We start from the raw sequence: 56,548 nt of genomic DNA, 5'->3' as shown, positions 1-56,548 counted from the left end.
ATTCTGGCTTAGCGCGGGCCTGCTGTTGCTCGCGGCCCTGGCTTTTCTGCTGATCCCGATCCTGCGTGGCCGTCGTCGGCAGCAGGAGGAAGACCGTACGGCCCTCAACGTCGCCTTGTACCAGGAGCGTGTGGCAGAATTGGCTGCCCAGCAGCAAGCCGGTGTACTCGACAACGAGCAGTTGGCCAAGGGCCGCGATGAGGCGGCCCGTGAGCTGTTGGCCGACACCGAGGGTGCCGAGGCGCCACGCCAGGGCCATCTGGGCAAGGCCTTGCCGCTGCTTGCGGCGGTGCTGGTGCCGGCTCTGGGGCTGGGCCTCTATTTGCATTTCGGCGCGGCGGACAAGGTCGAGCTGACCCAGGAGTTCGCCCAGGCGCCGCAATCGATGGAAGAAATGACCGCGCGCCTGGAGCGCGCCGTGCAAGCCCAGCCGGACTCGGCCGAAGGTCTGTACTACCTCGCTCGCGCCTACATGGCCGAGCAGCGTCCCGCCGATGCGGCCCGTACCTTCGAGCGTGCCGTGACGCTCGCAGGGCGACAGCCCGAGCTGCTCGGGCAGTGGGCGCAGGCCCTGTACTTTGCCGCCAACAAGCAATGGAGCCCGCAGGTACAGGCCCTGACCGACGAAGCACTCAAGGCAGACCCCAAGGAAGTCACCAGCCTTGGACTGCGTGGCATCGCGGCGTTCGAGGGCGAGCGCTATCAGGAGGCGATCGATTACTGGCAGCGTCTGTTGGCCCAGCTGCCCGAAGGCGACGCGTCGCGCGCAGCCTTGCAGGGCGGTATCGACCGCGCCGCCGAACGCCTCAAGGCGGCAGGGGGAACCCCGGCTGCAGCGCCTGAGGCTGCACGCCTGAAGGTGCGGGTGGCACTGGCGGACGCGCTCAAGGACAAGGTCAAGCCAGACGACACGGTGTTCATCTTCGCCCGGGCCAGCAATGGCCCGCCCATGCCGTTGGCCGCCAAGCGCGTGACGGTTGCCCAGTTGCCAGTGGAAGTGGAGCTTTCCGACGCGGATGCGATGATGCCGCAGATGAAACTGTCGGACTTCCCACAAGTCCAACTCGTTGCCCGTGTCTCGCGTGCAGGTCAGCCGACCCGGGGCGAGTGGATCGGGCAGAGCTCACCGCTGCCTACCCGTACCCAGGGCACGCAACAACTGACCATCGACAGTCCAGATCCTTAAGAGAGCGATTCAAATGAACAGCACTGTGCGCTTGACCCTGATCACCCTGGCCCTGGGTCTTTCGGCGTGTACGGTGCAGCCGCCGAGCCAGGAGCGCTTGCCGCCGATAGAGGCCCCTCATCCCCGCCAGGGGCCAGCGGTCAAACCGTTGCCAGGGGGGCAACCGGGCACCCAGCCGAGCAAGCCCGCCGCCACGCCCAAAGCAATGCCGCGCACCTCTGCCAGCTTCGCCCCGCCACCGGGCGGGGCCAGCCATTGGGATCCGCGCATGGGCGTCTATGTGTTGGAGAACAAGACCAACACCTTCTACCGCCAGCGCACCTACTACCGCTGGAACAACGGCTGGAGCTGGTCGCTCAGCCCCGATGGACCCTGGCAGGAAACCGACAGCAGCGGTGTGCCAGGCGGCCTGGGACGTGCTTTCGCCCAGTAGTTTCATCTAACCGTTACAGTACAGTTTTGGCCCTATCTTTCCATTGACTGTACTGGTGGGTTGCCACGCATAATCCCAGCTCACCGTTGAGCTGGGGGATGTATGAGCCCGACTGTCCTGTCGTACGCGTGGCGCGGCTATCGCCACTTTCCTGCCCCCTGCTTGCAAACATTCTGTGCCGTTCGGCACTCACTGGCGCCCTTGCGTTCCTGAACGTTTTCCAGAACCCGCCCAGCCAGGTGCTGGGCTTTAGGAGTCTTTGCATGCAACTCGAAATCTTCCAGGTCGATGCGTTCTCCGCCACGCCGTTCGGTGGCAACCCAGCGGCGGTCGTCCCGCTGGAAACCTGGCTGCCTGACGAAACGCTCAAGCGTATCGCTGCGGAGAACAACCTTTCCGAAACCGCTTACTTCGTGCGTAACGGCGAGGCATTCGACCTGCGTTGGTTCACCCCGACTGTGGAAGTGAACCTATGTGGGCATGCGACCTTGGCAGCTGCCTGGGTGCTCTTCGAGCAGTTGGGGGAGCAGGCCGAGGTGCTGCGGTTCAATACCCGCAGCGGCGAACTGCGCGTCAGTCGTGGTGCCGATGGGCTGCTGGCGATGGACTTCCCGGCCAAGCAGCCGGTGGCGGTTGATATTCCTCAAGCGTTGCTCAAGGCGCTAGGGTTGACCAGTGCCCGAGAGTTGTATCGCACTGATGACTATGTGCTGGTGATCGACGATACCGCGCTGCTCGAGACGCTGACGCCGGATTTCGTTGCGCTTTCGGCGTTTGACGTACGAGGTATTGCGGTGACAGCGCCCGGTCGTGGGTTTGATTTCGTTACCCGGTGGTTCGGCCCGCGGGTTGGCGTCAATGAAGACCCGGTGACCGGTTCGGCGCATACGTCGCTGGCGCCTTACTGGTCCGAGCGGCTGGGCAAGCGCCGGTTGGTATGCGAGCAGGGCGGGGCGCGTAAGGGGCAACTGGAATGTGAAGTGCCGGGGAATGGGCGGGTGATCATCAGTGGGCGGGGGGCTTTGTACCTGCGTGGGGTGATCTTTGTCTGAGTGGGTTGAAGGGGGAGCTTTTAGGCCTATTCGCGGGTAAATCGGGGCGCCGAATAGTCCGGAACAAACACCAAAACAATTAACTTGTTTGCCGTTGCCGTTGCCGTTGCCGTTGCCGTTGCTACGCGATAGTCCAGACGCCACCCATCGCGACCTCAGAAGGCCGAGTGGAGGTGTCTGTAGGGGCAGGCGCGCAGCGCCCTTCGGCGGTAGCCGAAGTTGCGAGATGGAGGTTGGCGTAGCCAGCCGGAGGCCGCGAGGCCCCGTAAGACACCGCAACGAGGGGACCCGGTGCGAAGCGCCGGGCCGGATGTGGGAGCCAGCGGTTTTTGCCTACTTTTGCCCAAGAGCAAAAGTAGGTCGCCGTAAAGGCGAAAAGCGCCGGTGGCGCCCCCACCAAACCCGGATATTCCCCCAACCTGAAAGCCCAAGCCCAAATAGAATCACCACCTATACTTCCCAGTCCCAAACGCAAGGAGCCTCACCATGTCCCTGGAAAAACAAGGCACCTGCCTCTGCGGCGAAACCCACCTGAAAGTGACCGTCGACAACACCCACATCAGCGCCTGCCACTGCAGCATGTGCCGCAAGTGGACCGGCGGCCCCCTACTGGTCGTACATTGCAGCCACCCTCCAACGATCGAAGGGCGCGCGCCAAGCGTCTACGACTCCTCCGACTGGGCCCAGCGCGGCTTTTGCGGCCAGTGCGGCACACATCTGTATTACCGCCTCAAAGCCAACGATTTCTATGCCATCCCGGTAGGCCTGCTGGACGGCGACGAAGCCTGGGCCTTCGATCTGCAGATTTTCGTCGAGCAAAAGCCCGCCTGGTACTGCTTCGCCAACTAGACCAAGGAATTGACCGGCCAGGAGGCGTTCGAGCAACTGGGTTAGCGCAGTAGACGCATCAAGCCTTGCCAAAGCAGCACATTCCTGAGAAAAGGGCGGCCCCGAAATCCGCTTCAAGGAAACCGCCATGAGCAGCGAACTGCAAATCATCGATATCCAGGAAGGCGACGGCAAGGCCGTGGTCAAGGGCGCGTTGATCACTACCCAGTACACCGGCTGGCTGGCCGATGGCAGCGAGTTCGACTCCTCTTGGTCGCGGGGCAAGCCGTTCCAGTGCGTGATTGGTACCGGCCGCGTCATCAAAGGCTGGGACCAGGGCCTGATGGGCATGCGTGTTGGCGGCAAGCGCAAGCTGATGGTGCCGGCGCACCTGGGGTATGGCGAGCGCAACGTGGGTTCGATCCCGCCGCACTCCGACCTGACGTTCGAAATCGAGTTGCTGGAAGTACTGACGCGCGATGATTGAGTCATCCGCGTCTTACCCAGGTTGCAGGTTAGGAGAAATCACTCGGTAAACAGCGACGGGTATTGCTCGCACCTCTGGCAGGGCGCCTTCTGCGTTCCAGCGATGACGTGATGCCTGTCCCGTTGCAATCCGACACGGGTGATCGGGTACGGCTACAAGGTCGCTTCCACACCTGCAACGGTGCACGTGTGGAAGCGACGAAGGCGCCACAGCGCAGCCTTAACGTCCGAACATCATCGGCCAACCCACGACTTTCTTCGCTCGGGGTGTCGCATAAGTGCGCACTTTCGAGGTGCTCAAGCCCAGCCTCACCAGCGATTCGGCGATGCTCACCGCTGCACTGACCCCATCCACCACCGGTACCCCCGTACGTTGACGGATCTGTTCATCGAGCCCGGCCATGCCGCCGCAGCCCAGGCAGATCACCTCGGCTTTGTCTTCACGCACGGCGCGTTCGGCCTGTTCGACGATCGCTTGCACGGCACGCTGCGGGTCGGCTTCCAGGTCCAGCACGGCAAGACCACTGGCGCGGACCGAGGCGCAGCGGTCGTAAAGCCCGGAGAGCTTGAGGCGGTCCTCGATCAGCGGCACGGTGCGGTCTAGCGTGGTGACCACCGAGTATTTGTGGCCCAGGTACATGGCGGTGCTGGCGGCGGCGTCGGTGATGTCCACTACCGGCACGTCGAGCAGTTCCTGCAGGCCTTCGCGACCATGCTCGCCATAGCCGGCCTGGATCACCGCATCGTAGGGTTGATCGAAGTTCAGCACCCGGTCCATCACGGCGATAGCGGCGAGATAGCTCTCGAAGTTGCCTTCCACGGACTCCGCGCCGAACCAAGGCGTGAGGCCGACGATTTCGGTGCCTGGAGAGGCCACGCTGCGAGCTTGCTGGGCGATGGCGTCGGTGATGGCGGTGGTGGTGTTGACGTTGGCAATCAGAATGCGCATGGGGATTTCCCTATCAATGGCTGCTGTGGTCGACGGCGATGGCTTCACCGCTGACGTCGAGGTACTGGCGGTTGCGCGGGGCGACCAGCAGGTAGAGGGTGGCTGCGGTGCCGGCACCGATCAGCCAGGAGAACGGCGCCACGCTGTGGAAGTTGGGCACCAAGGCCAGCACGATGGCCAGCAAGGCTGCCGGCAGGAAGGCCGCGACGGCGCGCAGGTTGATGCCCCGGGTGTAGAAGTAGGCCCCCGCGGGATTCTCGCTGTAGAGCTCGGGCACATTGACCTGGCCCTTTCGCAGCAGCCAGTAGTCCGCCATGATCACGCCATACAGGGGGCCGAGCAGGGCGCCCAGCCCTGACAGGAAATACACGATCACCAGCGGGCTGTTGTAGAGGTTCCAAGGCAGGATCAGCACCGCCAGGGTGGCGCTGATCAAACCGGCGCGGCGGAAGTTCAGATGGCGTGGCGCCAGGTTGCTGAGCACGAAGGCCGGGGCGACGAAGTTGGCCATGATGTTCACCGCCACGGTGACGATCAGGAAGGCCAGGCAGCCCAGTACCAGGAAGGCTGTGCTGGGGATGGAGGCGACAATCTGGGTGGGGCTGTCGATGACCTGACCGTTGATCTGGAACTGTGCGCCGCACAGCACCGCGGTGATGGTGGCGAACACCAGTATGTTGACCGGCAGGCCCCAGAAGTTGCCCACACGGATGGTCTTGCGGCATGGCGAGGAGCGAGCGAAGTCGCAGAAGTTCAGCACCAGCGTGCCGTAGATGGCCAGCCACAGCGCACCGCCGGCAAAGATGTTTCGCCACATCTCATAACCGGTCAGCGGTTCGGCCACCGACCAGGCGATGCGGGCATCGGCCTGGAAGTACATCCAGCCGGCCAGGCTCGCCACGGTCAACAGGATCACCGGGCCTGCGAAGGCCTCGTAGCGGCGCACCATCTCCATGCCGTAGGCAAGGATCACCAGTTGCACCAGCCAGATCGCCACGAAGCACACCCAGCCCAGGCTCGACAGGCCGAGAAGGCTGTTGTGGTCGTAGGCGGCCAGCTGCGGCCACACGGCGGTGAGCAATACCCGCAGCACCACGGACGCCAGGTAGGTCTGGATACCGAACCAGGCGATGGCGATCACCGCACGGATCAGCGCCGGTATCTGCGCGCCGTGGATGCCGAAGGCGATGCGACTGATCACCGGGAACGGTACGCCGGTTTTCTGTCCCATGTACCCGGATAAGTTCATGAAGAAGTACACCAGCGCTGCGCCGATCGCAAGGGACAGAAGAATCTGCCAGCCGCCCAGGCCCAGGGCGAACAGCCCCATGGCGAAGGAATAGTTGGCGATGTTGTGCACGTCATTGGTCCACAGCGCGAAGATGCTGTAGCGGCCCCAACGGCGGCCCTCGATACGGGTGGGGGCGAGGTCTCGGTTATGCAGGCGTGGGCTGAGTTCAAGCTCCGGCGAATGGCCGTTCAGTGGAAGAGAAGGGGAGGCGGTGCTGGCAACGGATAGTTCAGGGGCTAGGTTGAGGCTGGTACTCATTCGTCAGGCTCCTGATGCGCGTGGACTGCGATGAGCGGGCAGCGCACGGGCTCGCCATCTCGTCGGTGCAGCGTTGGCATCACTGGGTTCTGGGCGCAACGGCCTGATGTGGAAAGCAGGCGCTGCGAGTTCTTGTATGTATGTTTTGTTTGGTTTGTATACAAAACATGAGCACACAACAGCGAGTTCCATGCCAGGCAAAAAGCAACTTTGAGGGTATGGCTTTTTGCAACTTAACCTGTTGAAAGTTAAGTGGATGAAATAAGCGAAATATATGTTGACCAATTGAACAGGTTTTATTTTTTGGTGTCGCTGTTAGTTGATCAATTGGTCAGTTTTTATGGTGGGAAGTGTGTAGGTGAGTGAGTCGATGATGGACAAAAGTGCACACAAAAATGACACCTTAAGTGACATTCTTGTGTACAAAGTATCGATCGCTAAATGTCAATAACGCTTTTCGTATAGAGCCCATTCAAGCCATCGGCGGCAGCCGACGTTTTACCGGGGTTTTCTTGATGATTGCGGTGTTGGTTTCCGCCAGCACATTGAGGCGATCGAGCAGTGTGTCGAGCTGCTCCATCGACCGCACGTGCAGGCGCGCGATGAAACAGTCTTCACCGGTGACCTTGTCGCACTCGGTGAACTCGGGAATGGCAATGATATGCCGCTCCACCTCCTGCAACTGACCCGGCAGCGGGCGGATCCGCACGATGGCTTGCAACTGGTAGCCGAAGCTGCGCGGATCCACCTCGACGGTGTAGCCGCGCAGCACACCACGCTCCTCCAAGCGCCGCAGGCGTTCGCTGACACTGGGTGCCGACAGGCCACTGACCTGGGCCAGGGCCTTGAGCGAGCGGCGGGAATCTTCCATCAGCGCATTGATCAGCAGTTGGTCGATGGCATCGGTCATGGGTACCTCGTTAGGTGTTTTTTGTTTTCTGCCTTGATAGTAAAGGCAAGGTGGTGAAATCGCCTTTTTTATCCGCTGGATGGCGCGCGAGGGCACTGGGCATACTGTGGCCATGTTCGACAGGAGGTGTGAGATGGACAATTCGTTGCGCCGCGGCTCGCTGGAAATGGTCGCCGCCATGCTGATTTCCGGGACCATCGGTTGGTTCGTGCTGGTGTCCGGGCAACCGGTGCTGGAAGTGGTGTTCTGGCGCTGCGTGTTCGGCGCCGTCACCCTGTTGCTGATCTGCGCTGCCATGGGCTTTCTCAAACCCGGTGTGTTGACGCGCGCTACCTTCCTGCTGGCGGTGGCCAGTGGCGTGGCCATCGTGGGCAACTGGGTGCTGCTGTTCGCCTCCTACTCCAGGGCTTCGATCGCCATTGGTACGGCGGTCTACAACGTGCAGCCGTTCATGCTGGTGGGGCTGGCAGCGGTGTTCCTGGGTGAAAAGATCACCCTGCCCAAGATGACCTGGCTGAGCCTGGCCTTCCTCGGCATGCTGGCCATCGTCAGCGCTCATGGCAACGGCCAGGGTGGGGCAGGCGACTATCTGCTGGGCATCGTCCTGGCCTTGGGCGCGGCCTTCCTCTATGCCGTGGCTGCGTTGATCATCAAGCGCCTGAACGGTACGCCGCCGCACCTGATCGCACTGGTTCAGGTGACCACGGGCATCCTGTTGCTGGCGCCGTGGGTCGGCGGTGAGGGGCTGCCAGGTGAGACGCCGGCGCTGGCCAGCCTGCTGACGCTGGGAGTCGTGCACACTGGAGTGATGTACGTGCTGCTGTACAGCGCTATCCAGCGCCTGCCTACCGCCCTGACCGGCGCGTTGTCGTTCATCTACCCGATCGCGGCGATCCTGGTCGACTGGGTGGCCTTCGATCATCGTCTGGCGCCGTTGCAGTGGCTGGGTGTGGCGGCGATCTTGCTGGCCGCAGCAGGGATGCAGCAGGGGTGGTGGTTCCGCTCGGGCAGGGTCGCGGTGAAGGGCTAATGATCGAGGGCTCTTGAACCTTTGGGCGCGCTTTGCGCCCTTCTGGCGAAACAAGGCGGCTCCCACCGACGCTTGCGATGGGCCCCGCAGCAGCGCCAAAAGCCCAAGCGAGCGCTATTAGGTAGAATGCCTTCTTTTTGCTTGCGACCTGATCATGACCTCGCCGATCCCTACCCTCGAGCAGCACCTGCTCGCCGCCCTCGACCCCGCCCCGCAAGAGACCCGCCGCCTGTTCCATGGTCGTGGTCGCTGCTGGCCGGGGCTCGAGCAGATCACGGTCGATTGGTTGGAAGGCGTGCTGCTGGTGGCGCTGTTCCGTGAGCCGCCCGAGGGCCAGCTGGCAGAACTGGAAGCGATGCTGCGCAGCCTCGCCGAGCGCCCGCAATGGACCGGCCAGGCCATCCTCATCCAGCACCGCTACCTGCCCGAGAGCCCTGGCCAATGGCTGCAGGGCGAGCCTTGCCAGCAACGCGAGGTGGTGGAAGACGGGCTCAAGTACCTGCTCGACCTGGGGGTGCGCCAGAACAACGGGCTGTTCCTGGACATGCGCTACGGCCGTCGCTGGGTGCGCGAGCAGGCCGCGGGCAAGCGGGTGCTCAACCTGTTCGCCTACACCTGTGGGTTCTCGGTGGCGGCGATCGCCGGCGGTGCGCAGCAGGTGGTCAACCTGGACATGGCCAAGGCCGCGTTATCCCGTGGGCGTGAGAACCACCGGCTCAATGATCATGATTCATCGCGCGTCGCGTACCTGGGCCATGAGTTGTTCAAGTCCTGGGGCAAGGTGCGCAAGTACGGGCCTTATGACCTGATCATCATCGACCCGCCCACCTTCCAGAAGGGCAGTTTCGTGCTGACCCAGGACTACGCCAAGATCCTGCGCCGTTTGCCCGAGTTGTTGACGCCAGGGGGGACGGTGCTGGCCTGTGTCAACGACCCGGGGATCGGACCGGGCTTTTTGATCGAGGGCATGGCCGAGCATGCGCCAGGGCTGGCATTCGTCGAGCGGCTGGACAACCCGCCGGAGTTTCCGGATGCGGATCCGGAAGGTGGGCTGAAGGCGCTGGTGTTCCGTCAGCAGGCCTGAATGCAGCAAGCCGCGTTGGCCGCTTCGCGGGTAAGCCTGCTTCCACAGAGCAGACAATCGCCCCGTGGAAGCGGGTCTGCCCGCAAAGAATTACGTACATTCACCACACCATGAAAAAGGGGGCTCGAAGCCCCCTTTCTCGTTTACTTGCTGGTGTAGATCTGGTCGAACACGCCGCCGTCGTTGAAGTGGGTCTTCTGCACGGTGCGCCAGTCACCGAAGATCTTCTCCACCGACAGGAAGTCGACTTTCGGGAAGCGGTCGGTGTATTTGGCCAGGACAGTGGCATCACGCGGACGCAGGTAGTTCTGCGCAGCGATCTCCTGGGCCGCCGGCGACCACAGGTACTTCAGGTACTCCTCGGCCACGGCGCGGGACTTCTTGCGCTCGACGACTTTGTCGACCACGCTCACCGGCGGTTCGGCTTCGGCCGACACGCTCGGGTAGATCACTTCGAACTGGTCGCGGCCGAACTCGCGGGCGATCATCTCGGCCTCGTTCTCGAACGTCACCAGCACATCGCCGATCTGGTTGGTCATGAAGGTGGTGGTAGCGGCGCGGCCACCGGTATCGAGCACCGGTGCCTGCTTGAACAGTTTGCCGACGAAGTCGCGGGCCTTGGCTTCGTCGCCGCCCTGCTTGAGCACATAGCCCCAGGCGGAGAGGTAGGTGTAGCGGCCGTTACCCGAGGTCTTGGGATTGGGCACGATCACCTGCACGCCGTCCTTGAGCAGGTCGGGCCAATCCTTCAGGGCCTTCGGGTTGCCCTTGCGTACGATGAACACGGTGGCGGAGGTGAAGGGTGCGCTGTTGTTCGGCAGGCGCGAGACCCAGTTCTCCGGCACCAGCTTGCCGTTGTCGGCCAAGGCGTTGATGTCGGTGGCCATGTTCATGGTGATGACATCGGCCGGCAGGCCATCGATCACTGCCCGGGCCTGCTTGCTCGAGCCGCCGAAGGACATCTGCACGTTGACCTTCTCGTTGTGCTCGGCTTCCCAATGCTTCTGGAACGCCTGGTTGTAGTCCTTGTAGAAGTCGCGCATCACGTCATAGGAAACGTTCAGCAGGGTCGGAGCGGCCTGGGCCAGGTTGCCCAAGGCGAGTCCTGCGGCGAGCAGCGAGGCGGTGAAGAGCTTTTTCACGAAGCTATCCTTGTTCTGGTTCAAATGTTTGGCAATTTGCCAGCGACTATAACCTTTGGTTCTTGAGGCCTTAAAGACCAAATGGCTCTTTGCTTATTCGTTTTTCGGGAACAGTGCATTGCCGCAGCGTGAGCAGAATGCGGCGCCATGCTCGTGGGTGTTCTTGCGGCAGGTGGGGCAGTCGTGTTGCAGCTGTTCGCCGCGCAAGGCGTTGGCCAGCTCGGCGGTGAAAATGCCGGTGGGCACCGCGATGATCGAGTAACCGGTGATCATCACCAGCGACGACAGTACCTGGCCCAGAGGAGTCTTGGGCACGATGTCGCCAAAGCCCACCGTGGTGAGGGTGACGATGGCCCAGTAGATGCCCTTGGGAATGCTGGTGAACCCGTGCTCAGGGCCCTCGACGACATACATCAGTGTGCCGAACACCGTCACCAGCGTGGAGACGCTCACCAGAAAGACGATGATCTTCTGCTTGCTGCCTTGCAGCGCCGCCAGCAGGTAATGAGCCTGCTTGAGGTAGGGGCTGAGCTTGAGCACGCGGAAGATCCGCAGCATCCGGATGACCCGCACGATCAGCAGGTACTGGGCGTCGCTGTAGTACAGGGCGATGATCCCCGGCACGATCGCCAGCAGATCGACCAGCCCGTAGAAGCTGAAGGCGTAGCGCAGAGGCTTGGGCGAGCAGTACAGCCGGGCCAGGTACTCCACCAGGAAGATCGCCGTGAAGCCCCATTCGATCATGGCCAGCACGCCGGCATAGCCCTGATGGACCTCGTCGATGCTGTCGAGGATCACCGTCACCAGGCTGGCGAGAATGATCAAGAGCAGGATCTTGTCGAAGCGCCGGCCGGCGACGGTGTCGGTCTGGAAGACGATGACGTAGAGCCGCTGGCGCAGGCTCGCAGGGTTTTCCATGGGCTCGTTCCCTTGTGCGATGGGCAGAGCCTAGGGGCTGCGTTTTAGCTGTGCAAGCGATCGACGTTGCGGCGTTGGCTCAGTTGCAGCAGATGACTGCCCACATGCATCAACCAGCAAGCGGTGACGAAGGGTGCGGTCAGGCCGGCGATCGGCATTCGGTTGAACAAGGGTTGCAACAGCAAAGCCAGGGCAATGGCCAGCAAGGTCACCCAGAAGCGCTCGCCCTGACGGCTGAAGGCCAGCGCGGCGAGCGCAGCGTTGAAGCCGTACAGCCCCATCCAGGCCGCCTGGGCTTCGCCTGCCAGCAACGCGACACCGCCGCCGATGGCTGAGCCCAGCAAGGCCCAAAGCGCGGCGTAGGGGTTGGCCACGAGCATGCCGATGACGATCAGCAGGCCGGCCAACGGGTTGTCCAGCAGGAAGATCTGGCCCACGCCACGCAGCAGGGCGTATAGCGGGTTGGCTTCGGTGAACAGTGCGGGCATCGGTTCTGTCATCAGCAATGTGCCCCAGCCCAGCAGCACGAAGGGCGCGGTATAGGCGACGAGCAGTTTGCCGCCGCGCTTGCGCCACTGGTGTGTGAGGATGCTGGAAAGACCACCGGCGGCGATGATCAGTGGCGGCACGATGGCCGACCAGGGCAGCAGGGCGGCGATCAGTATCCCGATCAGCACACCGTTGTAGCTGTACAACCCGGCCTGGCGGTCAGCGCGTTCATAACCGCGGCGCTGAGCGGTGAGCAGCCCGGCCAGGGCACCGAGCAGGGCACCGCCGACCAGGTTCGGGGCGGTCAGCAGAAGGGCCAGCAGGCAGCACAGGCCGCAAAAAGGATTGCGCAGCAGCAGGACCTGGCTGAAGCCGTTGAGCAAAGCCGTGGCCCAGTCGGGGCACGGGTTGACGAAATTCTTGGTGTACATGGGGCAGTCAGGAAGGTGGGAAGGGAAGCGGTGGGCCTCTTCTGGGCCTCGGGTTTTCCGCCGGTTGTTGTTCATGGGGAGGGCTGGGCCCTCTATCGCAGGCTTCGCCAGCCCCCACGGGAATGCACATCCGCAGGGCGCTGGCGAGGACCGCGATCAGGGGCGCAGGCGCCCCAGGGTGAATCAGGCCAAGGTCTCGATTCGCAGGGTATTAGTCGTCCCTGGCTTGCCGAAAGGCACACCGGCGGTGATCAGCAGCGTGTCGCCACGGCTGGCCATGCCTTGGGCCTGGGCGATCTCCAGGGCCGTGGAGCAGATCTCGTCGACCTGACGCAGTCGGTCATTGACCACCGAATGCACGCCCCAGGTCACGCTCAGACGACGGGCGGTGGCCAGGTTAGGCGTCAGGTTGAGGATCGGTGCACGCGGACGCTCGCGCGCCGCGCGCAGGGTCGACGAACCCGACTCGCTGTAATTGACCAGCACGGCCACCGGCAGGATGCCGCTGATGCGACGGATCGCGCAGCTGATGGCATCCGACACCGTGGCTTCGGCCTTGGGCCGGCCAACGTCGAGCTGGGCCTGGTAGTCCGGGCCGTTCTCTACCTGGCGGATGATCTTGCTCATCATCTGCACGGCTTCCAGCGGGTACTCACCCGAGGCCGTTTCGGCCGACAGCATGACCGCGTCGGTGCCTTCGGCCACGGCATTGGCCACGTCGGTGACCTCGGCGCGGGTCGGGGCAGGGGAGAAACGCATGGACTCGAGCATCTGCGTGGCCACCACCACCGGACGGCCGAGCTGGCGGCAGGTGTTGATGATGCGCTTCTGGATCTGCGGCACGCTCTCGGCGGGTACTTCCACGCCCAAGTCGCCACGGGCGACCATGATCGCGTCGGACAGCTCGGCGATCGCTTGCAGTTGCTCCACTGCCGACGGCTTCTCGATCTTGGCCATCAGGTAGGCGCGATCGCCGATCAATTGGCGGGCCTCGATGATGTCCTCGGGACGCTGGACGAACGACAGGGCGACCCAGTCCACGCCCAGGTCCAGGCCGAAGGCCAGGTCGCGGCGGTCTTTTTCGGTCAGCGGGCTGAGGTCGAGCACGGCCTGGGGTACGTTGACGCCCTTGCGGTCGGACAGCTCACCGCCGGCGACCACTTCGGTGTCGATGGCATCGCTGTGTTTGGCGGTCACCCGCAGGCGCAGCTTGCCGTCGTCGAGCAGCAGGTCCATGCCTGGCTCCAGCGCGGCGATGATTTCCGGATGGGGCAGGTTGACCCGGCGGTTGTCGCCTGGGGTTGTGTCCAGATCCAGGCGCAGGGCCTGGCCGCGTTGCAGCTGGATCTTGCCGTCGGCGAAACGGCCGACGCGCAGTTTCGGCCCCTGCAGGTCCATCAGGATGCCCAGCGGGTAGTTCAGCTGCTGCTCGACTTCGCGGATCCACTGATAGCGCAGCGCATGGTCGGCGTGCTCGCCGTGGCTGAAGTTCAGGCGGAAGATGTTCACCCCGGCCTCGACCAGCTGGCGGATGTCCTCGATGCCTTTGATCGCAGGGCCGAGGGTCGCGAGGATTTTGACTTTCTTATCAGGCGTCATGATGGCTGGGTCTCGAGGATCAGGATGGCACGGAAGTCGTTGACGTTGGTGCGGGTCGGCTCGGTGACGATCAGCGCATCCAGTGCGGCGAAGTAGCCATAGCCATTGTTGTTGTCCAGCTCATCGGACGCCGACAGGCCCAGGGCCTGGGCGTTGGCGTAGCTGTCCGGGGTCATAATGGCGCCGGCATTTTCTTCGGAGCCGTCGATGCCGTCGGTGTCACCGGCCAGGGCGTACACGCCTGCCAGGCCCTTGAGATTCTCGGTGAGGCTCAGCAGGAACTCGGCGTTGCGCCCGCCGCGGCCATTGCCGCGCACGGTGACGGTGGTCTCGCCGCCGGAGAGGATGATGCAGGGCGCCTTCAGTGGCTGGCCGTGCAGCACGATCTGACGGGCGATGCCGGCATGGACCTTGGCCACTTCGCGCGATTCGCCTTCAAGATCGCCCAGGATCAGCGGGCTGAAGCCTGCCTGGCGTGCTTTGACCGCTGCCGCCTCCAGGGACTGCTGAGGTTTGGCGATCAGCTTGAAGTGGCTGCGTGCCAACGCCGGGTCATCGGCCTTGACGGTTTCCGACGCAGGATTGTTGAGCCAGTCGATGACTGCCTGGGGCGCTTCGATGTTGTAGCGCTTGAGGATGGCCAGGGCGTCGGCCGAGGTGCTTGGATCGGCCACGGTGGGGCCGGAGGCGATGACCGTGGCCAGGTCGCCCGGTACGTCGGAGATCGCGTAGGTGTAGACGGTGGCAGGCCAGCACGCCTTGGCCAGGCGGCCGCCCTTGATGGCCGAGAGGTGCTTGCGCACGCAGTTCATCTCGCCGATGGTGGCGCCGGACTTGAGCAGGGCTTTGTTGATCTGCTGCTTGTCGGCCAAGGTCAGGCCTTCGGCAGGCAGGGCCAGCAGGGCCGAGCCACCGCCGGAGAGCAGGAAGATCACCCGGTCGTCTTCAGTGAGGTTGCTGACCAGTTCGAGCACGCGCTTGGCCACGGCCAGGCCAGCGGCATCGGGAACCGGGTGGGCGGCTTCGACCACCTCGATCTTCTGGCAGTTGGCGCCGTGCCCGTAGCGGGTCACGACCAGGCCGGACACCTCGCCCTTCCAGCTCTTCTCGACCACTTCGGCCATGGCCGCGGCCGCCTTGCCGGCACCGATGACGATGACGCGGCCGCTGCGGTCGGCGGGCAGGTGGGGTTCAAGAACCTGGCGGGGGTGAGCGGCGGCGATGGCTGTGTCGAACAGCTCGCGGAGAATTCTTTGTGGATCGACCGACATGGCAGGCTCCCAAAATCTTATTGTTCTGCAGAATCGAAAACGCCCCTGGAACTGCCTCCGTGCAGGCCGAACCAGGGGCGGTCCCCAGAGCTGCAAGCTTCAAGCTACAAGCCGCGAGCGAAATGCAGATTTGCGTTTGCTCGCCACTTGAGGCTTACAGCTTGAAGCTTATTTCTCGTCGCGGATCGAGAAGTTGGCCATGTGCTCCAGGCCTTTGATCAGCGCCGAGTGGTCCCAGTTGCCGCCGCCCAGGGCGACGCAGGTGCTGAACACTTGCTGGGCGTTGGAGGTGTTGGGCAGGTTGATGCCCAGCTCCTTGGCGCCTTGCAGGGCCAGGTTCAGGTCCTTCTGGTGCAGGTTGATGCGGAAGCCTGGATCGAAGGTGCCCTTGATCATGCGCTCGGCGTGCACTTCCAGGATCTTCGAGGAAGCGAAGCCACCCATCAGCGCCTCACGAACCTTGGCTGGGTCCGCGCCGTTCTTGGCGGCGAACAGCAGGGCTTCGCCAACGGCCTGGATGTTCAGGGCGACGATGATCTGGTTGGCGACCTTGGCGGTCTGGCCGTCGCCGTTGCCGCCGACGCGGGTGATGTTCTTGCCCATGGCTTCGAACAGCGGCAGAGCGCGTTCGAAGGCTTTCGGGCAGCCGCCGACCATGATGCTCAGGGTGCCGGCTTTGGCGCCGACTTCACCGCCGGAGACCGGGGCATCCAGGTAGGCAGCGCCGGTGGCCTTGATCTTCTCGGCGAAGACTTTGGTGGCAGTGGGGGAGATCGAGCTCATGTCGATCACGACTTTGTTCGGGCCTGCGCCTTCGGCAACGCCGTTCTCACCGAACAGGACGGATTCGACCTGCGGGGTGTCCGGGACCATGACGATGATGAATTCGGCTTCCTGGGCCACTTCCTTCGGGTTGGCCAGGGCGACGGCGCCTGCAGCGACCAGGTTGGCAGGGGCGGCGTCGTGGTGGATGGAAACGAACAGGCTGTGACCCGCCTTTTGCAGGTTCTGGGCCATTGGGTTGCCCATGATGCCGGTGCCGATGAAACCGATTTTAGCCATGAGAATGTGCCTCTTTGTATTTGTAGGAATCTCAAGTGAGCCGCGGTCACTGTGGGAGCGGGTTTACCCGCGAAGCAGACAGTTTTGTGGATGGCACCGGCTTTGCCGGTGTTCGCGGGTGAACCCGCTCCCACAATGTCTGGTGTCCCACAGGGGCTGTACTCAGCTTTTAGATTGCGTTGTGCGTCTTCAACCAGCCCAGGCCTGCCTCGGTGGTGGTCAGCGGCTTGTATTCCGCGCCCACCCAGCCCTGGTAACCGATGCGGTCCAGGTGCTCGAACAGGAAGCGATAGTTGATCTCGCCGGTGCCTGGTTCGTTGCGGCCGGGGTTGTCGGCCAGCTGGATGTGGTTGATCAGCTTCAGGTTGGTTTCCATGGTGCGAGCCAGGTCACCTTCCATGATCTGCATGTGGTAGATGTCGTACTGCAGGAACAGGTTGTCACTGCCGACTTCGGCCTGGATTTCCAGGGCCTGCTTGGTGGTGTTCAGGTAGAAGCCCGGAATGTCACGGGTGTTGATCATTTCCATGACCAGGCGGATACCTGCAGCCTTGAGCTTGTCGGCGGCGTACTTGAGGTTGTCGACGAAGGTCTTGCGGACGGTGGCGCAGTCCGGGCCTTGCGGGCGGATGCCGGCCAGGCAGTTGACCTGGGTGTTGCCCAGTACCTTGGCGTATTCGATGGCCTTGTCGACACCGGCGCGGAATTCTTCGACGCGCTCAGGGTTGCACGCGATGCCGCGCTCGCCTTTGCCCCAGTCGCCGGCCGGCAGGTTGAACAGCACCTGGGTCAGGCCGTGGGCGTCGAGTTGCTGCTTGATCTCGGCGGCGCTGAAATCGTACGGGAAGAGGTATTCGACACCGCTGAAGCCAGCGTCGGCGGCGGCCTTGAAGCGGGCCAGGAAGTCCTGCTCGGTGAACAGCATGGACAGGTTGGCAGCGAAGCGAGGCATGGTTGTCTCCTTGCAGAAGAAGGCCCCCGGCACAGCCGGCGCGGGGGCGTCAGGCGGTCAGTCCAGCAGCGAGATCGCGGTAGGCGCGTCGTTGCCGACCAGGGCGAGGTCTTCGAACTCGTTGACCGCGTTGATTTCGGTACCCATGGAAATGTTGGTCACGCGCTCGAGGATCACCTCGACCACCACCGGCACGCGGAACTCTTCGGCCATCTTCTGCGCCTTGAGCAGGGCAGGGGCGATTTCAGCCGGTTCGAACACGCGCAGTGCCTTGCAGCCCAGGCCTTCGACCACGGCCACGTGATCGACGCCGTAGCTGCCCGCTTCGGTGGCGTTGATGTTCTCGAACGCCAGTTGTACACAGTAATCCATGTCGAAGCCACGCTGCGCCTGGCGGATCAGGCCCAGGTAGGCGTTGTTCACCAGCACGTGGACGTACGGCAGGTTGAACTGGGCGCCTACCGCCAGCTCTTCGATCATGAACTGGAAGTCGTAGTCACCGGACAGCGCGACGACTTTGCGCGAAGGGTCTGCCTTGACCACACCCAGGGCAGCCGGGATGGTCCAGCCCAGCGGGCCGGCCTGGCCGCAGTTGATCCAGTGACGCGGCTTGTACACGTGCAGGAACTGGGCGCCAGCGATCTGCGACAGACCGATGGTGCTGACGTAGCAGGTGTCCTTGCCGAAGACCTGGTTCATTTCTTCGTAGACGCGCTGCGGCTTGACCGGCACGTTGTCGAAGTGGGTCTTGCGCTGCAGGCTCGACTTGCGCTGCTGGCAGTCTTCCAGCCACTCGCGACGGCACTTGAGCTTGCCGGCGGCTTTCCACTCGCGGGCCACTTCCAGGAAGGCATCCAGTGCGGCGCCTGCGTCAGAGACGATGCCCAGGTCCGGGGTGAAAACGCGACCGATCTGGGTCGGCTCGATGTCCACGTGAACGAACTTGCGGCCTTCGGTGTAGACGTCGACGGAACCGGTATGACGGTTGGCCCAACGGTTACCGATACCGAACACCAGGTCGGATTTCAGCAAGGTGGCGTTGCCGTAGCGGTGCGAAGTCTGCAGGCCGACCATGCCGACCATCTGCGGGTGGTCGTCAGGAATGGTGCCCCAGCCCATCAGGGTCGGGATGACCGGTACGCCGGTCAGCTCGGCGAACTCGACCAGTTTCTCGCTGGCATCGGCGTTGATCACGCCACCGCCGGAAACGATCAGCGGACGCTCGGCTTCGTTGAGCATGGCCAGGGCTTTTTCAGCCTGGACACGGCTGGCGGCTGGCTTGTGGACTGGCAGCGGCTGGTAGGCGTCGATGTCGAATTCGATCTCGGCCATCTGCACGTCGAACGGCAGGTCGATCAACACAGGGCCTGGGCGGCCGGTGCGCATTTCGTAGAAGGCCTTCTGGAAGGCGTAAGGCACCTGGCCTGGTTCCAGAACGGTGGTGGCCCACTTGGTGACCGGCTTGACGATGTTGGTGATATCAACGGCCTGGAAGTCTTCCTTGTGCAGGCGAGCACGAGGCGCTTGGCCGGTGATGCACAGAATTGGGATGGAGTCGGCCGAAGCGCTGTACAGACCGGTCACCATGTCGGTACCGGCAGGGCCGGAGGTGCCGATGCACACACCGATATTGCCCGGGTTGGCGCGGGTGTAACCCTCGGCCATGTGGGAAGCGCCTTCGACGTGGCGAGCGAGGACGTGATCGATGCCACCGACTTTCTTCAGGGCCGAGTACAGCGGGTTGATAGCAGCCCCCGGGATGCCGAACGCGGTATCTACACCTTCACGGCGCATGACCAGAACGGCTGCATCGATTGCTCTCATTTTGCTCATGGTTTGTGCCTCATCGATTTTGTAATTGTATACAACTTGCTTTGCGACAGAGTGTATTCACGCTCGGCGCCTTAGGTCAATCCATTTTCATCAGCGGAAGTGGCTTTCGTCGGGAAGCCTGTGAAAACGGCGTTTCGTCTGATCGTGCACGATCGTCTAAAATTATTGTATACAAAAAATCTCTCCGTTGTGTTCTATTGTCTCTATCCGGTTTTCAACTGCCCTTAGGGCTTCTCACAACAAGAAGAGGACCTTTCCATGAACGCATTGACCCTTAAAGTCGCCGTCAGCCTGGTGAACGCCGCGCTGTCAGCGGGTCGCAAGATCAACGCCGCTCCCTTGACGGTGGCGGTACTGGACGCTGGCGGGCACCTGCTGGCGCTGCAGCGGGAGGATGGCGCCAGCCTGCTGCGGCCGCAGGTGGCCATGGGCAAGGCCTGGGGGGCCGTCGCCCTGGGCAAGGGCTCGCGCCTGCTGGCGCTGGATGCGCAGCAACGCCCGGCATTCTTCGCCGCGCTCAATGGCTTGGGCGAGAGCCCGGTGGTACCGGCGCCTGGTGGTGTGCTGATTCGTGATCAGGCGGGCAAGGTGCTGGGTGCGGTAGGGATCAGCGGGGATACGTCGGATATCGACGAGCAATGCGCGATCAGTGCGATCGAGGAGGCGGGGCTGAAGGCCGACGCTGGCGTAGCTGCATAAGTTTTCGAATCCGCGGGCCGCTTCGCGCGGCCTGTCGCGAAAAAAGGCCGCTCCCCTAGGTTCATCGCTGCCCTCATAGGGGGCGTTGTACCTGGGGAGCGGCCTTTTTTCGCAGAGGGCATGACGTCAGCTGCGTGCGGCTTTTTGTCGCGAAAGGGCTGCATCGCAACCCCGCAATCGTGTCAGGCGGCTTCGGGCTCGCAGCCTTTGAGCACCAGCCGGATGATGGTCTCGGCCGCCGCGTCATAGTCACTGTCGGCCAGCTTGGGCTTGCCGGTGACCACGGAGATCTGCCAGTCGAAGTCGGCATAGGTCTGCGTCGCCGCCCAGATGCTGAACATCAGGTGATGCGGGTCGACCGGGGCGATCTGCTTGCGCTCGATCCAGTGCTGGATGCACTCGATGTTGTGCCGCGCCTGGTCGTTGAGCTGTTGCACCTGGTTGGGCGAGAGGTGCGGGGCACCGTGCATGATCTCGCTGGCGAACACCTTCGAGGCGTGGGGCAGGTCGCGGGAGATGCGGATCTTCGAGCGGATGTAGCCGCTGAGCACTTCCTTGGGATCGCCGTCGGCATTGAACGGCGTGGAGGCCTGCATGATCGGCGCGATGATGCTTTCAAGGACCTCGCGGTAGAGGTTTTCCTTGGATTTGAAATAGTAATAGACGTTCGGCTTGGGCAGGCCGGCCTTGGCGGCGATGTCGCTGGTCTTGGTGGCGGCGAAGCCCTTGTCGGCGAATTCTTCGCTGGCCGCGCGCAGGATCAGCTCCTTGTTGCGCTCGCGAATGGTGCTCATGTCGGGAATCTTCCTTTGTCTGGCCACCTCTAAGAGAGGGTTCGGCATGGTAGCACCCGCCTTGTCGGGCGCTCAAGGCGGCCTCTTTCGGCTAGAATCGACCCACTCAATCCACGGGATGCAGGCAAACATGGCAGGAAGCAGTCTACTGGTACTGATCGACGACATCGCCACGGTGCTCGACGACGTTTCGGTGATGACCAAGGTCGCGGCGAAGAAGACCGCGGGGGTGCTGGGCGACGACCTGGCACTCAACGCCCAGCAGGTCACCGGGGTGCGCGCAGATCGCGAGATTCCGGTGGTGTGGGCGGTGGCCAAGGGCTCGCTGGTGAACAAAGCGATCCTGGTGCCGGCGGCCCTGCTGATCAGTGCGTTCATCCCTTGGGCGGTGACACCCTTGCTGATGCTCGGCGGTGCCTACCTGTGTTTCGAGGGCTTCGAGAAGCTGGCGCACAAGTTCCTGCACAGCAAGGACGAAGACCAGGCGCAGCACAACGCGCGCAACGAGGCCCTGGCCGATCCGAACATCGACCTGGTGGCCTATGAGAAAGACAAGATCAAGGGTGCGGTGCGCACCGACTTCATCCTCTCGGCGGAAATCATCGCCATCACCCTGGGCATCGTCGCCGATTCGCCGCTGACTCAGCAGATCGTCGTGCTCTCGGGCATCGCCGTGGTGATGACCATCGGCGTTTACGGCTTGGTGGGCGGCATCGTCAAGCTCGACGACCTGGGCTTGTGGATGACGACCAAGACGTCCAGCCTGGCCCGCGCCGTGGGCAATGGCATCCTGCGGGCTGCGCCGTACATGATGAAAAGCCTCTCTGTGATCGGCACCGCGGCCATGTTCTTGGTCGGTGGAGGCATCCTGGTGCATGGCATCGAGCCGCTGCATCACGCCATCGAGGCATTCAGCGAAGGGCGGGGCGGGTCGTTGACCGGCGGCCTGCTCAATGGCGTGGCCGGCGTGATCGCCGGCGCCGTGGTGCTGGCCGCGGTCGGTGTCGTGTCCAGGATCTGGCGGGCGATCAGGGGCTGACCGTTATGTTTTCTTCCTGCTGTGGTTTCCAGGCCAGCAGGCCGTTGCTGAAATCATAGGCAGCACTTTGGTAATAGGTGATCGCCCGTCGGATGAGCGGGTTGTCGTCGCCAACCTTGAGTTCACGACTGTTGCCCAAGGCATCCTCATGGACTCGCAAACCGCCGCGCGGACTGAGAATGGCCAGGTCCTTGCCGTCGAACAGGCCCAGGTGCTGGTAGTTGCCAATCAGCACACGTGGCGGCAGTTCGTCGTTACGCAGCAGGTCACGACCGAAGAACGTCGAGGTATAACTCAAGTTGAGCAAGCCAAGCAGCGTCGGGGCCAGGTCGATCTGGCTGGCCAGCATTGACGTTTCGCGTGGCTCGATCAGCTTGGGGGCGTAGATCCATAGTGGGATCTGGTAGTTGTTCACCGGCAGGTCTTCCACGCCAGCGCTGCCGGCGGTGTGGTCGGCGACGAAGACGAACAGCGTATTGTCGAACCAGGGCTTGTCCTGGACCTGGCGCAGGAACTGCGCAATCGCATAGTCGGTGTACTTCACCGCACCTTCTCGGCCTTCGCCCGAGGGAATGTCGATCCGACCGTCCGGGTAGGTGTATGGGCGGTGGTTGGAGGTGGTCATCAATTGCAGAAAGAACGGTACCTGCTTGGCATGATCGGCATCTGCCAGCTTTATTGCCTGATGATACAAGTCTTCGTCGGCCATACCCCAGGCATTCTTGAAGGTGATTTCGCTTTCATCGACGCTACTCTGGTCGACGATGCGGTACCCGTTGCCACCGAAGAAGGCGTTCATGTTGTCGAAATAGCCACGCCCGCCATAGACGAACACTGCGTCGTAGCCCACCGCCGACAGTTGCTGGCCAAGACTGGCATAGCCACTCTCGCGGCCGATGCGCTTGACGATCGAACGTCCCGGGGTTGGTGGAATCGACAGAGTGATCGCTTCCAGGCCGCGATCAGTGCGGGTGCCGGTGGCATAGAAGTTATTGAAGTACAGGCTCTGGCTACGTAAGGCATCGAGGTTGGGGGTGAGATTGCGAGCATCACCGTTGCTGCCCATGTATTTGGCGCTGAAGCTCTCGATCGTCACCAGAATGATATTCGGGGTTCGCTGTGGGCCGCTGGCCGTGATGTGTCGGCGGATATCCTGAGGCTCGCCTGCGTGGAAGCGGGCGTTGGCTTCGGCCAGTTCCTTGTGCATCTGGGCACCGACCTCGTCCGCGCCGAGACTGGCATAGAACTGGGTGTAGTCGAGCTCGTTGTTTCGAAAGGCGGCAAAGAACTGATATGGCCCGTTGCTGGCGAGTTCACGCTGGTAGGCATTACCGTCTTGCCCACGGGGAAACTGCTGGTCGATTGCTAGCGCCGCCACTGCGCAGAGCCCCGCCACAGTGGCAACCCCCAGCAGGCGTTGGCGCCTATCGCTCGCCGGTCCCGACAGGGCCCAGGCAAAGGGCTTTTGCAGCAGCAAGGTGAGCACCACGGCAGTGACCGCCAGGGCACTGAGCAGCGTCGGGATCGGATAGGACTCGCGGATGTTGTCCAGCACTTCCTTGGAATACACCAGGTAATCGACCGCGATGAAGTTGAAGCGCACGCCGAACTCGTCCCAGAACAGCCATTCCGCCACAGCGACGAACAGCATCAGGAACAGGCTCGTCGCCAGCACGATGCGCAACAAGCCGCGATGTGCACGAGAGCGCCACAGCACTGCGGGGCAGAGCGCCAGGTACAGGCTCATCGGCAGGGCAGCGTAGGCGAGGAAACTCACGTCATACAGCGTGGCACTGAAGAACAACGAGACGTAGTTGCCTTGAAACTCATCCAGATGCGTGATGAGCAGTGTGAGTCGAGTCAGCACAAATATGCCGAACCAAAGTGAGCAAAGTAGCAGGAGAAAACGCCAGGGGGCAGCGAGCGATGCGCGCATGAAATTTTCCTATATTCTTACGGATGCATGACGGCAACTAAGCTAACAGTGCATTTGCAAAAGAATTGTCAAAAAAGCGCAGCTTGATGTAGGAAATTTCGCTTTTATAGCGTAGGCGTTTCTTTATTTCGCAAGGAAGGGGACTTATTCATGTTCGGTAATGTGTTGACGTACGATGTCTATCATCTCGCGCTTTATCTGTTCCTGGTGCTGGCGTGGGGTGCGCTGGGCTTGCATTTCCTCCAGCGAGGCATCGGTATCGAGGAGCTGGTGAAGTGTTGTGCGATGTTCGGTCTGGCGCTGGCGGTAAGCAGCGTAATGCTGGTGCTGGATATTCTAAGAGTGCTTGAACATCATCAGGTGGAAATAGCGCTGTGGGGGCTGGGCGGTGTATTGCCTGCCAGCGTATTCTTGATTTCCAAGACAAGTTCTTTCTATCGCTAGCGCGACGTGGGAAGTTACGAGGATAATGATGTTTCTGGATTAAACGTAACAGCGACCCCTTTTAGGGGCGCTGTTACGTTTCAGTGCATCAGAAGTGGTACTTGAGCAGGAAGCTCATGGTGTTCTGATCGGTGGTGAAGCCATCGCTGTCTTTGATGCCGTACTTGTTCTTCCAGTAGTCGTACTCGATACCTACGTACAACTGCTTCTCGCCCACCTTCAGCGCCTTGCCCAGGTCGTACTTGACCTGCGGATTGAAGTGCAGGTTCGCGTGGTAGTCGCCACGGCGGTTCTCGTCATTGTCCACGACCCAGTCCATGAAGCCGTCGATGAGGATGTCCGACGAACCTACGGGAATGGTGTAGGACCAGACCGGGGTGATCTGCCAGACGTTGTCACCCGGACGGCTGCCGTCGGTAGTGCGCTGGTAGAAGTTCAGCTGGAAGTAGTCGAAGCCTGGGATGGCCAGGTCGAAGCCGGGACCGATCAGGTAGGACTCGGTGTCGCCCTCGCCGAACTCATAGGTCATGGCCAGCAACACGTCTTTGATCGGGCCGAACTCGAGCTTCTGGTCGAAGATCTTGCCGAACGACAGGCGCGGGCTGATCTCGCCGTAGTAGGTGTTGGGGCCGTTGTTCGCGTCTTTCTTGCCTTGGTAGAAGATCTTGTCGACGAAGATGAAGTTGTCGCCGTATTTCCACCCGTCGGCGTGTTCGAAGGTGACGGTCTGTTGGGTTTCAGGATTCACCTTGAAGTTCTTGCCCCACAGGTAGGTGAGGCTGTTGTTCTGCCATTGCAGCAGATCGCCGGCGAAGCTGGCACCGGACGCCAGCAGGCCGCCGGCAAGAATCAGGCTGTTGATGGTACGCATTGCGCAGGTCGCTCCCTTGAGTGGATCTGTTGTCAGCGCTCTTGAGGCGCATTTTTTGTCTTTTGAGTCAGTTTTTTTCGATTGGCCACAGCTAATGGGCAAGAGCTGCGCCAACATTTCCGGTTGGTCACAACCATCCTGCTCGACTACGTTCTGAACGGATGAAATGGGTGTTTCAGGCTGGCAACACGTTGGCCAACCGCCCTAATTCATTGACTGAGCGGTCAGTAAACGCGGGCAGGATCCTTCCTGCCCTGATCGAGGGGGCGCGCAGATTACCCACTTGCGCGCCTGGCCTCAAGTACTCCGTCCGGGAGTAACTATGGCATAAAACCTGAACAGAGAGTCAACTTTTAGAAGTGTACTTTCACCAGGGCGCTGGTGACGCTCTGGTTGCTGTCGATGTTGCCGCTGTTGTCGATGCCGTACTTGTCTTTCCAGTAGCTGTATTCGATACCCACATACAGCTGCTTGGCGCCCCAGTTCAACGCCTTGCCCAGGTCGTACTTGACCTGTGGGTTGAACTGCAGGTTGGCGTGGTAGGTGCCACGACGGGTTTGGTCGTTGTCCACCACCCAGTCGATGTAGCCATCGATGAGAATGTCGGACTTGCCCACGGGAATGGTGTAGGACCAGTTAGGCGTGATCTGCCAGACGTTATCACCCGGGCGGCTGCCTTCGGTGTTACGTACATAGAAGTTCAGGTTGAAGTAGTTGAAGCCCGGCACGTTCAGGGCAAAGCCAGGACCGATCAGATAGGCTTCGTTGTCACCTTCACCGCGCTCGTAGGTCATGGCGATCAGTACGTCCTTGACCGGACCGAACGAGAGGTTGCGGTCGAAGATCCGTCCCAGCGACAGGCGTGGGCTGAATTCGCCGTAGTAGGTGGTAGTGCCTTTGTTGGCATCGGCCTGGCCGTTGTAGAAGGTCTTGTCGATGAACAGGAAGGTGTCGCCGTACTTCCACCGGTTGGCGTGTTCGAACGTCACCGTCTGCTGAATGCCTGGGTTGACCTTGAAGTCCTTGCCGTACAGGTAGGTCAGGCTTTCGCCGTGCCACTCCAACAAGTCGCCCGCGACAGCGGGGAGGGTGGCCAGCAGGCTGCTGCCCAGCAACAGGGACGAAGTGATGCGTTTCATGTTGAGATTCCCGGTTCTTGTTTTTGTTTGTGGTTTTTTGACGCGCAAGCGCCCCCTGCGACCCACATGCGTGGGTCACCGGTGTTGCGGTTACTGCATGAAAGAGCGGGGCGGCAGGATTGCCGCCCTTGGCTCAATGCTGGTGGGCTGCGTTATGCACGGCGCGCTCGGCGCCACCCAGGATGTTGAACAGCAGGTTCAGCACCAAAGCGCTGACCGTTGCCATGGCGATACCACTGTGGGTGATGGGTTCCATCCAGTGTGGCATCTGCGCGAAGAACTCCGGACGGACCACAGGGATCAGGCCAAAGCCTACGCTGACCGCGACCAGTAGCTGGTTGCGGCGGTCGGAGATGTCCGCTTCCTGAAGGATCTTGATCCCTGTGGCCGTGACCATGCCGAACATGGCGATGGACGCGCCGCCCAGTACAGCGGGCGGGATCGAGGCGATCAGGAAGGCCGCCTTCGGCAACAGGCTGAGCAGGATGAGCAGGGCGCCGGCGACGATGGTGACGTAGCGGCAGCGTACCCCGGTCATCTGCACCAGACCGATGTTCTGGGCGAAGGAGGAGTGGGTGAAGGTGTTGAAGAAACCTGCAACGAACGACGCACCGGCGTCGCACATCAGGCCACGACGCAGCATGCCAGGGGTGACTTCACGGTCGGTGACCTTGCCCAGCGCAAGGAACATGCCGGTGGACTCGACGAAGATGATCACCACCACCAGGCACATGGACAGGATCGGAGCCAGGCTGAAGGTCGGCATGCCGAAGTGCAGTGGGGTCACCACTTGCAGCCACGGTGCCTCGGACAGGCCGGAGAGATCCACCATGCCGATCGAACCGGCCAGGACGTAGCCCAGGCCCATGCCGACCAGCACCGAGACGTTGACCCAGAACCCCCGCATGAAGCGGTTGATCAGCAGGATCACGGCCAGCACCAGGCCTGCGACCAGCAGGTAGATCGGCGAGCCGAAGGTATCGGCTTCATGACCACCACCGGCCCAGTTGACCGCAACCGGGAACAGCGAGAGGCCGATCGAGGTGATGACGGTACCGGTGACCAGCGGCGGGAAGAACCGCACGACCTTGGACATGAACGGGGCGATCAGCATGCCGAAGAACCCGGCGGCGATGGTCGCGCCGAAGATCCCTTGCAGGCCTACGCCGGGCATGCCGGCCATGGCGACCATGCTGCCGACGGCAGCGAAGCTGGCACCCATCATCACCGGCATGCGAATGCCGACGGGACCGATACCGAACGATTGGACCATGGTGGCAACGCCAGCGACCAGCAGGTCGGCGTTGATCAGGAAAGCGACTTCTTCACGAGACAGTCCGGCGGCCTGGCCGATGATCAAAGGCACGGCAATCGCACCTCCGTACATCAGCAGTACATGTTGCAGACCCACCAGGATCAGTTGGAACAGGGGCAGAGGCTGTCGTGGGGGCGCAACGGGGATGTACGCCTTGCGGGACTCGGACATGCAGCACCTCGAGTTTTGTTTTTATTCTCGGATCCAAGCCGCGAGCTTCAAGCGGCAAGCTTCAAGAAAAAGCTTGGGGTTCCCGCTTGAGGCTCAGGGCTCGATGCTTGCTTGTTACCTACTACTTACAGCTTGAGGTTTGAAGCTTGCGGCTTCGATCAGTTGACCGGAGCGCCTTTGGCGATCCAGGCACCGACCATGTTGCGTTCTTCCTGGGTCATCTGGGTGATGTTGCCCAGCGGCATGATCTGGCTGGCGACAGCCTGCGCCTGAATGCGCGCGGCCTGGGCCTGGATCTGCTGCGGAGTGTCGAACATCACGCCGGCAGGTGCGGCACTGAACAGCGGGCTGGTCGGCTTGGCCGAGTGGCACACGGTGCAGCGTTCCTGGATGACAGTGTGGATCTTCTCGAACCCACCTGGGGCGGCCTGGGCGGTTGCCTGGGCAGGTGCTTCGGCCGGGGCAGCAGGTGCCTGGGCAGCCTTGGCGGCGTCTTCGGCACGTTGCTCGGCAGCGGTCTTGCCACCGATGGCAGTCGCTGGCAGCGGTTGGTACTCGACCTTCGCCGCGGCTTGCTCAGGTGCGGTCGGCATCGGCTTGGGACCTGTCACGTAGGCCAGGCAGATCATCGCCAGGGCGCCGACAGGCAGGGTCCAGGCGTACTTGTTGCTTTCGTGACGGGTGTTGAAGTAGTGACGGATCAGTACCGCGGCCACTGCGATCCCGGCCAGGATCAGCCAGTTGTACTGGCTGCCGTAGGTGCTCGGGAAGTGGTTGCTGATCATGATGAACAGCACCGGCAGGGTGAAGTAGTTGTTGTGGCGCGAACGCAGCAGACCCTTGGCCGGCAGGACCGGATCAGGGGTTTCGTTCTTCTCGATGGCTGCCACCAGCTGGCGCTGGGCCGGCATGATGATGCGGAACACGTTGCCGACCATGATGGTGCCGATGATCGCGCCGGTGTGCAGGTAGGCACCACGACCGCTGAACACCAGGCTGAAGCCGAAGCAGGCCGCGATGATCAGCACGAACAGGACGGCGCCGAGCAGGGCAGGGCGTTTGCCCAGGGGCGAATCGCACAGGAAGTCGTAGATGAACCAGGAGGCGATCAGCGAGCCGACACCGATGGCCACGCCTTCGGCACCGCTCAGGGTGCTGCCGGGCGCCAGCAGGTAGAGGCTCGGGTTCCAGTAGAACACCACGCAGAGCAGGGCGATACCGGACATCCAGGTGAAATAGGCTTCCCATTTGAACCAGTGCAGGTTCTCGGGCATCTTCGGCGGTGCGAGCTTGTACTTCTCAAGGTGGTAGATACCACCGCCGTGGATGGCCCAGAGGTCACCCGACAGACCTTCGCGCGGATTGCTCCGGTTCAGGTTGTTTTCCAGCCAGACGAAGTAGAACGATGCACCGATCCAGGCGATACCGGTGATCATGTGAACCCAGCGAATGCTCAGGTTCAGCCATTCGTGAAGGTGTGCTTCCACAGTATGTACCTCTTGCCGATCACCGAGACGATGACCGACCTTTTCTTATTGGTGGGGATTGAGGATCAGCATCTGATCCTCGGTGAAGTAATGCTCGTCGCAGTTGTTGCCAGAACCACTGCGATCAACCACCAGGAAATCATCCCGCTTTTCGATCGTCAGCACCGGGTGGTGCCAGACGCCGCGATGGTAATTAACGCCCTGCCTGCCATTACTGCGGAAGGCACGGACCAAGCCTGATACAGGTGCATCGCCAACTGGCGCGACCACGATCAGAAAGGGGTTGCCGAGCAGCGGGATGAAAGCCTGGCTGCCCAGCGGATGGCGTTCCAGCATGCGTACGGTCAGTGGCATCTCCAGGGCGTCGGCGCGGAAGATGCTGATGATCGCTTTGTCCTCGGGCTCGGCGGTTTCGACCGTGGCGAGCTTGTGGAAGCGCATGGTCGAACCGTTGTTGATCATGAAGTGGTCGCTGCCGTCGGTTTCGATCACGTCACCGAAAGGGGCGAAGGCTTCTTTGGTCAGGGGCTCGATCACTAAAGTGCGCATGCGGTTATCTCTTTGTTCTGTGTTCTGTTTAGGGTGTGGGCCGAGCCCCAGGGCGAGTGTGTCGCGCGCTCGGGGCGGCCATCGCACCATCTTTTAAAGTTGCAGCAGGCGGAACAGGGCGATCAGGTTGATCTGCGCCAGGGCTTCCTTGAATTCGGCATCGGCGTCGTTGTGGATGCGCTTTTCGAAGGAGGCCAGGATCTGGTGCCGGTTACTGCCCTTGACCGCCATGATGAACGGGAACTTGAACTTGGCCTTGTAGGCGTCGTTGAGTTCGGTGAAACGGGCGAACTCTTCGGCGGTGCACTGGTGGATACCGGCGCCGGCCTGTTCATTGGTGCTGGACTCGGTCAGCTCGCCCTGGATGGCGGCCTTGCCGGCCAGGTCCGGGTGAGCATTGATCAGCGCCAGTTGATCCTCATGGTTGGCGCTGAGCAGGATGTCGCTCATGCGCTGGTGCAGCGCCTCGATCTCGTTCAGTTCGCCCAGTTGACCCAGGTCGTAGGCTTTTTCTGCAACCCACGGCGAGTGCTCATAGATGTCGGCGAAGGCCTTGACGAAGGCGTCGCGGTCCAGGGTCGATGGCTTGAGGGTCTTGAAGGCGGTCATCAGGCGTTCTCGTTCTTGTACGGGTGGGTGGCGTGCCAGTGGCGGGCGATGTCCACGCGGCGGGCGAACCAGACCTGGTCATGGCTCTTGGCATATTCGACGAAGCGCTTGAGCGCGGCCAGGCGAGCCGGACGGCCGACCAGGCGGCAGTGCAGACCGATCGAAAGCATCTTCGGCGCTTCGGCGCCTTCTGCGTAGAGCACGTCGAAGGCGTCCTTGAGGTACTGGAAGAACTGCTCGCCGCAGTTGAAGCCCTGGACCTGGGTGAAGCGCATGTCGTTGGTGTCCAGGGTGTAGGGGATCACCAGGTGCGGCTTGCCGGTCGGGTTGTTCGGTTCCCAGTAGGGCAGGTCATCGTCGTAGGTGTCGCTGTCATAGAGGAAGCCACCTTCCTCCATCACCAGGCGGCGGGTGTTCGGGCCGGTGCGGCCGGTGTACCAGCCCAGCGGGCGCTCGCCGGTCAGTTCGGTGAGGATGCGGATGGCCTCGAGCATGTGCTCGCGCTCCTGCTGCTCATCCATGTACTGATAGTCGATCCAGCGGTAGCCGTGGCTGCATATCTCGTGGCCGGCTTCGACCATGGCGCGGATCACGTCGGGGTGGCGTTGGGCAGCCATGGCGACGGCGAAGATGGTCAGTGGGACGCCGGTTTCCTTGAACAGCTTGAGCAGGCGCCAGACGCCGGCACGGCTGCCGTATTCGTAGAGCGATTCCATGCTCATGTTGCGCACGCCTTGCAGAGGCTGAGCGGCAACCATCTCGGACAGGAAGGCTTCGGACTCCTTGTCACCGTGCAGGACGTTGCGTTCGCCACCTTCTTCATAGTTGAGCACGAAGGACAGAGCGATGCGTGCGTTCCCCGGCCAGTGCGGGTGAGGTGGGTTGTTGCCGTAACCGATCAGGTCGCGAGGGTAGTCAGCGCTCACTGCAGTCTTCCTTCTTGTACGTTAGTGCGGGTGGTGGGCGGACCGCGTCGGGATGTCGCACCACCGGATGAGGGTGATTGTATACAACTTCTTAAATCATTTGTAAGCCTGTTTTTCCGCATTTCTTCCCTTTTGTCGGCTGGGAATCGATTGCAAGAAACCTGCCCGAACGGTCAGATAACGACATCAAGGTCGGCATCCGGCCTGTCTTTGCGGTGAATGTCGTATTTATCGGGAGGGCGAGAAGGTTGTGTAAGAGGGGTTCAAAAAATTGTGTACAATTTATCGAGAAAATGTCTTAATGGCCCCATTCCCGCACACCGCAAGCCCTTGGCGCGGTGATTGCCGTGTATTTTTTGCCCACGCATACGACAAGAGGCGACAAGCAAATGGGACGTTTGACCACACACGTACTGGATGCCGCTCACGGCTGCCCGGGCAGCTCGATCAAGGTTGAGCTGTACCGTGTCGAAGGCCAGCAACTGGAGCTGGTGAACACTGCCCTGACCAACAGCGATGGCCGCGTCGACGCGCCGCTGCTGCAGGGTGAAGACTACCGCACGGGTGTCTACCAGCTGCAATTCAGCGCCGGTGACTACTACCGCGCCCGTGGCGTGAAATTGCCGGAGACCGCATTCCTGGATGTGGTCGTCCTGCGCTTCGGTATCGATGAGAAGCAAGAGCACTACCACGTTCCGCTGCTGATCTCGCCGTACAGTTACTCGACCTATCGTGGAAGCTAGTTGGTCGCTAGAAGAATCTTCGTAGGTCCTTATGCCCGCTCTCACACTGGCGGGCTTTTTTTTGCCTGCTGTTTGGCAACTGCCTGTTCAGCGTTCGCGCAGCGCCTCTGTCCGGGCCTTGAGCACCGGTTTCAACAGGTAATCGAGCACACTCTTGCGCCCGGTGATGATGTCCACGGTGGCCACCATTCCCGGAATGATCAGCAAGGGTTTGTTGTCCCCGCCCAAGTGGTTCTTCTCGGTTCGCACCTGGATCAGGTAGAAGGCGTTGCCCTTGTCGTCGGTCACGGTATCGGCACCGATCAGCTCGAGCTTGGCCTTGAGCCCGCCATAGATGGTGTAGTCATAGGCGCTGAACTTGACCATCGCCGTCTGCCCTGGGTGCAGGAAGGCGACATCCTGCGGGCGCACCTTGGCCTCGATCAGCAGGTTGTCTTCGATCGGCACGATCTCGACCAGATCGCTGCCGGGTTGTACCACGCCGCCAATGGTATTGACCTTGAGCAGCTTGATGATCCCGCGCACTGGCGATACCACCGTCGTCCGGTTGACCCGGTCGTCGATGGCGATGCTGGTGGCGGTGATCTTCGACAGCTCCGTGCGTTTGTCGTTGAGCTCCTTGGCGGCCTCGGAGCGGAAAGTGGCGTCGGACTCCTGGATCTTGCTCTTGATCTCCGCCACGGCCGCTTCGGCCCGGGGGATTGCCAGACTGGTGGCATTGAGCTGACCGCGGGCCTCCACGGCGCGTTGTTTCAGGCGCAGGATTTCCACCGGTGAAATCGCCCCGGTGCCCACCAGGGGGGTGGACATGTTCAGTTCCTGTTGCAGCAGGCCCAGGGCCGAGCGGTACTGGTCCACCTTGGAACGAAATTCGGCCAGCTCCTGAGTCTTCTGTCGCAGTTGTTCGTTGAGGGTCTGCTTCTCGCTTGCCAGTCGGCGCTGGCGCGACTCATACAGGGCCGTTTCGTCTTCGGCCACCTGGGGCGCCTTGGTCCGCACTTCGTCCGAAAGGTTGAACGGGCGGCCTTCGGATTCGGCCGATAAACGCTCGACCTGGGCTGTCAGGGCATAGCGGTCGGCTTCGCTTTCGCCTTTGTTGGAGAGAAACCGCGTGTCGTCCAGGCGCAGCAGGGTGGCGCCTTTGTCGACCATCTGGCCTTCGCGCACGAAGATCTCGGTGACGATGCCGCCTTCGAGGTTCTGCACCACCTGGACCTTGCTCGACGGGATGGCCTTGCCTTCGCCCACGGTGACCTCATCGACCACCGCGAAGTGGGCCCAGGCCAGCGCTGCGAGCAGCAGGGCGGCCGTCAGCCACACGGTCAGTCGCGACAGGCGGGGGGAGTCCTGCAATGTGGCGCCGGCCAGCTCCGGCATGTAGTCGCGTTCGGCGCGCTTTTCGTTGCCGTGGGGGCTGCGGATGCTCTGGCTCAGGGACATGACCTACCTCTCTTTGACCCACGCGGTACTCACGGAATTGGCCGGGGCCTGCGGGAGGGCTCATCCACCAACACGGCGGTGACGCTCCTTGCGTAAACCCGCTCTCGTCTGGCTCGCGGTACCTGTGGGCTTTGTCTGCTTCCTATACGGCAGTACCGATGCGGCCTTTGCGCAGGGCATCGATGACCGCGTCCTTCGGCCCGTCGGCGACGACCTTGCCGTAGTCCAGCACTACCAGCCGGTCCACCAGGCTCAGCAGGGACGTACGATGGGTGACCAACACCAGGGTTTTACCCGCAACCCAACCCAGCAGGCGTTGACGCAGTTGCTCCTCGCTGCTGTTGTCCATGTGGCTGGTCGGTTCGTCGAGGATCAGGATCGGCGGCTCCAGCAGCAACGCCCGCGCCAGCAACACGCACTGGCGTTGGCCACCGGACAGCAACTGGCCACGCTCGCCCACCGGGCGGTCGAAGCCTTGCGGATGCAGGCGGGCCAGTTCACTGACGCCGGTCAGTTCTGCCACCTCGAGCATGCGCGCGTCGCTGACATGGCGGGCACCCAAGGTGAGGTTGTCGCGCAGGCTGCCGGCCAGCAGCGGCAGGTCATGGGCGACATAGCCCATCTGGCCGCGCAGGTCGGCGATGTCCAACTGGCGCAGGTCGAGGTTGTCCAGCAGCACCTGGCCTTCGTCCGGATGATGAAAGCCCATCAGCAGACGGGCTAGCGTGCTCTTGCCCGAGCCGCTGCGCCCGATGATGCCGATGCGCTCGCCAGGCTGGAGACTCAGGTGCACGTCCTGCAGGGCAAGGGTGTTCTGCCCGGGGTAGCGAAAGCTCACATGATTGAGGGCAAGACCACCTTTGAGCGTGGTGTGTTCCAAGGCCTGGTGCTCGGCTTGGCGCTCCTGGGGCAGGGCCATCAGGGCGTCGGTGCTGCGCATGGTCAGTTGGGCCTGCTGGTAGCGGGTGATCAGGCCGGCGATCTGCCCCAATGGCGCCAGTACCCGGCTGCCGAGCATGTAGCTGGCCACCAGGGCGCCGACGCTGAGGTTGCCGGCGATGATGCTGTAGACCCCGGCGACGATGGTGGCCATGCCGCAGAACTGCTGGATGAACAGTGTGCCGTTGCTGGCCAGGGAGGACAGATTGCGGGCGTGGGCATCGAGGCGGGCGATGGCGCCATTGGTGTGTTCCCACTGGTACTGACGCTCGCTCTCGGCGCCGCATGCCTTGAGCGTCTCCAGCCCGCCGAGGGTCTCGATCAGCAGGGCCTGGCGCACCGAGCCCAGGCTCAGGCTTTTTTGTACGGTGTCGCGCAGGCGCACCTGGATGAACAGGGCAAATGCCACGGCCACGGGAAAGGCGATCAGCGGGATCAACACCAGCCAGCCGCCGAGCAGGCCGATCACCAGCAGCATCAGCACCACGAACGGCAGGTCGATGATGCTGGTGAGCGTGACGGCGGTGAGGAATTCGCGCAGTCCCTGGAAGTCATGAATGCTCTGGGCGAAGCCGCCGATGGTGGCGGGTCGGGCCTTCATGGACATGCCGGTGATGCGTTCGAAGAGGGTCGCGGAGAGTATCAGATCGGTCTTCTTGCCGGCCTGGTCCAGCAGATGGGCGCGCACCATGCGCAGCACCAGTTCGAAAGCCGTGCCGATGAACAGGCCGATGACCAGTACCCAGAGTGTCGAGAGTGCCTGGTTGGGCACCACCCGGTCGTAGGTCTGCATGACGAACAAGGGCACCATCAGCCCCAGCAGGTTGATCAACAGACTGGCCAAGAGGGCATCGCCATACAGCCAGCGCGAATGCTTGAGGGTGTCGCGAAACCAGGCGTCAACCCTTGGGATCAGGGGCGTGCGCAGGTTCTCCAAGGTATGCCGGGGGCGGGCGAACAACGCCTGGCCGGCATAGGCCTGCTCCAGCGACTCGCGTTCGACCCATTGCTCGCCACCTTCGGCTTCACAGGGCAGGATCAATGCCCGGCCATCATTGCCCCAGCGCTGCAGCACGGCGCTACGCCCGTCGTTGAGCAACAACAATACCGGCAGGTTGAGTTCAGAGATGTTGGCCAGACTGCGTTCCAGTACCCGTGCCTGAAGGCCCGCGCGGGCGGCGGCGCGTGGCAACAGCTCAAGGGGCAGACGTTGGTCGGCCAAGGGCAGGCCGCTGCACAAACCGGCACGGCTGGCGGGGCAGCCGTGCAGCTTGCACAGAATCAGCAGGCCATCGAGCAAAGGATCATCAACATCCAGGCGCGGTTGCGCACTTTGCATACTGGTCACGATGGTCTACTCCTGCCGCGGTGGAAACCAATCCTCTCCGGAAGAACAGCCAACAGTGCGCACGGACTAACGCATGTCGGGCAACCGGGCTTCGTTACGCACTTCGGTCTTTGCGATGGCCTCCGGCGGTAGCGAAATACGTTGCTTGCTCAGAAGCTCGCCCATGTTCGCCAGCACGCGATACATGGAGAACTCCTCGGTGTAGCGCACTTCGGTGTAACGACGGTTGGCGTTGTACAGCTCGTTTTCGCTGTCGAGCAGGTCGAGCAGGGTGCGCTGGCCAAGGCCGAACTGGTCCTGGTAGGCGGCGCGCACGCGTTGGGTGGTCTCGGCGTATTCGCGGGCGGTCGGGGTCTGCTTGCGCGCATTGTTCATGGCGTTCCAGGCGAGGCTCAGGTTCTCGTTGAGCTCGCGCAGGGCATTGTTGCGGATGTCCATGGCCTGGTTGATCTTGTGCGCGTCCGACTGCAGGCGCGCCTTGTCGCTGCCGCCGCGGAACAGGTTGTAGTTGAGCTCGACACCGGCCTGCCAGTCGTTGTTGTCATGGCCGCGCTGGCCGGCGATGTTGTTGTTGGCACCGGTGGCCAGCACGGCGTCCAGGCGTGGGTAGAAGGGCGACTTGGCCACTTCGTACTGTTGCTCGGCGGCATTCACGTCGGCCTGGGCCGACTTGAGGTAGGGGTTGTTCTCTAGCATGCCCTGGCGTGCCTGCTCCAGGGTGGTGGGCACCTCGCCCTTGATGGTGGTCGGTGTTTCGAGCTCATCGGGCATGCGTCCGACCACGCTGTAGAAGTTGGCCTCGGCGTCGGCCAGATCGACTTCGGCGGTGTCCAGGTTGTTCTCGGCCAAGGCCCGGCGGGCACGGGACTGGTCCAGGTCGGCATTGCTGCCCACGCCGCGTTCGCTGCGAAGCCCGATCTGGTCATTGACCCGCAGGTGGGCTTGCAGGTTGTTCTTGGCCAGGGTCACCAGTTCGCGACGCTTGAGCACCTCCAGGTACACCTCGATCGCACGCAACGCCACCGTTTCGGCCGTCGCCTGGGTGAAGTAGGCACGGGAGTTGGCCACTGCCTCGGTACGGCCCACCTCGTTGGCGGTATTGAACCCGTCGAAGAGCATCTGCCGCAGACGCAGTTCCGACTGGGTGTAGCTGAGGGTTTCCTTGTTGTGGTTGCGCGAACCATCAGGGTTGAAACCCCGGGTATTGGTGTTGTCGGAGCGTTGGCGACCATAGCCTGCAATGAGGTCGACAGTGGGGTAGTAGCCCCCACGCGCGAACTTCACATCCTCATCAGCCGACAAACGGCTGTTACGGCTGGCGCTGATTTCGGGATGTTGGTCCACCGCGTTCTGGACAGCCTCGGTGATCGACATCGCCTGAGAGTTGGCGCATGCCATGGCCAACAGAATCGCACTGGTGATGGGGGTTAGAACGCGCATGGGGTACATCTCCCTGGTCTCGAAAAGTCCTGCAATCGCCAAAAAAATGACGAAATATAAGAGTCAAACCGTTTCAGGTTTGTAACAACAGAGCTAAGAACATTTACCAGGCGAACTAAGAAGATTTCCTCATAAGATTTATGCGAAAAAAAACTTATGCGCTCTAAGAAATACCGGACATTGTTCTACTCAGGTCGTCCGTTGAATAAGCGCCCACGCTTTGTTTTTCGGGCCTCTGAGAAAAGTTTCCGTTTTTCTTGCAGCAGAGGGCAGGGATCTAACGAGGGGAGGGAGGCACGACGTTATTTGGCGACATTTTATTGACATCTGTCATTTTGCCATCGCGTTTTGCCGGGTTCATCGTCGACGATCATCCATAAGCCTCGATCCCCTTAGACATTGGGGCTTGGCGCAGTTTTCGACGCATCGCTGCGTGCAGGGTCAACGTTGCGAACTCCTCCTACCTCCAAAAGCCTCGTGTTGCGGGAATCACTCGGCAATGGAGGCGTTGGTTCATGGCTAAATCACTCGGTGTGGTCAGCAAGGTTGTCGGTCAAGTCTTCGCGGTCGGTCAGGATGGCATCCGTCGGGTCCTGGTCGAAGGTGACCGGCTGTTTGCCGGAGAGCAACTCGAGACCGGCGCCGCGGGGGCTGTAGCCGTGCACCTGGATAACGGTGCCGAGCTCACCCTGGGGCGCGACAGCAGCCTGGAGCTGCGGCCGGAACTGTTGGCCAACCCGGCGGGGCATGTGCAGGGCCCTGAAGCGATAGCGCCCAGTGAGGCTGACTTGAGTGATGTCGAGCGCTTGCAAAAGGCGATTGCCGCAGGTGCTGACCCGAGCCAGGAGGCCGAGGCAACGGCGGCAGGCCCCAGCAGTACCGGCGCGCCCGGTGCGGTGGGCGGTGGCCATAGCTTCGTGCTGTTGACCGAGGTGGCCGGGCGCGTCGACCCGGTGATCGGTTTCCCCACCGCAGGGTTCAATGGCATCCCTGAATTCACGATTCCCGATGCGGGCGATACGCGCTTCGATGACGATCGCCGGCCTGTAACCGATGGCCCAGACGATCCCGATAATCCGGTAACCCTGCACGGACTGGACGTCGAGGGAGGCGAGCTGACCTTGCAAGAGGCCCACTTGCCGCACGGCTCGGCCAGCAACCTTGGTGCCTTGACCCAGGGCGGCACCTTCACCGTGTCGGCGCCCGATGGCGTATTCAACCTCAATGTCGGCGGTATCAACGTCGTCACGGGAGGCGTGGTAACGGGTGTCGGCCAGTCGCTGACCACCGCCTTGGGCAATGTCCTGACCATCACCGGCTATGACCCCGTCACAGGTACGGTCAGCTACAGCTACACCCTGGCGACCGCCGGAGGCGCCCAGGCGGTCAGCGAGCAGCTCTCGGTGCATGTCAGCGACACCAATGGAAGTGTGGCCAGTGGCACCCTGGACGTTCGCATCGTCGACGACATGCCCAAGGCCGTGGACGACAGCAACCCGACGGTCGCGACCGAGCAGCAGACCACACTGACCGGCAACGTGCTGACCAACGATGTGCAGGGCGCCGACCGTGTGCCCTCCGGCCCGATCACCGCCGGTACTTACGTCGGCACCTACGGCACCTTGGTGCTGGCGGCCGACGGGTCCTACACCTACACGTTGAACACCAACGACCCGGACTTCATCAACCTGCACGGTGGCGGCTCGGGCGTCGAGCACTTCACCTACACCTTGACCGACGCGGACGGCGACAGCAGCACGGCGACGCTGGTGCTCAATGTCACCAACCTCAACGACCCGGTCACCCTCGATGGCTTGGCTGTAAACGGGGGTGAACTCACCGTCCACGAAAAGCACCTGGGCGACGGCAGTGCCCCCGATGCCTCGGCATTGACGCAAAGCGGGACTTTTACCGTCACGGCAGCCGATGGCCTGCAAACGCTGGTCGTTGGGGGGATCACACTGGTCAATGGCGGGGTGGTGGCAGGCTTCCCGCAATCGATCACCACGCCGTTGGGCAATACCCTGACCGTGACCGGCTACAACCCGGCCACCGGCGTCGTCAGCTACAGCTACACCCTGACCGACAATGAGGCGCACCCGAACGCTGATGGCGCCAACAGTGTGAGCGAAAGCTTTACCGTGGTCGCGACCGACAGCGATGGCAGCAGTGCCAGCGGCAGCATCGACGTGAACATTGTCGACGATGTGCCTCAAGCCAATCCCGATACCAAATCCATCGTGCACGAAGGTGGGGTGGTCACCGGTAACGTACTGCACAACGATCTGATTGGGGCCGATGGTGCTCCTGATGGTAAGGCGGTGGTCGGCGTAAGGGCCGGCAGCGATACCTCGACACCTGTTCATGGTGATGTCGGTACCCAGATCATGGGTAGCTATGGCTACCTGATCCTCAATGCTGACGGCAGCGCCACTTACCACGCCAACCCCAACAGCGTAGGCAGCAATGGCGCGACCGACACCTTCGTCTACACAATCCGCGACGCCGACGGTGACGAAAGCACCACCACCGTCACCCTCAACGTGCTCGACAGCGGGCTGTCGGTCAGTGGGGCGGACCGCGATGTGACGGTCTACGAGAAAGCCCTGGACCTGAACCAGGATGGCAAAGACCTGGCGGCCGGCAATGTCACCGGTAGCGATCCCACCTCCACCGGTGAGACTGGAACGGGCACCTTGGTCGGCGCGGTGCAAGGCGGGGTCGGTGCGTTGACCTACACCTTGGTGGGCAATGCAGTCGGGCAATATGGTCAGATCCATCTGAACGGCGACGGCACCTACACCTACACGCTGACTTCGGCACCGAAGACTCCAGGCGGCGCCAACGATGGCCCGAACACCCTGACCGAGACCTTCACCTACCAGGCGAAGGATCAACTGGGCAACACCATCACCAGCCAGATCGTCATCAATATCGTCGACGACGTGCCCAAGGCCAATCCGGATTCGGCACCTGTCCATGAGGGCGGTGTCGTCTCCGGCAACGTGTTCTACAACGATGACATGGGTGCGGACAAAGTGGCCGATGGCAACGTCGTGGTCGGCGTGCGCGCTGGCAGCGACGCCTCGACCTCCGCCCACGGCGATGTCGGCACCCAGGTCATGGGTAACTACGGCTACCTGGTGATCAACGCCGATGGTTGGGCGACTTATCACGCCAACCCCAACAGCGTGGCGGGTGCCGGTGCCACCGACACCTTCGTCTACACCCTCCGCGATGCCGACGGCGACGAAAGCACCACCACCGTCACCATCAACGTGCTGGACAGCGGACTGTCGGTCAGTGGGGCGGACCGTGATGTGACGGTTTACGAAAAAGCCCTGGACCTGAACCAGGACGGCAAGGACCTGGCGGCTGGCAACGTCACCGGCAGCGACCCAACCTCCACCGGTGAGACTGGAACGGGCACCTTGGTCGGCGCGGTGCAAGGCGGGCTCGGTGCGTTGACCTACACCTTGGTGGGCAATGCCGTCGGGCAATATGGTCAGATCCATCTGAACGGCGACGGCACCTACACCTACACGCTGACTTCGGCACCGAAGACTCCAGGCGGCGCCAATGATGGCCCGAACACCCTGACCGAGACCTTCACCTACCAGGCGAAGGACCAACTGGGCAATACCATCACCAGCCAGATCGTCATCAATATCGTCGACGACGTGCCCAAGGCCAACGCCGACTCGGCCACCGTACGCGTGGGTGACACGGTGAGTGGCGATGTGCTGTACAACGATGTCCTGGGGGCAGACAAGGTCACCAATGGCAACGTCGTGGTCGGTGTGCGAGCCGGCAACGACACCTCGACCTCCGCCCACGGCGATGTCGGCACTCAGGTCATGGGTAACTACGGCTACCTGGTGATCAACGCCGATGGTTGGGCGACTTATCACGCCAACCCCGATAGCGTGGTCAGCAACGGCGCGACCGACACCTTCGTCTACACCATCCGCGACGCCGACGGCGACGAAAGCACCACGACCGTGACCCTCAACGTGCAGGGCAATCCGCTCTCGGTGAGCGGCCCAGACCGCGATGTAACGGTCTATGAAAATGCCCTGGACCTGAACCAAGATGGCAAGGACCTGGCGGCCGGGACTGTCACCGGCAGCGATCCTACCTCCACGGGAGAGACCGGAACGGGCACCCTGGTCGGTGCGGTGCAAGGCGGGGTCGGTGCGTTGACCTACACTTTGTTGGGCAATGCCGTCGGGCAGTATGGGCAGCTTCATCTGAACGGCGATGGCACTTACACCTACACCCTGACCTCGGCACCGAAGACCCCAGGCGGTGGTAACGATGGCCCGAATACCACGACCGAGACCTTCACCTACCAGGCGAAGGATCAGCAGGGCAATACCATCACCAGCCAGATCGTCATCAACATCGTCGACGATGTGCCTAAGGCTATCGCCGACGCCAAATCGATCGTGCATGAAGGCGGGGTGGTCACCGGCAATGTGCTGTACAACGATGACCTGGGCGCGGACAAGGTCACCAATGGCAACGTGGTAGTCGGCGTGCGCGCTGGCAGCGACACGTCGACCGCCGCCCATGGCGATGTCGGCACTCAGGTCATGGGCAACTATGGCTATCTGATCCTTGATGCCGATGGCAGTGCCAGTTACCACGCCAACCCCAACAGCGTGGGCAGCGACGGCGCGACTGACACCTTCGTCTACACCATCCGCGACGCCGACGGCGATGAAAGCACCACCACCGTCAGCATCAAGGTGCAGGACAGCCAGCCTTGGATAGGCGAGCCAGAGGTGGCGAATGCCCCTCCTGTGGCGGGGGCCGACCGCCTCATCACCAATATCGCCGGCGCTGGGATCACGGTGCCTACCGAGGCGTTGCTGGCCAACGATAGCGACCCTGATCACGACAAGCTCTCGGTGTCCTCGACCTACTTCGACACTCGGTTCTCCGCCAACGGCGCAGGCTTTGGTGTGGGAAGCGACACGCCTGTGGCCGACTTCAGTGGCACCGGCAGCAACCTGTCCAACCGGGTGCGTGACCTTGCGCGCAGCGAGTTTCGTGGGGCGGCCGACAGCATGGCGGCTGCGCTGATCGTGAGCGGCTTCCTGGCCTCGCCCAGCGGCAACTTGGCCAATGCCCAGGATGTATTGACGGTCACCCTCAAGAAAGGCGAGACCCTGAACCTGCACCATGACTTGTCGGCAAGTCAGGTGGCCATGGCGTGGAAAGACGAAAGCGGTAGCTACCAGGCCATCGACAATGACAAAGGTTTCACTGCCAGCCACGACGGGACGTACTCCATCCACATGATCAACCTGTCCAGCGGCAATGGCAGCCACGGCAACGCGAACTACCTGCTGACGATGTCGATCGATTACAGCAATGCCGAGCAGGACGCGTACAACGGCACCTACGCGGTGAGTGATGGCCACGGCGGCAGTGCGACGGGCAATGTCGATATCACCTACCAGGGCGGCAGCGTGCTCACCGGCACTGCCGACAACGACGCCCTGGTTGCCGGTGCGAGCAACGATACCTTGCACGGTGCTGCTGGCAACGATGTGCTGGTCGGTGGCAGTGGCGATGACAAGCTCTACGGCGATGAGGGCAATGACCTGCTGATCGGCGGCCCGGGCAATGACCTGCTCGACGGCGGTGCAGGCATCGATACTGCCAGCTACGCCTCGGCCACCGGCGCGGTGACGGTCAACCTGAACCTCACCGGTGCGCAGGATACCGGGGGGGGCGGTACCGATACCCTCAATGGCATCGAGAACCTGATCGGTTCCGACTACAACGACATCCTGATCGGTAGTGGCGGCAACAACGTACTCATCGGTGGGCTGGGCAATGACCGACTCACCGGGGGGGGCGGCAACGATACGTTTGTGTGGCAGAAGGGGGATGTGGGGCACGACACCGTCACTGACTTCACCCCCGGCAGTGACCGCCTCGACCTGTCGCAGCTGCTTCAGGGGGAGCATGCCACGTCTGCCTCGCTGGACGACTACCTGCACTTCAAGGTCACCGGCACCGGGTCCAACGTGGTCTCGACCATCGAAGTCAGCAGTGTGGCGGGCGCCGCGCCCACCCAGACCATCGAGCTGGCCGGGGTCGACTTGGCGCAGCATTACGGCGTCACGGCCGGAGCGGGTGGGGTGATCGCCTCGGGGCAGGACACCGCGACCATCATCAACGGGATGCTCAATGACCATTCGTTGAAAGTCGATACTGTCTGAATGTTACGGGAGGCGTGAGGCCCGCGCCTGCAGGCGCGGGCTCGCCTCTCGATCCAGGCACAAATGCGACGCCAGGGCATACGCCCTGGTCGTACCTGCAGCACCGGGCCTGCGTCAGCCCCATAGACTGTGATCGAGCCCACCTCGGAATCAGTCCACATGTCCCTACGCGAAGCCCATACCCCCAGCCAGGTCCAGTGGCAGCCCATGCTCTTGGGCGGTCAGCGCCTGGAAGGCGTCAGTTGGAAAACCTTGGCCGATACCGGCCCCTGGCAGGCCTACTGGATGAAAATGGCGCCCGGCAGCCGCTCGGTGCCGCATCGGCACGCCGCCACCGAATTGCTGCAGGTGCTGGAGGGCGAAGTCATGGATGTCGATGGCCAGGTGTTTCGCGCGGGCGACAGCCTGGTCTATGCCGCAGGCTCCGAGCATTGGCTGCGTTCGCCCAGGGGCTGCTTGGTGCTGGTGGTGGAGTCCGAGCCGTCGACGCTCAGCGATTGAACGTCAACCGGGTCGGCGCAGGGTCTTTTGCTTGAGAATGTACAGACTGACCAGCACGGCGCTGGTGAGCATGAAGGCCCGTGCCCAGAACAGGGGCACCAGGTAGCAGGAAAGGCCGATGCTCGCCCACATCAGGCCGATGGCGTAGACCTTGCCTTTGAGTGGGATGCCTTCGCCACTGAGGTAATCGCGGATCCACGGACCCAGCTTGGGGTGGTTGATCAACCAGTGGTGAAAGCGTGGCGAGCTGCGGGCGAAGCAGGCCGCGGCCAGCAGCAGGAAAGGGGTGGTGGGCAGCACCGGCAGGAAAATCCCCGCCACCCCCAGCGCAACGCTGAGCCAGCCGATGGCCAGCAACAGGTAGCGCATGGCCACCTTAGTGGTGGCGCGGCTTGAGCAGGGCAGGCTTCTCGTCAGGGGCGTGCAGCAGCAGGAACAGCGCGGTGAGCGCCTCGGGGATCTGTACGATCATGTCGTCCTGCAGGCTGGCATTGCGGGCGATGTCCTCGAACTCCGGTTGCTCGTCGAACAGACCCGAACCGACCATGATCGGCAGCAGCATTTCGCTGACTTCTTCCTCGGCGTTCTCGAACCAGGCTTCCTCGCGCAGGAAGACGCCTTCCATGAAACCGATGCACCAGCCGCGCAGGTCGGAGTCGTCCGGCTCGTCGGTCAGGTCCAGGTCGCATGGCAGCTCGAACTCGTCGTCGCTGGCCAGTTGGCGGCCGATGTGTGCCTTGAGGGCCACCAGGGTCGCCTCGATCTCGGTGCGCTGGGCATCGCTCGCGTAGTGGGGCTCTTCAGCGAACAGGGCGTCGATCCATTCACGCTCGGGTACTTCCTCGGAGCAGATCGACAGCGCGGTCAGGTAGCCATGGGCGGCGACGTAGTCCAGCGCTTCTTCGTGCAGCTCGTCGGCGTCGAGGAAGGCTTGCAGGCGGGTCAGTTGCTCGGCGAAGGACATTACAGGGCTACCTTGGGGAATAAACGATAACGAATTCTAGCACCTTGCGGCGGCTGGGGGCCAAGGGAACGTCTGTCGCGGGGAAGCTGCCAAGGCATCCTGCGCGAGCGGGCACTGGGGTATACTTCGCGATTTTTCACCCAGGGTGCCGTTTCCCGGCATTCCGGCAAAAGCCGCTTACGCATTGGCAAGTGTGTCCGGCGGATTTTTCGTCCAGCCTGTGTCCAGGGTGGTACGGCGATTTTGGAGTTTCCAATGCTCGAACAGGCTCAGCGCGTCCTCAAGGACATCTTCGGCTACGACAGTTTCCGGGGGCGCCAGGCAGCGATCATCGAATGCGTGGCCAGTGGCGGCGATGCCCTGGTGCTGATGCCCACCGGCGGCGGTAAGTCCCTGTGTTTCCAGGTGCCGGCCTTGCTGCGTCCGGGCCTTGCGGTCGTGGTTTCACCGCTGATCGCGCTCATGGATGACCAGGTTGCCACCCTCGACGAACTGGGTGTGGCGGCCGCTGCGCTGAACTCGACCTTGAGCGCCGAGCAGCAACGCGAGCTGGCCGGGCGCCTGCGTCGTGGCGAGGTGAAGATGCTGTATCTGGCGCCCGAGCGTCTAGTGCAGCCACGCATGCTGGAGTTTCTGCGGACCCTGGATATCGCGCTGTTTGCCATCGACGAGGCCCACTGTGTCTCGCAGTGGGGCCACGACTTCCGCCCTGAATACCTGCAACTGGGCCAACTGGCCGAGCTGTTCCCCCAGGTACCCCGCATCGCCCTGACTGCAACGGCCGACATGCGTACCCGCGAGGAGATCGTCCAGCGCCTGCACCTGCAGGGCGCGGAGCGATTCCTGTCGAGTTTCGACCGGCCCAACATCTTCTACCGCATCGTGCCCAAGGAAGCGCCGCGCAAGCAGCTGATGGCGTTTCTCGCAGAGCGCCGTGGCAACGCCGGTATCGTCTATTGCCTGTCGCGCAAGAAAGTCGACGAGACAGCCGCCTTTCTCTGCGAGCAGGGCTTCCCGGCCCTGCCTTATCACGCCGGCCTTGCCGCCGAGACCCGCGCGGCCAACCAGCATCGCTTCCTCAACGAGGAAGGCTTGATCATGGTCGCCACCATCGCCTTCGGCATGGGCATCGACAAGCCCAACGTGCGCTTCGTCGCCCACCTCGATCTGCCCAAGTCGATGGAAGCCTATTACCAGGAAACCGGCCGTGCCGGCCGTGATGGCCTGCCGTCGGATGCCTGGATGGCTTACGGCTTGCAGGACATGGTGATGCTCAAGCAGATGCTGCAGAACTCCGAAGGCGACGAGCGCCACAAGCGCATCGAGCAGCACAAACTCGACGCCATGCTGGCCCTGTGCGAAGAAACCCGCTGTCGCCGTCAGACACTGCTGGCGTACTTCGACGAAGTGCTCGAACAGCCCTGCGGTCATTGCGACAATTGCGTCGACCAGGTGCAGACCTGGGATGCCACGGAGCCCGCCCGCCAGGCCCTGTCGGCGGTGTATCGCACTGGCCAGCGCTACGGGGTGGGCCACTTGGTCGATGTGCTGGTGGGCAAGGACACCGAGAAAGTGCGCAATTTCGGTCACGAAAAGCTGTCGGTGTTCGGCGTCGGCAAGGCCCTGAGCGAACACGAATGGCGTTCGCTGTTCCGCCAGCTGGTGGCACGTGCCCTGGTGGACATCGACCTGGAGGGCTACGGTGGGCTGCGTCTGACTGACAGTTGCCGGCCCTTGCTGCGCGGCGAAGTCACCCTGCAGTTGCGCCGCGACCTCAAGCCACAGACCGTGGCCAAATCCTCTGGTGGCGGCAGCCCTGCCAGCCAACTGGTGCGTGCCGAGGAGCGCGAGCTCTGGGAGGCGCTGCGAGCCCTGCGGCGCAAGCTGGCCGAGGAGCACAGCGTGCCGCCCTATGTCATCTTCCCCGACTCGACCCTGCTGGAGATGCTGCGCAGCCAACCTACCAGCCTCAGCGACATGGCCCAGGTCAGTGGCGTCGGTGCGCGCAAGCTGGAGCGTTACGGCGAAGCGTTCCTCGAGGTGCTCAATGGCGGTACGGGGGATCAGGCGCCGAAGGTGGTACTCGACCTTCGCCACGAGTTGGTCAGCCTGGCCCGTGCCGGCATGACGCCGGCGCAGATCGCCGGCCAGCTCAATTGCAGTGAGAAGAACGTCTACAGCCTGCTGGCCGAGGCCCTTGGTCGTCAGGAATTGAGCCTTGAGCAGGCCCTGGACCTGCCCGAAGACCTGCTGATGGAAGTGCAGGATGCCTTCCTTGACGGCGAAGGCGAACTGCCTCCGGTATCGGCAGTGTCACCGGTGTTCGGCCAGCGCGTACCGGAAGGCGTGTTGCATTGTGTGCGCGCGGCATTGGCCGCAGAGTTCGAGCTGTGACTGACCCTTGTCACGCTTTTTGACGAATATCGGAGATTCCCGCGCGCTGCAGCCTTGCCTGTTGGCGTCGGGCATGATTAGCTGGCTAATAATTAGTTCTATTCATAGAGTCGCTTATGCCCCTGACCGATAACCAACACCGCTTCGGCATGCAGCTGGCCCAGATGTCCCGTGGTTGGCGCGCCGAACTGGACCGCCGCCTTGCCGGGCTCAACCTGTCCCAGGCGCGCTGGTTGGTGCTGTTGCACCTGGCCCGCTTCGAAGAGTCCCCGACCCAGCGCGAGCTGGCCCAGAGCGTAGGGGTCGAGGGGCCGACGCTTGCGCGGTTGCTCGACAGCCTGGAGAGCCAGGGCCTGGTGCGCCGTCAGGCGGTGATGGAAGACCGTCGGGCGAAGAAGATCCTGCTGTGCCCGCCGGCCAAGCCGCTGATCGACCAGATCGAGACCATCGCCAACGCCCTGCGTCAGGAGTTGTTCACAGGTGTCGACGAGGCTGATCTGGAAGTCTGCATGCGGGTGCATGCGAAGATTCTCGCCAACCTCGAAAAGTCCTGAATCCATGCCACGTGGGGCCGCCTTGCGGCTCATCGCAGCGCTGCCAGCGCCTACGCATCTGTGGGAGCAGGCGAAGCTTGTGATGGGCCGCAAGGCGGCCCCACTGGTTTTAGAAGGTGTGGCCCAGGTTCAGGTACACCGCCTTCTGGTGCTCATCGTTGGCTCCATAGCTGATGTTCAACGGCCCCAACGGTGTCTCCAAGCCCAGGAAGATGCTCGCCGCATTGATGTACCCGCTGTCGAACTCGTTGTCGTTGTTCCAGGCCCGGCCACGCTCGAGCGAGCCACCCAGGTACAACGGGAAGTCCAGCGGTAGGTAGGCGCGGGGCGTCAGGCGGCGGTAGTAGACCATGCGCATCAGGCTGATGTTCTGCCCGGACACCGAGTCCTGGCGAAAGCCCGACAACTGCCTGGCCCCGCCGAACACGAAGCTTGAGGTCACCACCTGGGCGTCATCCAGGGTACGCCCATAGCGCCCGCCCAACACCAGGCTGTTCGGCCCGCTGCTGAAGGCTTTGTCCAGCTTGAGCTCCCACTGGCGGTACTGCTCGTCCGAATCCAGCGACTTGTCGTATTTGCGCACGGTCAGCCCGATGTCTTCGCCGCTGTGGGGGAAGTACACGTTGTCAAACGTGTCGAAGGAGTACTTCAGCTCGTAGAAGCCTTCGTTGAAGCTGACCGAGGGCAGGTCCTGGTCGCCGATGCGTACCTCGGCCTCGCCCCAGGCCTTGCCCACTCCCACGCGCACTTCGCCATAGGTGCCGATCTGTCGGCCGAGGTTGAGGCCGAAGCCATAGCGCTCAAGGCGGTATTCGGCGATTGGGTCGTTGTCCAGGGTCGCCTCGATGTTCTGCGAGCCGAAGTCCAGATAGGGCGCGACGAAATAGCGCGAGCCCACGTCCAGGGGTTGGTAGAACTCGCTGTAGAGCTCCTGCTGGTCGCCGATCTGGGCACGAGTCAACCACTCGGCGCCCAGCCGGTTGATGCCGTTGACCCGGTAGCTGGCGCCGAGGTTGAAGGCGCTGTCGCCGCGCATGTCGTCCGAAAGATTCAGGCCCAGGCGCAGGTAATCGGTGCCGCCACGCCTGCCGCGGGCGTTGATCACCAGGGTGTTGTCATCGCCTTTGTGCACCACGCGGTACTGCACCCGGTCGAAGTAGTCCAGGCCGTACAGGGTGCCCATGTCGGTCTGCAGGCGGTCAAGCTCCAGGGGTGCGCCCAAGGGTTGGCGGATGTAGTAGCGGATCACATCGTCGCTGACCTTTGAATCATTCTCCACCTTGATCGCGGTGATGATCGGTCGGCGCTGGCGTGGCGAGCGGGCCACGGCCAGCCCGGTGTCGCCCTCGGTGCGGCGCAGGCTGGCCAGGCGGTTGTCCAAGGCTCGGGCGGCGCGATAGCCGGCATCGATCATGTCTTGGGCGCGGCCGAAATCGGTCACGCCGAAGGCGGCGAGCGAGGGCTGGATGAGAACGTCGTCCTGGTGCAGGCTGGCCAGTTGCTCCTCGGAGTTGCGCCGGGTCATCAAGGTGATCGACTGGTTGAGCACGTCGACCACCGTGGCCAGTTGCTTGCGATCACGCAAGGGGGTGCCGATGTCGACCACGATGGCCAGGTCCACCCCCATGTCCCGCGCGACATCGACGGGGATGTTGTCGACCATGCCACCATCCACCAATAGGCGGCCGTCGAGTTCGACCGGGGCGAACACCGCCGGGATCGACATGCTGGCGCGGATCACCTGGGGCAGGTGGCCGCGGCTGAACACCACCTTTTCGCCACTGGCAATGTCGGTGGCCACGGCGCGGAAAGGGATCGGCAGCTTGTCGAAATCACGGGTGTCGGCGGTGTGGGCCAGCTTGCTTTCCAGCAGCAGGGAGAGGTTCTGGCCCTGGATCACGCCCAGGGGCAGGCCTAGACTGCCATCGTCGCGAAAACTGAGCTTCTGTTTGACCAGGAAATCGCGGTCGTCCTGCTTGCGCCGGAACGGTACGTCCTTGCGTGGAGGGGCATCGGACAGCGCCTGCTGCCAGTCGAGGGTGGTGGCGAGTTTCTCGAGTTCCTCGACGCTGTAGCCGGAGGCATACAACCCGCCGATCACCGCCCCCATGCTGGTGCCGGCGATGGCGTCGATGTGTACGCCTTGCTCCTCCAAGGCCTTGAGCACGCCGATATGGGCAATGCCCCGGGCCGCGCCACCTGACAACACCAGGCCAACCTTGGGCCGGGCGACTTCAGCGGCCAAGGTGGTGAAACTGGTGAGTATCAGCAAAAGGCAGAACAGCAGGCGGCGCATCGTGAGTCTCAAAACCGTGGTCAAAGACCGCTAGTATAAGCGGCTCATCCCCGAAGGAGACGCGTTGCCATGACGCAGCCCAAGCCCGAAATCGTCATCACTTATTGCACCCAATGCCAATGGCTGCTGCGTGCGGCCTGGCTGGCCCAGGAACTGCTCAGCACCTTTGCCGACGACCTGGGCCGCGTGGCCCTGGAGCCGGGCACCGGTGGCGTGTTTCGCATTACCTGCGATGGCATCCAGCTCTGGGAGCGCAAGGCCGATGGTGGCTTCCCCGAGGCCAAGGTGCTCAAGCAGCGACTGCGCGACCAGATCGACCCGCAGCGCGACCTGGGTCATAACGATCGCTGATCAGGCGCTTTCGGCCAATGAGCGCTGCCTGGACGGTTGCTCGGCAGCCATGCGGCTGGAGAGCACGATGGCGAAGATGATCAGCACGCCGCCCGCCAACATGCGCACGGTCGGCGTTTCGGCGAACACCACCCAGGCGACGGCGATGCCATAGACCGGCTCCATGCCGAACACCACGGCGGCGGTGCGCGCCTTGATCACTGCCAGGCTGGCGACGAACAGGCTGTGGGCGACGCCCGTGCAGAAGATGCCGAGCAGGGCGATCCACAGCCAGTCCATGGTCGCTACCTGGTTCAGGCCTGGGCCGGCGAAGGGCAGCAGGCACAGGCCCACCACCAGGTTCTGCCACAGCGCGGCCTGTACCGCCGGCAGACGCCCGGAACCGGCGCGATTGGTCAGCGACAGCAGCGAGAACAGCAATCCCGAAAGCAACGCCCACAGCAGGCCACCTGTCGCTTCGCTTTGCAGGTCGAAGTCGGGGGTGACCAGGACCAGGCCGATGCTCACCAGCACCACCAGCACGGCCTCGTTGCGGCGAATGCGCTCGCGGAACAACAAGCCTTCGAGAATCACCGTGAAGGCGGGGAAACTGGCGAAGCCCAGGGTAGCGATGGCCACGCCGCCGACCTTGACGGCAATGAAGAAACTGACCCAATGCCCGGCCAGCAGCACGCCGCCGAGCAGCAGCCGGCGCGCATCCTGGGCGCTGAGGCGTTGCCAACCGGGGCCGGCGAGGCTGGCGAACAGTGCCAGGGCGACCACGGCGAAGGCGGCGCGTCCGAAGACGATGATCGTGGGGCTGGCACTGGTCGCCAGCTTGCCGAAGACGCCGGTGAGGCCGAAGAAAAGGGCGCCGATGTGCAGGGCGCCAAGGGCGGTGCGGTGGTTCATGGTAGTCCTTGTGATGACAGTGACCCAGGCCCGGTGGAGCGGGCGTGTCCCTCGATGGGTCAGGAGGCCGGCGAACAACCCGCTGGCTCGATCTTCAAGGGCCAGTCTACGAGGGCGGCCGCGTACTGTCTGTCGCGATCCTCGCGTCAGTTGTCGCCAGGCTCGCGGCGCAAGGCCATGGGCGAGCGGCCGAAGTCGCGCAGCATGGCGGCAGAAAACGCACTCTGGGAACTGTAACCGACCTGCGCTGCAATTTCGCCGATCGGCAGGCAGGTCTGCTGCAGCAAACGTCGCGCCTTGAGCAAACGCCGCTGGCGGATGTAGTCCATCGGCGTCATGGCGCATTCGCTGGCGAAGCGCGCATGCAGACGGGCGCTGGATAAACCGGCCAGGCGCGCCAGGTCGGCCACCTGCAGCGGGTGGGCCGCGTGCTGCTCGATGTGTGCGTCGAATGCCGCATAGGGCAGGCGCCGCTGGACGCTCACCGGCACGGTTTGCGCATTGAGGCTGGCCAGCAGCAGGACTGCGCCCTGTTGGGCGATCAACGGGTCATCCACCGGGCTGCTGGCGAGCCAGTCGACCAACTGTTGTTGCCGGCTGTCCAGGCTCAGGGGGCCTGGGCGATCGAGCAGGCGCCGGCTGGCATCGGCATGGCGGCCCAATTGCTCGTGTAACCAGTGTTCGTCGGGAACGTCCAGCACCAGGCAATCGCTGCCGGATGGGCTGCCACAGGTGTGATGTGCGCCGGCCGGCACCACCATCAGGCCTTGGCGCTGGACTAGCGCGCCATGGCCCTGAACCTCGAAATCCAGGCGGCCACCCAGGCCAAACACCAATTGTGAATGGTCGTGACTGTGGGCGATCAGGTCGTGGCGGTAGTGGCGCAGGGAGAGGATCGGGCCGGCGGTCATGAGAACTTCCTCGCGGGGCAGGGCGCTAGGCTCTGTACGAAATGTATCCGCACCCGCCCAACTGCGTTGAAACGGGGCTCGGAATGCTCATGTACGCCAATACACTGCACTTGCTCGCCCCGTTTCGCCTTGTCTGGCCTTCACGCGGACACATTTCATTCGGGCCCTAGTGTACACACCGGGCTGTTGCCCGGGGAATCCGTCACGCCGCTGCCACCAACCTGTCATCCACAACTGCCAGTCTCCAGCAAACAGCGCAGGAGCCTGCCCATGACCCATGCCGAACTCGCCCGCCCGTCGCGCAAGCAACGCGTGCGCACCTTGTGGATTTCCGATGTGCACCTGGGGACCCGCGATTGCCAGGCCGAACACCTGTCGCGGTTTCTCAAGGGGTACCAGGCCGACCGCATCTACCTGGTCGGTGACATCATCGATGGCTGGAAACTGCGCAGCGGCATCTACTGGCCCCAGGCCCATACCAATGTCATCCGCCGGTTGCTCACCCTGAGCAAACGCGGCACCGAAGTCATCTATGTCACTGGCAACCACGACGAGTTCCTGCGGCGCTACTCCAAGCTGATCCTTGGCAACATCCAATTGGTGGATGAGGCCGAACACCTGACCGCCGATGGCCGGCGCCTGCTGGTGATCCATGGCGACCAGTTCGATGTGATTACTCGCTACCATCGCTGGCTGGCGTTCCTGGGTGATCGGGCCTACGAATTCACCCTGGTGCTCAACCGTTGGCTCAACCACTGGCGGGCCCGCTATGGCTACGGCTATTGGTCGCTGTCGGCGTACCTCAAGCACAAGGTCAAGGGGGCGGTGAACTTCATCAGCGACTTCGAGGATGCCATCGCCCATGAGTGCACCCGGCGGGGCTTGCACGGCGTTGTCTGCGGTCATATCCATCACGCCGAGATTCGCCAGGTAGGAGAGGTGCAATACCTCAATTGCGGCGACTGGGTGGAGTCGTGCACGGCGCTGATCGAGCACTGGGACGGACAGATCGAGCTCTATCGCCTGGCCGATGCCCAGGCCCGCGAGGCGGAGCGCTTGGCCGCGCTGCGTGAGACGGCTTAATCGCCCTAGAGGCTGATCTTGCCGCGCAGGATATCGCGGAACATGGCGAAGTCGCCCAGCAGGCTGTACAGCGGATGAGTGAAGGTGGCCGGGCGGTTTCTCTCGAAAAAGAAATGACCGATCCAGGCAAAGCCATAACCGGCAAATGGCACGGCCAGCAGCAGTTGCCAGCGCCCGCTGGCGAAGGTGTAGGCGAGCAGGGCGATGACCAGGCTGGTGCCGACGAAGTGCAGGCGGCGGCAAGTGGGGTTGCTGTGTTCGCCCAGGTAATAGGGGTAGAACTCGGCAAAACTTCGAAATTGTGCAGTAGAGGTCATGGCAGTACTCCCGTCAGGTTCGCGTTGTGAACAGATACACGGCGCGGAGCCTGAATCGAGTCTAGAGTGATTGTCGGAGCCGGCCAGTGACCCAAGGCGCCAATTGAGTATCTTTTCGATTCGCCGCATGAAGCGGTCAGTACAAGAAGCCTGCCATGAGCGAGAGAACCACGTCAGCCAGCTGGGCATCAGGGATTGTCAAAGCGCTCGAGCTGGAAGGGCTCGACTGCCAGGCCATGTTCAAGCAGCTCGGGCTGGATTTCACGGCCCTCGACGATCCTGACGCGCGCTTTCCCCAGGACGCCATGACCCGTCTGTGGCAGTTGGCGGTGGAGCTTTCAGGCAATGAGGCGATTGGTCTGAACATGGCCCGCGTGGTGCGTCCGGCATCGTTCCATGTGGTGGGTTATGCACTGATGTCCAGCCGCACCCTGGCCGAGGGATTCGAACGCCTGGTGCGTTACCAGAGGATCATCGCCGAGAGCGCCGATCTGAGCTTTCGCCTGGAGCCGGAGGGTTACGCGCTGGTGCTGACTGTGCATGGCGATCACCTGCCCCCCACTCGCCATAGCGCCGAGGCTTCGCTGGCCTGCGCGTTGTCCTTGTGCACCTGGCTCAGCGGGCGCTCGATCCAGCCGCGTCGAGTATTGATCCAGGGGCCACAGCCGAAGAACATCGAGCCCTACAAGACGGCCTTCCACGCCCCCTTGGTGTTCGGTGCGCCCCATGATGCGCTGGTGTTCGAGCGGGCGGACATGGAAGCGCCTCTGCCGACGGCCAACGAGGCCATGGCCGTGTTGCACGATCGCTTCGCCGGGGAGTACCTGGCACGCTTCTCGGAAAGCCGGGTGACCCATCGGGTGCGCCAGGTGTTGTGTCGTGTCTTGCCCCAAGGCGAGCCCAAGCGCGAAACCCTTGCCCAGGCGTTGCACCTGTCCGAGCGCACCTTGCAGCGCCGCTTGCAGGAGGAGGGCACCAGCTTCCAGACCTTGCTCGACGACACCCGCCGGGAACTGGCTGAACAGTACCTGGCCCAGCCCGGCATGACTTTGCTGGAAACCGCCTACTTGCTGGGGTTCGCCGACCCGAGCAACTTCTACCGGGCGTTCCGCCGCTGGTTCGATGTCACCCCTAGCGAGTACCGCGCCCGCCTTGAGGCAGAGTCGGTCAGTGACGCCAGAACGCCGGCATGCACAACACCAGCACCGTAATGATTTCCAGGCGGCCGAGCAGCATGCCGCCTGAGAGAATCCACTTGGCCGCATCCGGCAGGGTTGCATAGTTGCCCGCCGGGCCAATCACCTCGCCCAGGCCCGGCCCGACGCCGGAGACGGTGCCCGCGGCGCCGGTCAGCGCGGTCATCCAGTCCACGCCCAGCAACGACAGCAGCAGGGCGATGACGCAGATGGTGACTGCGAAGAAGAACGAGAAGGTCAGGATCGAGCGCACGATCTCTTCGTCGAGACGGTGGCCGTTGTATTTTTGCTTGATCACCGCGCGGGGGTGGATCAACTGGTTGAGGCTCGCCTTGAGCAGGATGTAGGCGACCTGGAAGCGGAAGATCTTGATGCCACCGGCGGTGGAGCCGGAGCAGCCACCGATGAAGCCCAGGTAGAAGAACAGCATCAGCGAGAAGTTGCCCCACAAGCTGTAGTCGCCCAGGGCGAAGCCGGTGGTGGTGACCACCGACGTGACGTTCAGTGCCACGTGGCGCAAGGCGTCGAGCCAGTGCAGGTTGGTGGTGGCCCAGTACCAAGTACCCAGCACCAGCCAGGTGGCCACCAGCAAGCCGAGCAGGCCCTGGACCTGCTGGTCGCGGATCAAGGCTTTGCGGTTGCCGCGCAAGGTGGCCACGTACAGGGTAAACGGCACGCTGCCCAGGATCATCACCACCACTGCCACCCAGTGCACGGCGGGGATGTCCCACTTGGCCAGGGACTGATCGGAGGTGGAGAACCCGCCGGTGGAAATCGCCGACATGGCATGGTTGATGGCATCGAACGGCCGCATGCCTGCCCACCAGAACGCCAGGCTGCCGAACACGGTGATGCCGACATACACCGCCACGATCGACTTGGCGACCATGTGCGAGCGCGGCATGACCTTTTCAGAGCGGTCGGAGGATTCGGTCTGGAACAGGCGCATGCCACCGATTCGCAGCAGCGGCAGGATCGCCACCGCCATGCCGATGAAGCCGATGCCGCCGAGCCAGTGCAGCATCGAGCGCCACATCAGGATGCCTGGGGACATGTTGTCGAGCCCGCTGAGCACTGTGGCGCCGGTGGCGGTGATGCCGGACATGCTTTCGAAAAAGGCGTCGGTGTAGCTGATGTGTTGGGTCAACAGGAACGGCAGGGCGGCGAACACACATACGACCAACCAACTGCTGACCGTCAGCAGGTACATGTCGCGAGGGCGCAGGTGGACGTGCTCGGGCCGCCCTTGGACGACCAGCGCCAGGCCGGCGATGAAGGTGATCAGGCTCGACCAGAGGAAAGAAGGCATGTCGCTGGTGCGTTCGAAGACCACCAGGGTCGCCATGGGCACGACCATGCTGACCGCCAGGGTGATCAGGAAGATGCCGATGATGAAACCAATAATCCTTAAGGTCGGCAACGCCATGTGATCTGCTCTGACTCGAAACGGAAAGGGCGCCATTTTAAGCGGCAGGCTGCAAGCTGCAAGCGGTAAGCGTGAGAGGACGTTTTTCTTGCGGCTTGCAGCTTGTGGCGTGCAGCTTGAGAATGGCCGCACTTTTTCAATCTGCCAGGAGGGTAGCCCATGGAGGCTCTCGACGCATTGCTCAACCGTGTTTCCGTGCCACGCCTGACCGACCCGGCGCCCAATGCCGCCCAGCGCGAAGCGCTGTTCCAGTCGGCCTTGCGCGCCCCGGACCATGGCCAGCTGCGCCCATGGCGCTTCCTGACCATCGAGGGTGCGGCTCGCGAAAAGCTCGG

At 62.5% G+C, this 56,548-nt stretch carries 49 protein-coding genes (2 of these 49 running past the window's edge); 19 read left to right on the top strand and 30 right to left on the bottom strand.

Annotation, left to right across the window (positions count from 1 at the left end):
* The 5 genes from ccmI to ABOA88_RS09150 form a co-directional block, all read left to right on the top strand.
* Positions 1–1,186: the 3' portion of a c-type cytochrome biogenesis protein CcmI gene (gene ccmI, locus ABOA88_RS09170; protein ID WP_196169003.1), read on the top strand. It extends 8 nt beyond the left edge of the window; 1,186 of the gene's 1,194 nt are visible here — the last part of the coding sequence; the start codon falls outside the window, past its left edge; it ends in the stop codon at positions 1,184–1,186.
* 13 nt (positions 1,187–1,199) lie between these two features.
* Positions 1,200–1,619: a hypothetical protein gene (locus ABOA88_RS09165; RefSeq protein WP_043212847.1), complete on the top strand. Its 420-nt coding sequence runs from the start codon at positions 1,200–1,202 to the stop codon at positions 1,617–1,619.
* A gap of 263 nt (positions 1,620–1,882) precedes the next feature.
* Complete coding sequence (locus ABOA88_RS09160; RefSeq protein WP_367851260.1) at positions 1,883–2,671, top strand: PhzF family phenazine biosynthesis protein; 789 nt, start codon at positions 1,883–1,885, stop codon at positions 2,669–2,671.
* Positions 2,672–3,157: 486 nt separating this feature from the next.
* The gene (locus tag ABOA88_RS09155) at positions 3,158–3,520 is read left to right on the top strand and encodes a GFA family protein (protein ID WP_367851261.1); all 363 of its coding nucleotides are present in this window, start codon (positions 3,158–3,160) and stop codon (positions 3,518–3,520) included.
* A gap of 127 nt (positions 3,521–3,647) precedes the next feature.
* Complete coding sequence (locus ABOA88_RS09150; RefSeq protein WP_070092164.1) at positions 3,648–3,986, top strand: FKBP-type peptidyl-prolyl cis-trans isomerase; 339 nt, start codon at positions 3,648–3,650, stop codon at positions 3,984–3,986.
* 219 nt (positions 3,987–4,205) lie between these two features.
* Here ABOA88_RS09150 and ABOA88_RS09145 read toward each other — a convergent pair whose 3' ends face one another.
* The 3 genes from ABOA88_RS09145 to ABOA88_RS09135 form a co-directional block, all read right to left on the bottom strand.
* Positions 4,206–4,934, bottom strand: a complete 729-nt coding sequence (locus ABOA88_RS09145; protein ID WP_367851262.1) for an aspartate/glutamate racemase family protein — start codon at positions 4,932–4,934, stop codon at positions 4,206–4,208.
* 13 nt (positions 4,935–4,947) lie between these two features.
* Complete coding sequence (locus ABOA88_RS09140) at positions 4,948–6,483, bottom strand: NCS1 family nucleobase:cation symporter-1 (RefSeq protein WP_367851263.1); 1,536 nt, start codon at positions 6,481–6,483, stop codon at positions 4,948–4,950.
* A 472-nt stretch (positions 6,484–6,955) separates the two neighbouring features.
* A complete protein-coding gene (locus ABOA88_RS09135) occupies positions 6,956–7,393 on the bottom strand; it encodes an Lrp/AsnC family transcriptional regulator (RefSeq protein ID WP_367851264.1) in 438 nt (145 codons plus the stop codon).
* A 133-nt stretch (positions 7,394–7,526) separates the two neighbouring features.
* Between ABOA88_RS09135 and ABOA88_RS09130 the strand changes: the two genes are divergently transcribed.
* A complete protein-coding gene (locus tag ABOA88_RS09130; RefSeq protein ID WP_196169007.1) occupies positions 7,527–8,423 on the top strand; it encodes a DMT family transporter in 897 nt (298 codons plus the stop codon).
* Between the two features lie 154 nt (positions 8,424–8,577).
* Positions 8,578–9,507, top strand: coding sequence for a class I SAM-dependent methyltransferase (locus ABOA88_RS09125; RefSeq protein ID WP_367851265.1), 930 nt, complete (start codon positions 8,578–8,580; stop codon positions 9,505–9,507).
* 143 nt (positions 9,508–9,650) lie between these two features.
* Here the strand turns inward: ABOA88_RS09125 and ABOA88_RS09120 are convergent, their stop codons facing one another.
* The 8 genes from ABOA88_RS09120 to gcl form a co-directional block, all read right to left on the bottom strand.
* Positions 9,651–10,649 carry a sulfate ABC transporter substrate-binding protein gene (locus ABOA88_RS09120; RefSeq protein ID WP_367851266.1) on the bottom strand — a complete coding sequence of 333 codons (999 nt, stop codon included), beginning with the start codon at positions 10,647–10,649 and terminating at the stop codon, positions 9,651–9,653.
* A gap of 93 nt (positions 10,650–10,742) precedes the next feature.
* The gene (locus ABOA88_RS09115) at positions 10,743–11,567 is read right to left on the bottom strand and encodes an ion transporter (RefSeq protein WP_196169010.1); all 825 of its coding nucleotides are present in this window, start codon (positions 11,565–11,567) and stop codon (positions 10,743–10,745) included.
* A 44-nt stretch (positions 11,568–11,611) separates the two neighbouring features.
* Complete coding sequence (locus tag ABOA88_RS09110; protein ID WP_367851267.1) at positions 11,612–12,487, bottom strand: urea transporter; 876 nt, start codon at positions 12,485–12,487, stop codon at positions 11,612–11,614.
* 183 nt (positions 12,488–12,670) lie between these two features.
* A complete protein-coding gene (gene pyk / locus ABOA88_RS09105; protein WP_196169012.1) occupies positions 12,671–14,086 on the bottom strand; it encodes a pyruvate kinase in 1,416 nt (471 codons plus the stop codon).
* Positions 14,083–15,357 carry a glycerate kinase type-2 family protein gene (locus tag ABOA88_RS09100; protein WP_196169013.1) on the bottom strand — a complete coding sequence of 425 codons (1,275 nt, stop codon included), beginning with the start codon at positions 15,355–15,357 and terminating at the stop codon, positions 14,083–14,085. The genes pyk and ABOA88_RS09100 overlap by 4 nt, the downstream gene beginning before the upstream one ends.
* A 168-nt stretch (positions 15,358–15,525) precedes the next feature.
* On the bottom strand, positions 15,526–16,419 hold the full coding sequence (locus tag ABOA88_RS09095) for a 2-hydroxy-3-oxopropionate reductase (RefSeq protein WP_367851268.1): 894 nt from the start codon (positions 16,417–16,419) through the stop codon (positions 15,526–15,528).
* A 169-nt stretch (positions 16,420–16,588) separates the two neighbouring features.
* Entirely contained in the window at positions 16,589–17,371 is a 783-nt protein-coding gene (gene hyi / locus ABOA88_RS09090) for a hydroxypyruvate isomerase (protein ID WP_196169014.1), read from the bottom strand.
* Between the two features lie 57 nt (positions 17,372–17,428).
* On the bottom strand, positions 17,429–19,204 hold the full coding sequence (gene gcl, locus ABOA88_RS09085) for a glyoxylate carboligase (protein WP_043214870.1): 1,776 nt from the start codon (positions 19,202–19,204) through the stop codon (positions 17,429–17,431).
* Positions 19,205–19,462: 258 nt separating this feature from the next.
* Between gcl and ABOA88_RS09080 the strand changes: the two genes are divergently transcribed.
* Positions 19,463–19,903: a GlcG/HbpS family heme-binding protein gene (locus tag ABOA88_RS09080; protein ID WP_043214867.1), complete on the top strand. Its 441-nt coding sequence runs from the start codon at positions 19,463–19,465 to the stop codon at positions 19,901–19,903.
* Between the two features lie 182 nt (positions 19,904–20,085).
* Here ABOA88_RS09080 and ABOA88_RS09075 read toward each other — a convergent pair whose 3' ends face one another.
* Complete coding sequence (locus ABOA88_RS09075; RefSeq protein ID WP_196169016.1) at positions 20,086–20,697, bottom strand: TetR/AcrR family transcriptional regulator; 612 nt, start codon at positions 20,695–20,697, stop codon at positions 20,086–20,088.
* A gap of 130 nt (positions 20,698–20,827) precedes the next feature.
* On the opposite strand from ABOA88_RS09075, the gene ABOA88_RS09070 reads away from it, so the two are divergent.
* The gene (locus tag ABOA88_RS09070) at positions 20,828–21,736 is read left to right on the top strand and encodes a DUF808 domain-containing protein (RefSeq protein WP_196169017.1); all 909 of its coding nucleotides are present in this window, start codon (positions 20,828–20,830) and stop codon (positions 21,734–21,736) included.
* On the opposite strand, the gene ABOA88_RS09065 is transcribed toward ABOA88_RS09070, so the two are convergent.
* The gene (locus tag ABOA88_RS09065) at positions 21,726–23,672 is read right to left on the bottom strand and encodes an LTA synthase family protein (RefSeq protein ID WP_367851269.1); all 1,947 of its coding nucleotides are present in this window, start codon (positions 23,670–23,672) and stop codon (positions 21,726–21,728) included. The two genes, ABOA88_RS09070 and ABOA88_RS09065, sit on opposite strands and share 11 nt — an antisense overlap.
* Positions 23,673–23,822: 150 nt before the next feature.
* Between ABOA88_RS09065 and ABOA88_RS09060 the strand changes: the two genes are divergently transcribed.
* Positions 23,823–24,116, top strand: a complete 294-nt coding sequence (locus ABOA88_RS09060; RefSeq protein ID WP_196169019.1) for a hypothetical protein — start codon at positions 23,823–23,825, stop codon at positions 24,114–24,116.
* Positions 24,117–24,204: 88 nt separating this feature from the next.
* Here ABOA88_RS09060 and ABOA88_RS09055 read toward each other — a convergent pair whose 3' ends face one another.
* From ABOA88_RS09055 to puuE, 7 genes are all read right to left on the bottom strand, one after another.
* Positions 24,205–24,987: an outer membrane protein OmpK gene (locus ABOA88_RS09055; protein WP_043214863.1), complete on the bottom strand. Its 783-nt coding sequence runs from the start codon at positions 24,985–24,987 to the stop codon at positions 24,205–24,207.
* A gap of 353 nt (positions 24,988–25,340) precedes the next feature.
* On the bottom strand, positions 25,341–26,126 hold the full coding sequence (locus ABOA88_RS09050) for an outer membrane protein OmpK (protein ID WP_196169020.1): 786 nt from the start codon (positions 26,124–26,126) through the stop codon (positions 25,341–25,343).
* Between the two features lie 133 nt (positions 26,127–26,259).
* Positions 26,260–27,612 (bottom strand): nucleobase:cation symporter-2 family protein, encoded by a 1,353-nt coding sequence (locus ABOA88_RS09045; RefSeq protein ID WP_043214859.1) that lies wholly within the window; start codon positions 27,610–27,612, stop codon positions 26,260–26,262.
* Positions 27,613–27,770: 158 nt separating this feature from the next.
* Positions 27,771–29,099 carry a urate hydroxylase PuuD gene (locus ABOA88_RS09040; RefSeq protein ID WP_196169021.1) on the bottom strand — a complete coding sequence of 443 codons (1,329 nt, stop codon included), beginning with the start codon at positions 29,097–29,099 and terminating at the stop codon, positions 27,771–27,773.
* A gap of 45 nt (positions 29,100–29,144) precedes the next feature.
* On the bottom strand, positions 29,145–29,648 hold the full coding sequence (locus ABOA88_RS09035; RefSeq protein WP_043214855.1) for an ureidoglycolate lyase: 504 nt from the start codon (positions 29,646–29,648) through the stop codon (positions 29,145–29,147).
* Positions 29,649–29,741: 93 nt separating this feature from the next.
* Positions 29,742–30,257: a 2-oxo-4-hydroxy-4-carboxy-5-ureidoimidazoline decarboxylase gene (gene uraD / locus ABOA88_RS09030; RefSeq protein ID WP_196169022.1), complete on the bottom strand. Its 516-nt coding sequence runs from the start codon at positions 30,255–30,257 to the stop codon at positions 29,742–29,744.
* Positions 30,257–31,183, bottom strand: a complete 927-nt coding sequence (puuE, locus tag ABOA88_RS09025) for an allantoinase PuuE (RefSeq protein ID WP_043214851.1) — start codon at positions 31,181–31,183, stop codon at positions 30,257–30,259. The genes uraD and puuE overlap by 1 nt, the downstream gene beginning before the upstream one ends.
* Before the next feature lie 389 nt (positions 31,184–31,572).
* On the opposite strand from puuE, the gene uraH reads away from it, so the two are divergent.
* On the top strand, positions 31,573–31,926 hold the full coding sequence (gene uraH / locus ABOA88_RS09020; RefSeq protein ID WP_043214849.1) for a hydroxyisourate hydrolase: 354 nt from the start codon (positions 31,573–31,575) through the stop codon (positions 31,924–31,926).
* 87 nt (positions 31,927–32,013) lie between these two features.
* Here the strand turns inward: uraH and ABOA88_RS09015 are convergent, their stop codons facing one another.
* The 3 genes from ABOA88_RS09015 to ABOA88_RS09005 form a co-directional block, all read right to left on the bottom strand.
* Positions 32,014–33,366 (bottom strand): HlyD family type I secretion periplasmic adaptor subunit, encoded by a 1,353-nt coding sequence (locus ABOA88_RS09015; protein ID WP_196169024.1) that lies wholly within the window; start codon positions 33,364–33,366, stop codon positions 32,014–32,016.
* A 142-nt stretch (positions 33,367–33,508) separates the two neighbouring features.
* On the bottom strand, positions 33,509–35,644 hold the full coding sequence (locus ABOA88_RS09010; protein ID WP_196169154.1) for a type I secretion system permease/ATPase: 2,136 nt from the start codon (positions 35,642–35,644) through the stop codon (positions 33,509–33,511).
* A 75-nt stretch (positions 35,645–35,719) separates the two neighbouring features.
* Positions 35,720–37,093: a TolC family outer membrane protein gene (locus tag ABOA88_RS09005; protein WP_196169025.1), complete on the bottom strand. Its 1,374-nt coding sequence runs from the start codon at positions 37,091–37,093 to the stop codon at positions 35,720–35,722.
* A 515-nt stretch (positions 37,094–37,608) separates the two neighbouring features.
* On the opposite strand from ABOA88_RS09005, the gene ABOA88_RS09000 reads away from it, so the two are divergent.
* Positions 37,609–43,329: a retention module-containing protein gene (locus ABOA88_RS09000; RefSeq protein WP_367851270.1), complete on the top strand. Its 5,721-nt coding sequence runs from the start codon at positions 37,609–37,611 to the stop codon at positions 43,327–43,329.
* 159 nt (positions 43,330–43,488) lie between these two features.
* Complete coding sequence (locus ABOA88_RS08995; protein WP_196169027.1) at positions 43,489–43,830, top strand: cupin domain-containing protein; 342 nt, start codon at positions 43,489–43,491, stop codon at positions 43,828–43,830.
* Positions 43,831–43,833: 3 nt separating this feature from the next.
* Here the strand turns inward: ABOA88_RS08995 and ABOA88_RS08990 are convergent, their stop codons facing one another.
* The gene (locus ABOA88_RS08990) at positions 43,834–44,199 is read right to left on the bottom strand and encodes a YbaN family protein (protein ID WP_196169028.1); all 366 of its coding nucleotides are present in this window, start codon (positions 44,197–44,199) and stop codon (positions 43,834–43,836) included.
* Between the two features lie 7 nt (positions 44,200–44,206).
* Positions 44,207–44,794: a YecA/YgfB family protein gene (locus tag ABOA88_RS08985; protein WP_043214359.1), complete on the bottom strand. Its 588-nt coding sequence runs from the start codon at positions 44,792–44,794 to the stop codon at positions 44,207–44,209.
* A gap of 255 nt (positions 44,795–45,049) precedes the next feature.
* Between ABOA88_RS08985 and recQ the strand changes: the two genes are divergently transcribed.
* Positions 45,050–47,188, top strand: coding sequence for a DNA helicase RecQ (recQ, locus tag ABOA88_RS08980; RefSeq protein ID WP_196169029.1), 2,139 nt, complete (start codon positions 45,050–45,052; stop codon positions 47,186–47,188).
* 116 nt (positions 47,189–47,304) lie between these two features.
* On the top strand, positions 47,305–47,742 hold the full coding sequence (locus tag ABOA88_RS08975) for a MarR family transcriptional regulator (protein WP_043214353.1): 438 nt from the start codon (positions 47,305–47,307) through the stop codon (positions 47,740–47,742).
* 109 nt (positions 47,743–47,851) lie between these two features.
* On the opposite strand, the gene ABOA88_RS08970 is transcribed toward ABOA88_RS08975, so the two are convergent.
* A complete protein-coding gene (locus tag ABOA88_RS08970) occupies positions 47,852–50,038 on the bottom strand; it encodes a patatin-like phospholipase family protein (protein WP_196169030.1) in 2,187 nt (728 codons plus the stop codon).
* Positions 50,039–50,107: 69 nt separating this feature from the next.
* On the opposite strand from ABOA88_RS08970, the gene ABOA88_RS08965 reads away from it, so the two are divergent.
* The gene (locus ABOA88_RS08965; protein ID WP_043214349.1) at positions 50,108–50,389 is read left to right on the top strand and encodes a SelT/SelW/SelH family protein; all 282 of its coding nucleotides are present in this window, start codon (positions 50,108–50,110) and stop codon (positions 50,387–50,389) included.
* Here the strand turns inward: ABOA88_RS08965 and ABOA88_RS08960 are convergent, their stop codons facing one another.
* Positions 50,390–51,280 (bottom strand): DMT family transporter, encoded by an 891-nt coding sequence (locus ABOA88_RS08960; protein ID WP_367851271.1) that lies wholly within the window; start codon positions 51,278–51,280, stop codon positions 50,390–50,392.
* A 146-nt stretch (positions 51,281–51,426) separates the two neighbouring features.
* The gene (locus ABOA88_RS08955) at positions 51,427–52,191 is read right to left on the bottom strand and encodes an AraC family transcriptional regulator (protein ID WP_367851272.1); all 765 of its coding nucleotides are present in this window, start codon (positions 52,189–52,191) and stop codon (positions 51,427–51,429) included.
* A gap of 270 nt (positions 52,192–52,461) precedes the next feature.
* On the opposite strand from ABOA88_RS08955, the gene ABOA88_RS08950 reads away from it, so the two are divergent.
* The gene (locus tag ABOA88_RS08950) at positions 52,462–53,274 is read left to right on the top strand and encodes a UDP-2,3-diacylglucosamine diphosphatase (protein WP_367851273.1); all 813 of its coding nucleotides are present in this window, start codon (positions 52,462–52,464) and stop codon (positions 53,272–53,274) included.
* 5 nt (positions 53,275–53,279) lie between these two features.
* Here the strand turns inward: ABOA88_RS08950 and ABOA88_RS08945 are convergent, their stop codons facing one another.
* Positions 53,280–53,591, bottom strand: coding sequence for a DUF962 domain-containing protein (locus ABOA88_RS08945; RefSeq protein ID WP_196169034.1), 312 nt, complete (start codon positions 53,589–53,591; stop codon positions 53,280–53,282).
* 155 nt (positions 53,592–53,746) lie between these two features.
* Between ABOA88_RS08945 and ABOA88_RS08940 the strand changes: the two genes are divergently transcribed.
* Positions 53,747–54,802, top strand: a complete 1,056-nt coding sequence (locus ABOA88_RS08940; protein ID WP_196169035.1) for an AraC family transcriptional regulator — start codon at positions 53,747–53,749, stop codon at positions 54,800–54,802.
* On the opposite strand, the gene ABOA88_RS08935 is transcribed toward ABOA88_RS08940, so the two are convergent.
* Entirely contained in the window at positions 54,759–56,213 is a 1,455-nt protein-coding gene (locus ABOA88_RS08935; protein WP_196169036.1) for a TrkH family potassium uptake protein, read from the bottom strand. The two genes, ABOA88_RS08940 and ABOA88_RS08935, sit on opposite strands and share 44 nt — an antisense overlap.
* Positions 56,214–56,372: 159 nt before the next feature.
* Here ABOA88_RS08935 and ABOA88_RS08930 point away from each other — a divergent pair, with 159 nt between their 5' ends.
* Positions 56,373–56,548: the start of a nitroreductase family protein gene (locus ABOA88_RS08930; protein ID WP_196169037.1), read on the top strand. Its footprint extends 382 nt past the window's final position; the window shows 176 of its 558 coding nt (coding positions 1–176); the start codon lies at positions 56,373–56,375; its stop codon lies off the right edge, out of view.

It is taken from the genome of Pseudomonas sp. PKS, assembly GCF_051913525.1.
Lineage (GTDB): Bacteria > Pseudomonadota > Gammaproteobacteria > Pseudomonadales > Pseudomonadaceae > Aquipseudomonas > Aquipseudomonas guariconensis_D.
The sequence above is the reverse complement of the archived record's forward strand: the minus strand, read 5'-3'. Positions and strand labels throughout refer to the sequence as shown.

Bases quoted from the DNA above. Each gene is read 5' to 3' on its own strand.
- ABOA88_RS09165 (WP_043212847.1), top strand. From the start codon at position 1,200: ATGAACAGCACTGTGCGCTTGACCCTGATCACCCTGGCCCTGGGTCTT.
- ABOA88_RS09160 (WP_367851260.1), top strand. From the start codon at position 1,883: ATGCAACTCGAAATCTTCCAGGTCGATGCGTTCTCCGCCACGCCGTTC.
- ABOA88_RS09155 (WP_367851261.1), top strand. From the start codon at position 3,158: ATGTCCCTGGAAAAACAAGGCACCTGCCTCTGCGGCGAAACCCACCTG.
- ABOA88_RS09150 (WP_070092164.1), top strand. From the start codon at position 3,648: ATGAGCAGCGAACTGCAAATCATCGATATCCAGGAAGGCGACGGCAAG.
- ABOA88_RS09145 (WP_367851262.1), bottom strand. From the start codon at position 4,934: ATGCGCATTCTGATTGCCAACGTCAACACCACCACCGCCATCACCGAC.
- ABOA88_RS09140 (WP_367851263.1), bottom strand. From the start codon at position 6,483: ATGAGTACCAGCCTCAACCTAGCCCCTGAACTATCCGTTGCCAGCACC.
- ABOA88_RS09135 (WP_367851264.1), bottom strand. From the start codon at position 7,393: ATGACCGATGCCATCGACCAACTGCTGATCAATGCGCTGATGGAAGAT.
- ABOA88_RS09130 (WP_196169007.1), top strand. From the start codon at position 7,527: ATGGACAATTCGTTGCGCCGCGGCTCGCTGGAAATGGTCGCCGCCATG.
- ABOA88_RS09125 (WP_367851265.1), top strand. From the start codon at position 8,578: ATGACCTCGCCGATCCCTACCCTCGAGCAGCACCTGCTCGCCGCCCTC.
- ABOA88_RS09115 (WP_196169010.1), bottom strand. From the start codon at position 11,567: ATGGAAAACCCTGCGAGCCTGCGCCAGCGGCTCTACGTCATCGTCTTC.
- ABOA88_RS09110 (WP_367851267.1), bottom strand. From the start codon at position 12,487: ATGTACACCAAGAATTTCGTCAACCCGTGCCCCGACTGGGCCACGGCT.
- pyk (WP_196169012.1), bottom strand. From the start codon at position 14,086: ATGACGCCTGATAAGAAAGTCAAAATCCTCGCGACCCTCGGCCCTGCG.
- ABOA88_RS09100 (WP_196169013.1), bottom strand. From the start codon at position 15,357: ATGTCGGTCGATCCACAAAGAATTCTCCGCGAGCTGTTCGACACAGCC.
- ABOA88_RS09095 (WP_367851268.1), bottom strand. From the start codon at position 16,419: ATGGCTAAAATCGGTTTCATCGGCACCGGCATCATGGGCAACCCAATG.
- hyi (WP_196169014.1), bottom strand. From the start codon at position 17,371: ATGCCTCGCTTCGCTGCCAACCTGTCCATGCTGTTCACCGAGCAGGAC.
- gcl (WP_043214870.1), bottom strand. From the start codon at position 19,204: ATGAGCAAAATGAGAGCAATCGATGCAGCCGTTCTGGTCATGCGCCGT.
- ABOA88_RS09080 (WP_043214867.1), top strand. From the start codon at position 19,463: ATGAACGCATTGACCCTTAAAGTCGCCGTCAGCCTGGTGAACGCCGCG.
- ABOA88_RS09075 (WP_196169016.1), bottom strand. From the start codon at position 20,697: ATGAGCACCATTCGCGAGCGCAACAAGGAGCTGATCCTGCGCGCGGCC.
- ABOA88_RS09070 (WP_196169017.1), top strand. From the start codon at position 20,828: ATGGCAGGAAGCAGTCTACTGGTACTGATCGACGACATCGCCACGGTG.
- ABOA88_RS09065 (WP_367851269.1), bottom strand. From the start codon at position 23,672: ATGCGCGCATCGCTCGCTGCCCCCTGGCGTTTTCTCCTGCTACTTTGC.
- ABOA88_RS09060 (WP_196169019.1), top strand. From the start codon at position 23,823: ATGTTCGGTAATGTGTTGACGTACGATGTCTATCATCTCGCGCTTTAT.
- ABOA88_RS09055 (WP_043214863.1), bottom strand. From the start codon at position 24,987: ATGCGTACCATCAACAGCCTGATTCTTGCCGGCGGCCTGCTGGCGTCC.
- ABOA88_RS09050 (WP_196169020.1), bottom strand. From the start codon at position 26,126: ATGAAACGCATCACTTCGTCCCTGTTGCTGGGCAGCAGCCTGCTGGCC.
- ABOA88_RS09045 (WP_043214859.1), bottom strand. From the start codon at position 27,612: ATGTCCGAGTCCCGCAAGGCGTACATCCCCGTTGCGCCCCCACGACAG.
- ABOA88_RS09035 (WP_043214855.1), bottom strand. From the start codon at position 29,648: ATGCGCACTTTAGTGATCGAGCCCCTGACCAAAGAAGCCTTCGCCCCT.
- uraD (WP_196169022.1), bottom strand. From the start codon at position 30,257: ATGACCGCCTTCAAGACCCTCAAGCCATCGACCCTGGACCGCGACGCC.
- uraH (WP_043214849.1), top strand. From the start codon at position 31,573: ATGGGACGTTTGACCACACACGTACTGGATGCCGCTCACGGCTGCCCG.
- ABOA88_RS09015 (WP_196169024.1), bottom strand. From the start codon at position 33,366: ATGTCCCTGAGCCAGAGCATCCGCAGCCCCCACGGCAACGAAAAGCGC.
- ABOA88_RS09010 (WP_196169154.1), bottom strand. From the start codon at position 35,644: ATGCAAAGTGCGCAACCGCGCCTGGATGTTGATGATCCTTTGCTCGAT.
- ABOA88_RS09005 (WP_196169025.1), bottom strand. From the start codon at position 37,093: ATGCGCGTTCTAACCCCCATCACCAGTGCGATTCTGTTGGCCATGGCA.
- ABOA88_RS09000 (WP_367851270.1), top strand. From the start codon at position 37,609: ATGGCTAAATCACTCGGTGTGGTCAGCAAGGTTGTCGGTCAAGTCTTC.
- ABOA88_RS08995 (WP_196169027.1), top strand. From the start codon at position 43,489: ATGTCCCTACGCGAAGCCCATACCCCCAGCCAGGTCCAGTGGCAGCCC.
- ABOA88_RS08990 (WP_196169028.1), bottom strand. From the start codon at position 44,199: ATGCGCTACCTGTTGCTGGCCATCGGCTGGCTCAGCGTTGCGCTGGGG.
- ABOA88_RS08985 (WP_043214359.1), bottom strand. From the start codon at position 44,794: ATGTCCTTCGCCGAGCAACTGACCCGCCTGCAAGCCTTCCTCGACGCC.
- recQ (WP_196169029.1), top strand. From the start codon at position 45,050: ATGCTCGAACAGGCTCAGCGCGTCCTCAAGGACATCTTCGGCTACGAC.
- ABOA88_RS08975 (WP_043214353.1), top strand. From the start codon at position 47,305: ATGCCCCTGACCGATAACCAACACCGCTTCGGCATGCAGCTGGCCCAG.
- ABOA88_RS08970 (WP_196169030.1), bottom strand. From the start codon at position 50,038: ATGCGCCGCCTGCTGTTCTGCCTTTTGCTGATACTCACCAGTTTCACC.
- ABOA88_RS08965 (WP_043214349.1), top strand. From the start codon at position 50,108: ATGACGCAGCCCAAGCCCGAAATCGTCATCACTTATTGCACCCAATGC.
- ABOA88_RS08960 (WP_367851271.1), bottom strand. From the start codon at position 51,280: ATGAACCACCGCACCGCCCTTGGCGCCCTGCACATCGGCGCCCTTTTC.
- ABOA88_RS08955 (WP_367851272.1), bottom strand. From the start codon at position 52,191: ATGACCGCCGGCCCGATCCTCTCCCTGCGCCACTACCGCCACGACCTG.
- ABOA88_RS08950 (WP_367851273.1), top strand. From the start codon at position 52,462: ATGACCCATGCCGAACTCGCCCGCCCGTCGCGCAAGCAACGCGTGCGC.
- ABOA88_RS08945 (WP_196169034.1), bottom strand. From the start codon at position 53,591: ATGACCTCTACTGCACAATTTCGAAGTTTTGCCGAGTTCTACCCCTAT.
- ABOA88_RS08940 (WP_196169035.1), top strand. From the start codon at position 53,747: ATGAGCGAGAGAACCACGTCAGCCAGCTGGGCATCAGGGATTGTCAAA.
- ABOA88_RS08935 (WP_196169036.1), bottom strand. From the start codon at position 56,213: ATGGCGTTGCCGACCTTAAGGATTATTGGTTTCATCATCGGCATCTTC.